The 57,671-nt window shown below is 71.3% G+C and carries 47 protein-coding genes, 1 tRNA gene and 1 pseudogene (2 of these 49 cut by a window edge); 20 read left to right on the top strand and 29 right to left on the bottom strand.

The features are described from left to right. Positions 1–228 carry the 3' portion of an AIM24 family protein gene (locus tag IF47_RS0104300; RefSeq protein WP_031506748.1) on the top strand. The gene continues 450 nt to the left of window position 1, outside the view, so the window shows 228 of its 678 coding nt (coding positions 451–678); the start codon falls outside the window, past its left edge; its stop codon occupies positions 226–228. 436 nt (positions 229–664) lie between these two features. On the opposite strand, the gene IF47_RS0104295 is transcribed toward IF47_RS0104300, so the two are convergent. The 3 genes from IF47_RS0104295 to IF47_RS0104285 form a co-directional block, all read right to left on the bottom strand. Beyond that, on the bottom strand, positions 665–1,036 hold the full coding sequence (locus IF47_RS0104295) for a hypothetical protein (RefSeq protein WP_031506747.1): 372 nt from the start codon (positions 1,034–1,036) through the stop codon (positions 665–667). A 295-nt stretch (positions 1,037–1,331) separates the two neighbouring features. Further along, a complete protein-coding gene (locus IF47_RS0104290) occupies positions 1,332–1,979 on the bottom strand; it encodes a S1 family peptidase (RefSeq protein WP_031506745.1) in 648 nt (215 codons plus the stop codon). 161 nt (positions 1,980–2,140) lie between these two features. Beyond that, positions 2,141–2,917 carry an HNH endonuclease family protein gene (locus tag IF47_RS0104285; RefSeq protein WP_031506744.1) on the bottom strand — a complete coding sequence of 259 codons (777 nt, stop codon included), beginning with the start codon at positions 2,915–2,917 and terminating at the stop codon, positions 2,141–2,143. Positions 2,918–3,151: 234 nt separating this feature from the next. Between IF47_RS0104285 and IF47_RS0104280 the strand changes: the two genes are divergently transcribed. Beyond that, a complete protein-coding gene (locus IF47_RS0104280; protein ID WP_051716964.1) occupies positions 3,152–3,934 on the top strand; it encodes a hypothetical protein in 783 nt (260 codons plus the stop codon). Positions 3,935–3,936: 2 nt separating this feature from the next. On the opposite strand, the gene IF47_RS0104275 is transcribed toward IF47_RS0104280, so the two are convergent. The 4 genes from IF47_RS0104275 to rpsA all read right to left on the bottom strand — a co-directional run bounded on the left by IF47_RS0104275 (position 3,937) and on the right by rpsA (position 8,074). After that, complete coding sequence (locus IF47_RS0104275; protein ID WP_031506742.1) at positions 3,937–4,308, bottom strand: tetratricopeptide repeat protein; 372 nt, start codon at positions 4,306–4,308, stop codon at positions 3,937–3,939. Positions 4,309–4,504: 196 nt separating this feature from the next. Continuing rightward, positions 4,505–5,116 carry a dephospho-CoA kinase gene (gene coaE / locus IF47_RS0104270; RefSeq protein ID WP_031506741.1) on the bottom strand — a complete coding sequence of 204 codons (612 nt, stop codon included), beginning with the start codon at positions 5,114–5,116 and terminating at the stop codon, positions 4,505–4,507. Between the two features lie 148 nt (positions 5,117–5,264). Beyond that, complete coding sequence (locus IF47_RS0104265) at positions 5,265–6,248, bottom strand: PAC2 family protein (protein WP_037731913.1); 984 nt, start codon at positions 6,246–6,248, stop codon at positions 5,265–5,267. A 332-nt stretch (positions 6,249–6,580) separates the two neighbouring features. Next, entirely contained in the window at positions 6,581–8,074 is a 1,494-nt protein-coding gene (rpsA, locus tag IF47_RS0104260) for a 30S ribosomal protein S1 (protein WP_031506737.1), read from the bottom strand. A gap of 406 nt (positions 8,075–8,480) precedes the next feature. Between rpsA and IF47_RS0104255 the strand changes: the two genes are divergently transcribed. Together IF47_RS0104255 and hrpB are read left to right on the top strand one after the other, a co-directional pair. Further along, the gene (locus IF47_RS0104255; protein WP_031506736.1) at positions 8,481–9,302 is read left to right on the top strand and encodes a class I SAM-dependent methyltransferase; all 822 of its coding nucleotides are present in this window, start codon (positions 8,481–8,483) and stop codon (positions 9,300–9,302) included. A 41-nt stretch (positions 9,303–9,343) separates the two neighbouring features. Beyond that, on the top strand, positions 9,344–11,974 hold the full coding sequence (gene hrpB / locus IF47_RS0104250) for an ATP-dependent helicase HrpB (RefSeq protein WP_031506735.1): 2,631 nt from the start codon (positions 9,344–9,346) through the stop codon (positions 11,972–11,974). A gap of 94 nt (positions 11,975–12,068) precedes the next feature. On the opposite strand, the gene IF47_RS0104245 is transcribed toward hrpB, so the two are convergent. After that, on the bottom strand, positions 12,069–13,475 hold the full coding sequence (locus IF47_RS0104245; RefSeq protein WP_078591557.1) for a lytic murein transglycosylase: 1,407 nt from the start codon (positions 13,473–13,475) through the stop codon (positions 12,069–12,071). 361 nt (positions 13,476–13,836) lie between these two features. Continuing rightward, positions 13,837–16,575 (bottom strand): DNA polymerase I, encoded by a 2,739-nt coding sequence (gene polA, locus IF47_RS0104240; RefSeq protein WP_031506732.1) that lies wholly within the window; start codon positions 16,573–16,575, stop codon positions 13,837–13,839. A 92-nt stretch (positions 16,576–16,667) separates the two neighbouring features. Here polA and IF47_RS0104235 point away from each other — a divergent pair, with 92 nt between their 5' ends. The 3 genes from IF47_RS0104235 (at position 16,668) to IF47_RS0104225 (ending at position 20,516) form a co-directional block, all read left to right on the top strand. Further along, the gene (locus IF47_RS0104235) at positions 16,668–18,968 is read left to right on the top strand and encodes an FdhF/YdeP family oxidoreductase (protein WP_031506731.1); all 2,301 of its coding nucleotides are present in this window, start codon (positions 16,668–16,670) and stop codon (positions 18,966–18,968) included. Between the two features lie 75 nt (positions 18,969–19,043). Continuing rightward, positions 19,044–19,514 carry a PaaI family thioesterase gene (locus IF47_RS0104230; protein ID WP_031506729.1) on the top strand — a complete coding sequence of 157 codons (471 nt, stop codon included), beginning with the start codon at positions 19,044–19,046 and terminating at the stop codon, positions 19,512–19,514. Between the two features lie 108 nt (positions 19,515–19,622). Beyond that, a complete protein-coding gene (locus IF47_RS0104225; protein ID WP_245640990.1) occupies positions 19,623–20,516 on the top strand; it encodes a trypsin-like serine protease in 894 nt (297 codons plus the stop codon). A 76-nt stretch (positions 20,517–20,592) separates the two neighbouring features. Here the strand turns inward: IF47_RS0104225 and IF47_RS0104220 are convergent, their stop codons facing one another. The 6 genes from IF47_RS0104220 to IF47_RS0104190 all read right to left on the bottom strand — a co-directional run bounded on the left by IF47_RS0104220 (position 20,593) and on the right by IF47_RS0104190 (position 27,025). Next, on the bottom strand, positions 20,593–21,360 hold the full coding sequence (locus tag IF47_RS0104220) for an ABC transporter ATP-binding protein (protein ID WP_031506727.1): 768 nt from the start codon (positions 21,358–21,360) through the stop codon (positions 20,593–20,595). Then, positions 21,357–22,277 (bottom strand): ABC transporter ATP-binding protein, encoded by a 921-nt coding sequence (locus IF47_RS0104215; RefSeq protein ID WP_051716962.1) that lies wholly within the window; start codon positions 22,275–22,277, stop codon positions 21,357–21,359. The genes IF47_RS0104220 and IF47_RS0104215 overlap by 4 nt, the downstream gene beginning before the upstream one ends. Beyond that, entirely contained in the window at positions 22,274–23,662 is a 1,389-nt protein-coding gene (locus IF47_RS0104210; protein WP_342667215.1) for a branched-chain amino acid ABC transporter permease, read from the bottom strand. The genes IF47_RS0104215 and IF47_RS0104210 overlap by 4 nt, the downstream gene beginning before the upstream one ends. Beyond that, positions 23,659–24,582, bottom strand: a complete 924-nt coding sequence (locus IF47_RS0104205; RefSeq protein ID WP_031506722.1) for a branched-chain amino acid ABC transporter permease — start codon at positions 24,580–24,582, stop codon at positions 23,659–23,661. Before IF47_RS0104205 ends, IF47_RS0104210 begins: the two co-directional genes overlap by 4 nt. Before the next feature lie 173 nt (positions 24,583–24,755). Then, the gene (locus IF47_RS0104200) at positions 24,756–25,919 is read right to left on the bottom strand and encodes a branched-chain amino acid ABC transporter substrate-binding protein (RefSeq protein ID WP_031506720.1); all 1,164 of its coding nucleotides are present in this window, start codon (positions 25,917–25,919) and stop codon (positions 24,756–24,758) included. A gap of 455 nt (positions 25,920–26,374) precedes the next feature. Continuing rightward, positions 26,375–27,025, bottom strand: coding sequence for an ANTAR domain-containing response regulator (locus IF47_RS0104190; RefSeq protein ID WP_106982483.1), 651 nt, complete (start codon positions 27,023–27,025; stop codon positions 26,375–26,377). Between the two features lie 109 nt (positions 27,026–27,134). On the opposite strand from IF47_RS0104190, the gene IF47_RS0104185 reads away from it, so the two are divergent. Continuing rightward, positions 27,135–27,218 (top strand) — tRNA-Leu (locus IF47_RS0104185). 89 nt (positions 27,219–27,307) lie between these two features. Further along, positions 27,308–28,096: a helix-turn-helix domain-containing protein gene (locus tag IF47_RS0104180; RefSeq protein WP_031506716.1), complete on the top strand. Its 789-nt coding sequence runs from the start codon at positions 27,308–27,310 to the stop codon at positions 28,094–28,096. Between the two features lie 103 nt (positions 28,097–28,199). Here the strand turns inward: IF47_RS0104180 and pyk are convergent, their stop codons facing one another. Then, positions 28,200–29,633, bottom strand: a complete 1,434-nt coding sequence (gene pyk / locus IF47_RS0104175) for a pyruvate kinase (protein ID WP_031506714.1) — start codon at positions 29,631–29,633, stop codon at positions 28,200–28,202. Positions 29,634–30,013: 380 nt separating this feature from the next. Here pyk and IF47_RS0104170 point away from each other — a divergent pair, with 380 nt between their 5' ends. The 3 genes from IF47_RS0104170 to IF47_RS0104160 are packed head-to-tail and all read left to right on the top strand — an operon-like array spanning position 30,014 to position 33,332. Then, a complete protein-coding gene (locus IF47_RS0104170) occupies positions 30,014–30,463 on the top strand; it encodes a hypothetical protein (protein ID WP_031506713.1) in 450 nt (149 codons plus the stop codon). Between the two features lie 32 nt (positions 30,464–30,495). Further along, positions 30,496–32,802 (top strand): DUF6571 family protein, encoded by a 2,307-nt coding sequence (locus IF47_RS0104165; protein ID WP_031506706.1) that lies wholly within the window; start codon positions 30,496–30,498, stop codon positions 32,800–32,802. Beyond that, the gene (locus IF47_RS0104160) at positions 32,799–33,332 is read left to right on the top strand and encodes a hypothetical protein (protein WP_031506705.1); all 534 of its coding nucleotides are present in this window, start codon (positions 32,799–32,801) and stop codon (positions 33,330–33,332) included. The genes IF47_RS0104165 and IF47_RS0104160 overlap by 4 nt, the downstream gene beginning before the upstream one ends. A 52-nt stretch (positions 33,333–33,384) precedes the next feature. Here IF47_RS0104160 and pepN read toward each other — a convergent pair whose 3' ends face one another. Together pepN and IF47_RS0104150 are read right to left on the bottom strand one after the other, a co-directional pair. Then, positions 33,385–35,916 (bottom strand): aminopeptidase N, encoded by a 2,532-nt coding sequence (pepN, locus tag IF47_RS0104155; RefSeq protein ID WP_031506703.1) that lies wholly within the window; start codon positions 35,914–35,916, stop codon positions 33,385–33,387. 78 nt (positions 35,917–35,994) lie between these two features. Next, positions 35,995–36,336 (bottom strand): chorismate mutase, encoded by a 342-nt coding sequence (locus IF47_RS0104150; RefSeq protein WP_031506702.1) that lies wholly within the window; start codon positions 36,334–36,336, stop codon positions 35,995–35,997. 106 nt (positions 36,337–36,442) lie between these two features. Here IF47_RS0104150 and IF47_RS0104145 point away from each other — a divergent pair, with 106 nt between their 5' ends. Together IF47_RS0104145 and IF47_RS0104140 are read left to right on the top strand one after the other, a co-directional pair. Next, positions 36,443–37,369, top strand: coding sequence for a hypothetical protein (locus tag IF47_RS0104145; RefSeq protein WP_037731909.1), 927 nt, complete (start codon positions 36,443–36,445; stop codon positions 37,367–37,369). 3 nt (positions 37,370–37,372) lie between these two features. Further along, positions 37,373–37,711 (top strand): annotated as a pseudogene (locus tag IF47_RS0104140) (TIGR03618 family F420-dependent PPOX class oxidoreductase); the annotation flags it as partial. 170 nt (positions 37,712–37,881) lie between these two features. Here the strand turns inward: IF47_RS0104140 and IF47_RS0104135 are convergent. The 5 genes from IF47_RS0104135 to IF47_RS0104115 form a co-directional block, all read right to left on the bottom strand. Then, positions 37,882–39,414: a glutamate synthase subunit beta gene (locus IF47_RS0104135; RefSeq protein ID WP_031506697.1), complete on the bottom strand. Its 1,533-nt coding sequence runs from the start codon at positions 39,412–39,414 to the stop codon at positions 37,882–37,884. Beyond that, positions 39,407–43,978 carry a glutamate synthase large subunit gene (gene gltB / locus IF47_RS0104130; protein WP_031506695.1) on the bottom strand — a complete coding sequence of 1,524 codons (4,572 nt, stop codon included), beginning with the start codon at positions 43,976–43,978 and terminating at the stop codon, positions 39,407–39,409. Before gltB ends, IF47_RS0104135 begins: the two co-directional genes overlap by 8 nt. Positions 43,979–44,304: 326 nt before the next feature. Next, positions 44,305–45,060: a VIT1/CCC1 transporter family protein gene (locus IF47_RS0104125; protein WP_031506694.1), complete on the bottom strand. Its 756-nt coding sequence runs from the start codon at positions 45,058–45,060 to the stop codon at positions 44,305–44,307. Between the two features lie 180 nt (positions 45,061–45,240). Next, on the bottom strand, positions 45,241–46,242 hold the full coding sequence (gene lgt, locus IF47_RS0104120) for a prolipoprotein diacylglyceryl transferase (RefSeq protein ID WP_051716959.1): 1,002 nt from the start codon (positions 46,240–46,242) through the stop codon (positions 45,241–45,243). A gap of 142 nt (positions 46,243–46,384) precedes the next feature. Continuing rightward, entirely contained in the window at positions 46,385–47,158 is a 774-nt protein-coding gene (locus IF47_RS0104115) for a DsbA family protein (RefSeq protein ID WP_031506692.1), read from the bottom strand. 254 nt (positions 47,159–47,412) lie between these two features. Between IF47_RS0104115 and IF47_RS0104110 the strand changes: the two genes are divergently transcribed. The 6 genes from IF47_RS0104110 (at position 47,413) to IF47_RS0104085 (ending at position 53,390) form a co-directional block, all read left to right on the top strand. Beyond that, on the top strand, positions 47,413–47,796 hold the full coding sequence (locus tag IF47_RS0104110; protein ID WP_031506689.1) for a DUF485 domain-containing protein: 384 nt from the start codon (positions 47,413–47,415) through the stop codon (positions 47,794–47,796). Continuing rightward, the gene (locus tag IF47_RS0104105; protein WP_211257160.1) at positions 47,793–49,487 is read left to right on the top strand and encodes a solute symporter family protein; all 1,695 of its coding nucleotides are present in this window, start codon (positions 47,793–47,795) and stop codon (positions 49,485–49,487) included. Before IF47_RS0104110 ends, IF47_RS0104105 begins: the two co-directional genes overlap by 4 nt. Before the next feature lie 159 nt (positions 49,488–49,646). Further along, positions 49,647–50,759, top strand: coding sequence for a sensor histidine kinase (locus tag IF47_RS0104100; RefSeq protein ID WP_245640989.1), 1,113 nt, complete (start codon positions 49,647–49,649; stop codon positions 50,757–50,759). Then, complete coding sequence (locus tag IF47_RS0104095; protein ID WP_031506684.1) at positions 50,756–51,538, top strand: LytR/AlgR family response regulator transcription factor; 783 nt, start codon at positions 50,756–50,758, stop codon at positions 51,536–51,538. The genes IF47_RS0104100 and IF47_RS0104095 overlap by 4 nt, the downstream gene beginning before the upstream one ends. Then, positions 51,535–51,912: a hypothetical protein gene (locus IF47_RS0104090; protein WP_031506683.1), complete on the top strand. Its 378-nt coding sequence runs from the start codon at positions 51,535–51,537 to the stop codon at positions 51,910–51,912. The genes IF47_RS0104095 and IF47_RS0104090 overlap by 4 nt, the downstream gene beginning before the upstream one ends. Continuing rightward, entirely contained in the window at positions 51,909–53,390 is a 1,482-nt protein-coding gene (locus IF47_RS0104085; RefSeq protein WP_245640988.1) for a sodium/solute symporter, read from the top strand. The genes IF47_RS0104090 and IF47_RS0104085 overlap by 4 nt, the downstream gene beginning before the upstream one ends. Positions 53,391–53,466: 76 nt before the next feature. Here the strand turns inward: IF47_RS0104085 and trpA are convergent, their stop codons facing one another. From trpA to IF47_RS0104060, 6 genes are all read right to left on the bottom strand, one after another. Continuing rightward, positions 53,467–54,288, bottom strand: a complete 822-nt coding sequence (trpA, locus tag IF47_RS0104080) for a tryptophan synthase subunit alpha (protein ID WP_031506680.1) — start codon at positions 54,286–54,288, stop codon at positions 53,467–53,469. After that, positions 54,288–55,538, bottom strand: a complete 1,251-nt coding sequence (gene trpB / locus IF47_RS0104075) for a tryptophan synthase subunit beta (protein ID WP_031506678.1) — start codon at positions 55,536–55,538, stop codon at positions 54,288–54,290. Before trpB ends, trpA begins: the two co-directional genes overlap by 1 nt. 235 nt (positions 55,539–55,773) lie before the next feature. After that, positions 55,774–55,926 carry a tryptophan biosynthesis modulator TrpM gene (gene trpM, locus IF47_RS31015; RefSeq protein ID WP_169745195.1) on the bottom strand — a complete coding sequence of 51 codons (153 nt, stop codon included), beginning with the start codon at positions 55,924–55,926 and terminating at the stop codon, positions 55,774–55,776. A 13-nt stretch (positions 55,927–55,939) separates the two neighbouring features. Next, complete coding sequence (trpC, locus tag IF47_RS0104070) at positions 55,940–56,749, bottom strand: indole-3-glycerol phosphate synthase TrpC (RefSeq protein WP_031506677.1); 810 nt, start codon at positions 56,747–56,749, stop codon at positions 55,940–55,942. Between the two features lie 229 nt (positions 56,750–56,978). Continuing rightward, a complete protein-coding gene (locus IF47_RS0104065) occupies positions 56,979–57,221 on the bottom strand; it encodes an HGxxPAAW family protein (protein WP_031506676.1) in 243 nt (80 codons plus the stop codon). 49 nt (positions 57,222–57,270) lie between these two features. Then, a protein-coding gene (locus tag IF47_RS0104060; protein ID WP_031506674.1) for a TIGR02234 family membrane protein crosses the window boundary here: on the bottom strand, positions 57,271–57,671 show its 3' portion. Its footprint extends 280 nt past the window's final position; the window shows 401 of its 681 coding nt (coding positions 281–681); the start codon falls outside the window, past its right edge; it ends in the stop codon at positions 57,271–57,273.

The raw sequence follows: 57,671 nt of genomic DNA, 5'->3' as shown, positions 1-57,671 counted from the left end.
GGCCATCCCATCGTCATCCCCGTCTCCCCCGGGCAGCCCGTCTTCGTCGACACCGACGCGGTGGTCGGCTGGAGCACCTCTCTGGCCACGTCCCTGCACCGCTCGCAGAGCTTCGGCTCGATGCTCCGCGGCGGTTCCGGGGAGGTCGTCCAACTCCGTCTGGACGGCGAGGGGTTCGTGATCGTCCGCCCGAGCGAGACCCGGCCGGGGGAGCAGACGTCGGGCTGACCGCGGTTCCGCCGCGGGCGGGCCCCAGCGGACGGACCCCCGAGGACGGCCGGGGAGATGTGCGGGTCCTCACACGGCATGTTCCGGACGGGGCCGGGACCGATACGGTGTGAGGGTGTCGCCTTCCCCCCGCTTTCCGTCCCGAGTGGCTCCCCGTCTCTGCCGTTTCAACGAGTCGTCGCCTCCCCGGCCGAACCGGGACCGGTGCCGTCCGGCGGGAGGGAGAGAGCACGCCGGACGCCCCGTGGTCGAGGCCGGGCACCGGTCCGGTTCCCGTCGGGCCGTCGTCTGTCGACGGCTGTGCGGTTATCCGGTGCCTCCCCTGACGCGCTGAGGCTCCCGAGGCCCCGACGCCGTCGTGGCGGGGCCGGACGTCCGACCCCGCCACGTCCCGGAGTGTCCCGGAGCGTTCCGGGAAGGGCCTTCCCGGTCCTTCCTAGGAGTACGGGCAGTGTCTGGCGCCGTTGAGGTACAGACAGCCGTCCTCTCCCATGCGCCATGCGTAGATCTGTGGCTCCCCCTCGTCGGGTCGGGTCAGGATCGTGTCGCCCCTGACCTCGTACCGGCCCGTGATCCTGGTCGCCCCGATCTCGCTCGTGAAGAATCCGTCCTCGTAGAAACCGTGGATGGTCGGTTCGAACTCGTTCGAGTGGTCCGTGCTCCAACTCCCCACCAGCTCGGGGGGAATGCCCCGCTCGCTCTCGCCGACCCCGGACTCCTTCGCGGCGCCGCCGTCCCGTCCCTCCGTGCCGGGCTCCCGGCCGCAGCCGCCCAGCAGAAGGACACCGGCCACCACCGTCGCGGCCACAACCGTTCGCCGTGTCGTGCCCACAGACCCCCGCCTCCAGTACCGTTGGTTCGGCGCCGCACAGTACCTCCGCCGTCCCGGAGGCGACGCCGGCGCGCGGGGTTGTGGTCGCCCTCCCTTGGAAAGTCCGTCTTTCGTCTCCCCCGGCGCGCCCCGCCGTCGTACTCTCCCTACGACATTGAGCGGAGATCCCCTTCCCCGGAAGTCCGGCCGCTCCGACCGGGCCCGTCCCCGCCGCCGCGCGGCGATCGCCGGTGTCGACGTGTCGGGGCGGCCGACGAGCCGCCGGCGGCCGTCAGTACAGGCTCAGTCCGTGGGCCGCCAGGAACTCGGTGATCGGCTGGTGGAAGGTGGTGCCGCCGAAGGAGCAGTTTCCGCTGCCGCCCACGATCACGCCGAGGGCCGTGGTGCCGGAGAAGGTGGGGCCGCCTGCGTCGCCCGCCTCGGTGCAGGCGTCCGTGCGGAACAGGCCGGTCACGATGTCGCCGCCGTAGTTGATCGTGAGGTTGAGCCCGGTGACCCTTCCGCAGCGCAGCCCGCCGGATCGGCCGAGGTGGCAGACGGACTGCCCGTATCGGGGAGCGGCGGCTCCGGTGATGTCCTGGACGGCGCCGCCGCCCAGGTTGATCTCGCCGGGGTAGGACAGGGCGGTGTTGGTGTAGCGGACCAGTCCGTTCCCGGCGGTGGTGCCGACGGGCACGGTGCGGGCCGCGTCGGCGTACCAGGTGGTGCCGGTGCCCGCGCAGTGCCCCGCGATGATGCCGTAGTACGTGCCGCCGCCGCGGGCGTTGAAGCTCACCGTGCATCGGGTGCCGTCGCCGTACAGGGTGTCGCCGCCGCGTATGGCGATCGGCGTCGCCGACGCGCCGGGGGCGGCCGAGAACACGGCGGCGAGGGCGGTCAGGATCGCCGTCAGGGTCGCGAGGAGGGGTGGACGTCTCACGGTTCCTCCCGGTGGGGAAGCGGTGGGATCGTGCGTCGGTGCCCCCATGGTGGGGCAGCCGCCGCCGAACCGACAGACCGCGTCGGGAGGAACCGACGTGTCGCTACACGACGAGCCGTCAGTCTCCGTGGCCGGGCGTTACCTTCGCCCCGCGCGGCACGTCATCCGTCGCACTGCTTCGCCATCATCCGCTTGTCCGCGGCCGTCACCGGCAGTTCGTACTCGAGGGCGACCTGCGCGAAACGCACCGCGTAGGCACACCGGATCGACTTGTTCGGCGGCAGCCAGGACGCCGGACCGGAATCGCCCTTCGCCGAGTTGGCGCGGCCCTCGACCGGCAGCAGGTTCAACGGATCGTTGGCGAGCCGCTGCCGCTTCCCCTCGTCCCAGCGAGCCGCGCCCATCTGCCAGGCGTACGACAGCGGCACCACATGGTCGATCTGCACCTCGGCGGCGTCCTGCTTCCGCCAGGCGATCTCCTTGCCCGTGTACGGGTCGGCCAGCGTCATGGAGACGACCACGCAGTCGGAGCCGGAACGGAACCGCAGCTCCTGACCGTCGCGTTTCAGGATGTCGTTCCGGGTGTCACATCCGTTCCGCACCCACGGCACCCCGTCGGCCGTGTCCATCCAGGCGTACCCGAACTCGTCCCGGTCGTAGCCCGTCCTGGGTCCCCGTCCCCTGGTGACCAACTCCTCGATCAGCTCTCGCGCCTCGGCCCTCTCCTCGGGCTCCACCACGGGCGCGAGACCGGGCTCCGTGCCGTCGGGGTTCTCCAGTGGGCTGACGGCCCGTCCGTGCGACGCGGTGGTTCCGAGCCCGGACGAGGAATCGCCGTCCTCCAGGACACCGCACCCCGCGATGGTCGACACCACGGCGACCGACGCCCCCACCAGACCGATGAAACCGACTCGTCCCCTGCCCACCATGTGTCTCATGTCCCTCGTGTGCCTCCCGGCACGCCATGGCACACCACTTCCGGTGTGAGCTGTGCGAAGACCGTACCGCTCCGGCACGCCGCGGGGACGGTCGGGTGCCGGGGACGTCGCCGTCGATGCCCTCCCGTGCCCGTGCTTCCGTCCCCGCCCCGGGGAAAATCCGTTGCCGGACGGCGACGGGGGCGGAACGGTGGGTGACCGTCACGGTGATCTTTCCCACGGGGGTGTTCCGACATGGCGAGTCGTTTCGGCGCCATCGGACTCGAGGTGCGCGGCCGGCGCGAGTACGGCGAGCTGCTGCGCCGACTGTACGGGCTCGGCCGGGCCGAGCCCGTCGGCGGAGGGGCCCTGCGGGTGGTGTGGACGGGCGCGGGAGGCGCGCGCGTCGAGTTGGAGATCGACGGCGAGGGCGTGCTGCGGTACGTCCTGCCCTGCCTGGTGCCCCGTGGGACGCCGGTGCCGGTGCGCGGGATCACGCCGACGCCGGACGGGACGACGCATGTGGAGCTGCTGGACGGCGAGGGCGGGGAGACGCTGTGTCCGCTGCCGGTGGAACTGACCGACCGTGCCGAGCCGCGCGCCCTGGCCCGTGGCGGGGACGGCGCGCCCACGGAGGGACACCTGCGGTTGAGCGCGCTCGCCGAGCGGATCGAACTGCACGCGGACGCGGCGGCCTACGACGCGGCGCAGGGCGGCCGGGAACCGAGGTTCGCGCCGGACTTCCTCGTTCCCGTCGGGCTGTTCCGTCCGGAGGACGCGGGGCGGGAGTGGGCACCGACGGCGCACGCGCTGTTCGCGGGCGAGGTGACGGCCGTCGAACGCGTCGAGAGCGAGATCGGCGGCGGGGTCTTCCACCGGCTGCGGGTGCGGACGCTCGGCGGGATCGAGGTGGACGTCGCCGCCGCCGACGCCCACCTGGCGAAGGCCCCGGTGGCCGGTCAGTGGGTGGAGGGAACGTTCTTCATGACCGGCTCACTGGGGCCGGCCATGCCGGGGGCGACGGACCTTCGGGGGTGATCTCAGGCGGCGCGGTCGCCGAACCGGGCCGCCTCCCAGAAGTCCGGGCGGGGGTCCAGCGCCGCGGCGAGACGGAAGTGGCGCAGCGCCTCGTCGTCCCGGCCCGCGCGCTCCAGGGTGCGGCCGAGGGCGTAGTGCGCGTAGGAGTTGTCCGGCTCGCGCTCCAGGACGACCCGGAACTCCTTCTCGGCGGCCCGCAACTGGGCGCTGAGGAAGAAGGCCCGGGCCCGCAGCAGACGGACGGAGACCTTCTCCGGGAAGGCCTCGACCACCGACTCCAGGAGCTTCAGCGCACCCCTGGGGTCTCGGGCGGCCAGCAACTGCTCGGCGGCGCGGAACTGGATGACATGGGTCTCGGGCGTGGCTTCGGGCACGTCGGCCCCTCCTTGTCCGCCCTCTCCGTGTCCGTGCTCGTCGCGGAGGGAGCGGTCCTCGGGTACGTGTTGTGGTCGCGGGGCGCCACGCGGTATCCGGTGGGACACCGCGGACGCCGTGGTGCACCGCTGCGAGAACGCGTCGGCGCCACGGGCGTATTCCCGTGCGGGTGAGTCTTCCCGTCCCGCGCCCCGGTCAAGCGCGGGGGGTTTCGCGGGCCCGTTCGTCCAACCGCCGCCACACGTCCGCCACCTGGGACTCCAGCCTCTCCAGCGGGCCGTCGTTGTCGATGACGACGTCCGCGACGGCCAACCGCTGCTCGCGCGTGGCCTGGGCGGCCATCCGGGCGCGGGCGTCCGCCTCGGTCATGCCGCGCAGGCGCACCAGGCGGTCGAGTCGGGTCTCGGTGGAGGCGTCGACGACGATCACCAGGTCGTAGAGGGGGGCGAGACCGTTCTCGGCGAGCAGCGGCACGTCGTGGACGACGACCGCGTCCTCGCCGGCCGCCTCCTGGATCTCGGCGGAGCGGGCGCCGACCAGCGGGTGGACGATCGCGTTGAGGGCCTTCCGCTTCTCCGGGTCGCCGAAGACGATGGCGCCGAGCCGGGGGCGGTCCAGGGTGCCGTCCGGAGCGAGGATCTCCTCGCCGAACTCGGCGACCACGGCGGCGAGTCCCGGGGTGCCGGGCGCCACGACCTCGCGTGCGATCTTGTCGGCGTCGACGATCACGGCCCCGTGCTCGGCGAGGAGGCGCGACACCTCGCTCTTGCCCGAGCCGATTCCGCCCGTCAGCCCCACGGAGAGCATGTCGTGCCTCCACCCGTTCGGTGCCCGCTCGCTCCCCGCGTCACGCGCGGGGCCGTGCGCCGCGGCGGACCTCCCGCCACGGCGCCCTCACCCTATCCGAGCCCCGAAAGCCGTCGAGGAACGGCCCGGGCCCACGGCGCCGCGGCGCTCAGGGCCGACTCTCGGGGCCGTCCCCGCCGTCCGGATCGGCGCCGCCGCCGTTCTCGCGTTCGGCGAGGAAACGCTCGAAGACCTCGCCCAACTCCTCGGCGGACGGCAGCTCCACGGGCTCGGCGACCAGGCTGCCGCGCGTCTCGGCCCCGGCCATGGCGTCATACTGCTGCTCCAGGCCGCGGACGACCGCGACCAGTTCGCCGTCCCCTTCGGCCAGTTGCCGCTCGATCTCGTCCTGGACCCGGTGGGCGTCCGAACGCAGCGCGTGGGTGACCTCCGGAAGGACCAGCCCGGTGGCCGAGGTGATCGACTCGACGACCACCAGGGCGGCGTCGGGGTAGGTGGAACGGGCCACGTAGTGCGGCACGTGCGCGGCGAAGCCCAGGACGTCGTGGCCCGCCTCGGAGAGCCGGAACTCCAGCAGCGCGGCGGCGCTTCCGGGCACCTGCGCCTCGTCGAAGGGGGTCTGGCGCACGGGGGTGAGGTCCAGACGGTTGCCGTGGGGGGTGAGGCCGACGGGGCGGGTGTGCGGGACGCCCATGGGGATGCCGTGGAAGGTGACCGCCAGCCGTACGCCGAGGCGTTCGACCATCTGACGCACGGCGGCGACGAACCTCTCCCACTCCACGTCCGGCTCGGGTCCGGTGAGCAGCAGGAAGGGAGTGCCGGTGGCGTCCCGCAGCAGCCGCAGCTCAAGCCGGAGTCGGTCGTAGGACACCCACCGGTCGCGGCGGAAGGTCATCACCGGGCGGCGGGCGCGGTAGTCGACGAGGCGGTCCACGTCGAAACGGGCGACGGTCAGGTGCGGCCGGTGGTCCAGCAGCCGCGAGACGATCTGGCCGCCGGTCTCCCCGGCGTCGATGAAGCCCTCGAAGTGGTAGAGCATGACGAGCCCGGCGCTGCCCGGCTCTCCGACGGCCGCCTCGGCCTCCTTCAGGCCGGCCGCCTCCCACTCGTACAGATCCTGCGGATCCAGCACTGCCGCTCCTTTGTATCGCTCCTTGTCCGTCGGCAACGTCCGCCGCCGAGCGCGCATTCCCCGCGGTCGAACGGCCGGGAGACCTCCTCGTACGGGAGTGCCGGGGCCGGTGGTCACCGGCCCGGTCACGCATGGTGCCACGTCCGGTGCGCCGGTCCGTCCGGCGGGCTCCGGCAGTGCCGCCGGTCGGGCTTCCGGCCGGGGCTCTCGGTCGGTGCCCTTCGGGGGAGCCCGGCAACGCCGCAGGGCCCGCTCCCGGAAAACGGGAGCGGGCCCTGTTCAGGCGTCGTCATGTGCCGGGGCCGATCCGAGGACCGGCCGACCGGCTCGGGTCAGCTCTGGCCGCCCGCGAGCTTCTCGCGGAGGGCCGCCAGGGCCTCGTCCGAGGCCAGGGCCCCGGAGTTGTCGCCCGACTCCGAGGAGTACGAGCCGCCGCCGGCCTGCTGGCCGCCGCCGCCACCGGTGCCCTCGGCCTCCGCCTGGGCGTCGGCCTCGCGGGACTTGAGGACCTGCGCCTGGTGCTGCTCGAAGCGCTGCTGCGCCTCGGCGTACTGGCGCTCCCACTCCTCGCGCTGCTTCTCGTAACCGGGCAGCCAGTCGTTGGCCTCCGGGTCGAAGCCCTCGGGGTAGATGTAGTTGCCCTGGTCGTCGTAGGACGCGGCCATGCCGTACAGGGTCGGGTCGAACTCGACCGCCAGCGGGTCGGGGCCGAAGGCCTCGTTGGCCTGCTTCAGCGAGAGGCTGATGCGGCGGCGCTCCAGGTCGATGTCGATGACCTTGACGAAGATCTCGTCGTTGACCTGGACGACCTGCTCGGGGATCTCCACGTGGCGCTCGGCCAGCTCGGAGATGTGGACCAGACCCTCGATGCCCTCGTCCACGCGGACGAACGCGCCGAACGGCACCAGCTTGGTGACCTTGCCGGGCACGACCTGGCCGATCTGGTGAGTCCGGGCGAACTGCTGCCACGGGTCCTCCTGGGTCGCCTTCAGCGACAGGGAGACCCGCTCGCGGTCCATGTCGACGTCCAGGACCTCGACGGTGACCTCCTGGCCGACCTCGACGACCTCGGACGGGTGGTCGATGTGCTTCCAGGACAGCTCGGAGACGTGGACCAGACCGTCGACGCCGCCCAGGTCCACGAAGGCGCCGAAGTTGACGATCGAGGAGACGACACCGGAGCGCACCTGGCCCTTCTGCAGGGTGGTGAGGAAGGTCTGACGGACCTCGCTCTGCGTCTGCTCCAGCCAGGCGCGGCGGGAGAGAACCACGTTGTTGCGGTTCTTGTCCAGCTCGATGATCTTCGCCTCGAGCTCCTTGCCGACGTACGGCTGGAGGTCGCGGACGCGACGCATCTCGACCAGGGAGGCCGGGAGGAAGCCGCGGAGGCCGATGTCGAGGATCAGGCCGCCCTTGACGACCTCGATGACGGTACCGGTGACGATGCCGTCCTCTTCCTTGATCTTCTCGATGGTGCCCCAGGCCCGCTCGTACTGGGCACGCTTCTTCGAGAGGATCAGGCGGCCCTCCTTGTCCTCCTTCTGGAGGACCAGGGCCTCGATCTCGTCACCGACGGCGACGACCTCGTTCGGGTCGACATCGTGCTTGATCGACAGCTCACGGGAAGGGATGACACCCTCGGTCTTGTAGCCGATGTCGAGCAGGACCTCGTCCCGGTCGACCTTCACGATGACGCCGTCGACGATGTCGCCGTCGTTGAAGTACTTGATCGTCTCGTCGATCGCGGCGAGGAAGGCTTCCTCGGAACCGATGTCGTTAACCGCAACCTGCGGGGTGGTCACGGTGGTCTCGGTGCTGCTCGTCATGTGGAAAAGGGCTCCGGTACGGACATTGAAGTCGTAGGTACTGCTACGCCGAGAGCCCTTATCGCACTGCCGAAGCCGGACAGCCTGCGAGGCGCTTCACCGAAGATCTCCGAGGAAATCACAAGCACCTCGACAACCGAGGGGACATACAACAGATACGAGCGCGACCTGCTCCGTCCGAGGCGCGCAGGCCCGCAGCGCAACTTGTAGCATACGTGGGCAGCCGTGCATGGTCAATGCGCGAACAAGGACACGAGGGACTTAACTCTCATACCAGGCGGATGTCACCGCCTGGGAGGGTCTTTCCGGGCCCACCCTCGTGCTTTCCCACAAGGCCCGGCACGCCCCCGGCGCCCGACGAGGCCCCGGCGGCGACTTCCGACCGCAGGTTACGACGACGGGCAGCATGAACCAAGAGAGCGAACCAGAAGTCACGCGCCGCGAGGCCGGCCACACCGAGAGCGTCCGGGCCAGCCGCCTGTGGTGGGACCGCAACGCGGACGACTACCAGCGCGAGCACGGGGACTTCCTCGGCGACGCCCGCTTCGTGTGGGGGCCCGAGGGGCTGGACGAGGAGCGGGCCCGCCTGCTGGGCCCGACGGAGAAGCTGGCCGGACGGTCCGTGCTGGAGGTCGGCGCCGGAGCGGCCCAGTGCTCGCGCTGGCTGGCGACCCGCGGGGCCCGCCCGGTGGCCCTGGACATCTCGCACCGGCAGCTCCGGCACGCGCTGCGCTTCGCCCGGGACGTCCCCGGCGCGCCGACGTTCCCCCTCGTCCAGGCCGACGCCGGCGCCCTGCCCTTCGCCGACGGCTCCTTCGACCTGGCGTGCTCCTCCTACGGGGCGTTGCCCTTCGTCGCCGACCCGGTGCGGGTGATGCGCGAGGTGCGCCGTGTCCTGCGGCCGGGCGGACGCTGGGTCTTCTCCGTCACCCACCCGATCCGCTGGGCCTTCCCCGACGAACCCGGGATCGAGGGGCTGACGGTCCACTCCTCCTACTTCGACCGCACACCGTACGTGGAGCAGGACGAACGGGGACGGGCCGTCTACGTCGAGCACCACCGCACGCTCGGCGACCGGGTGCGCGACGTCGTCGCCGCCGGGTTCCGTCTGGTGGACCTGGTCGAACCGGAGTGGCCCGAGTGGAACCGGCAGGTGTGGGGCGGCTGGTCCCCGCTGCGCGGACGGCTGATCCCGGGCACGGCGGTCTTCGTCTGCGAACGCGACTGAGGCCCGCGGGGGCGCTGCGAGGCTGGGGGGAGGATGGGAGCATGCCCCTGCGGACCGACGCCCTTCACCGACTGCCCGTGCGTTCCGCCCTGCCCGCCCTGGAGGACGCGCTGGCCGCGCGCGGGGCGGCGGTGCTGTGCGCTCCCCCGGGCACCGGCAAGACCACGCTGGTGCCCCTGGCCCTGGCGGGTCCGACGTCCCCCGAGGGCCTCGGGCGCCCCCGTCCCCTCCGGCGTGTGGTGGTGGCCGAACCCCGCCGCATCGCGGTGCGGGCCGCGGCGCGGCGGATGGCCTGGCTCCTGGGCGAACGGGTGGGGGAGCGCGTGGGGTTCACCGTGCGCGGCGAGCGCGTGGTGGGCCCGGAGTGCGCGGTGGAGGTGGTGACCACCGGGGTGCTGCTCCAGCGCCTGCAGCGCGACCCGGAACTGCCCGGGGTCGACGTGGTGGTGCTGGACGAGTGCCACGAGCGGCACCTGGACGCGGACACCGCCGCCGCCTTCCTGCTGGACGTGCGGGCCGCGCTGCGGCCAGAGCTGCGGCTGGTCGCCGCCTCGGCGACCACCGACGCCGAGGGCTGGGCACGGCTGTTGGACGCGCCGGTGGTGGAGACACCCGGCGTGACGCACCCGGTGCGGGTGGTGTGGACGCCTCCCCCCGCGCTCCGCCCGGTGCGTCCCGCCCACGGGATGTGGGTGGACCCGGCCCTGCTGGAGCACGTGGCGGCCGTGGTGCGGCGGGCGCTGCGGGAGGAGGACGGCGACGTGCTGTGCTTCCTGCCCGGTGTCGGGGAGATCGCGAGGGTGGCCGCCCTGCTGCGAGGCGGGGCGGACGGCGGCGTGAACGGCAGCGCGGACGGTGGCGTGGACGCCGAGGTGCTCCAGGTGCACGGGCGGGCCCCGGCCGCCGTCCAGGACGCGGTGCTGTCCGGTTCCGCCGGGCGGCGCCGGGTGGTGCTGGCCACGTCGGTCGCCGAGTCCAGCCTGACCGTCCCCGGGGTGCGGGTGGTGGTGGACTCGGGTCTGGCCCGCGAGCCGCGCACCGACCACGCCCGCGGGCTGAGCGCCCTGACGACGGTGCGGGCCTCGCGGGCGTCGGCCGAGCAGCGCGCGGGCCGGGCCGGACGCGAGGCGCCGGGCGTGGTGTACCGCTGCTGGACCGAGGCCGAGCACGGGCGGCTGCCGCGGTTCCCCTCCCCCGAGATCGCGGTCGCGGACCTCACCGCGTTCGCCCTGCGCGCGGCCTGTTGGGGCGACCCGGAGGCGCGCGGTCTGGCGCTGCCCGACCCGCCGCCCCCGGGCGCGATGGCCGCGGCCCGCGAGGTGCTGCGCGCGGTCGGCGCCGTGGACGCGGCCGGACGGGCCACGGGGCGCGGGGAGGCGATGGCCCACCTGGGCCTCCACCCCCGGCTGGCGCGTGCCCTGCTGGACGGAGCGCCCCTGGTGGGGGTCCGGCGGGCGGCGGAGGTGGTGGCGCTGCTGAGCGAGGAGCCGCCCCGGGAGTACGGCGACGAGGTCACGGCCGCGTGGCGCGCCGCACGGCGTGGCGGGGACGCGTACGCCGCCCGCTGGCGCACGGAGGCGCGGCGTCTGACGGAGGCCCTGCCGAAGGAGGCACGACGGGGGGCCGACCCCGCCGGCGTTCCGCCGGACGACGTGGCCGCGGGCCTGGTGGTGGCACTGGCCTTCCCCGAGCGGGTGGCGCGCTCCCGGGGCGAGCGGGCGTATCTGATGGCCTCCGGAACGCGCGCGGACCTCGCCCCCGGCTCCGGGCTGCGGGAGGCGCCCTGGCTGGCCGTCGCCGTCGCGGACCGTCCGGTGGGAGCGGCCTCCGCGCGGGTGCGGCTGGCTGCGGTGATCGACGAGGACACCGCGCGCCGGGCCGCCGGGGCGCTGTACTCCCGCGAGGAGGAGGTGCTCTGGTCCGCCGGGCGAGGCGGGGGCGGCGCCGGGGACGCCGGTGACGTGGTCGCCCGGCGCGTGGAACGGCTGGGCGCGATCGAGTTGGCCTCCTCCCCTCTCGCGGAGCCCGATCCGGCGCGGGTGCGGGCCGCGCTGCTGGACGGGCTGCGGCGCGTCGGGCCGGAGCTGCTGCACTGGACGCGGGAGGCGCGTTCGCTGCGGGAGCGGCTGGCCTTCCTCCACCGGGAGGTGGGCGAGCCCTGGCCGGACGTGTCGGACGAGGCGCTGGTGGCGCGGGCGGAGGAGTGGCTGGGCCCGGTCCTGGACGGCGCGCGGCGCCGGGCCGACCTGGAGCGGGCGGACGTCGGACGGCTGTTGACCGCTCTGCTGCCGTGGGCCACGGGGGACGCCGCCCGGCTGGACGAGTTGGCGCCGGAGCGGATCGAGGTGCCCTCCGGGTCGCGGATACGGGTGGACTACGGCGGCGAGCGCCCGGTCCTCGCGGTCAAGTTGCAGGAGTTGTTCGGCTGGCAGGAGGCGCCCCGTCTGGCCGGTGGACGGGTGCCGCTGCTGGTGCACCTGCTGTCGCCCGCGGGACGGCCCGCTGCCGTGACGGCGGACCTGGCGTCGTTCTGGCGGGACGGCTACCGCTCGGTACGGGCCGAACTGCGGGGCCGGTACCCCAAGCACCCCTGGCCCGAGGACCCGAGCACCGCGGAGCCGACCCGGCGGACGGCGGCCGCGGCGCGGGGCGGACGGTCCGACGGCCGCTGACCACCGCCGACCGCCGACGGCCCGGGCCGCCCCGCCTTCTCCGGCGGGGCGGCCCGGGCCGTCGCGGTGTCGGGGCCGGGTGGGGCCGGTGGGGCTACTCGCCCGACCGTCCCAGCACGCCGGAGACGCTGCCGCTGGCGGACGGGGCGGGCGCCGGTTCCTTCTTCCCGTCGTCCTCGCCCTTGCCCTCCTCGCCGTCCTCGTCCTCCGGGCCGCCGCAGGGGCTCTCCGGGTCCCCGGGCTCGCCGGACTCGTCCGGCTCCTCCGCCCCGTCCGTCCCGGTGGGCGTGGGGGTCGGGGTGGGAGTGGGCGAGGCGGTGGGCTCCTCGGAGTCGGTGGGCTCCGGCTCCGGGTCGGCCGGGCAGGTCGGGGTGGGCGTCGGCGTCGGGGGGGGCGTCGGGGTGGGCGAGGTGGTGGGTTCGCCCGGCTTGGTGGGCTTCTCGGTCGGCGTGGGGATGCCGGGCCCGGTGGGGAGGGGGGTGGGTGTCTTGGTGGGCTTGGGCTGCACGCTGCCGCTCTCGGATGCGGTGGGCTGCGGGGAGGGGTCCTTCCCGTCGTCCTCGCCCTTGCCGTCCTGGCCGTCCTTGCCGTTCTCGGAGCCGCCGTTCCCGCCCTTCGACCGGGAGTCGGGGGCCGTGCTCGGCTCGGCGGGCCGGGATTCGTTGCCCGCGCCGGGGCTCTCGGGCAGCACGCCCTTGCCGTCGGGCACCTCGTGGACGCCCTTGCGGTAGAACTCCAGCCAGGACAGGACCGTCCGCAGGTACTCCCGCGACTGGTTGTAGCTGAGGATGGCCCGTTCCAGGTCGGCCCGGTTCGACAAGTCCTTGCCGCCCGCGCACAGGTAGCGTCCGGCGGCGAGCGCGGCGTCGTAGATGTTGTTGGGGTCCTTCCGGCCGTCGCCGTTGCCGTCCGCTCCCCAACTCGCCCAGGTGGACGGGATGAACTGCATCGGGCCGACGGCCCGGTCGTACCGGGTGTCGCCGTCGTAGGCGCCGCCGTCGGTGTCCGAGATGTGCGCGAAGCCGACGCCGTTGAGAGCCGGCCCCAGGATCGGCTTGAGAGTGGTGCCCTCGGAGTCCACCGCGCCGCCGCGGGCCTGCCCGGACTCCACCTTGCCTATCGCGGCGAGGAGTTGCCAGGAGAGGTTGCAGCCGGGCCGCTCGCCGGCCAGGGCCCGCTCCGCCTTCTTGTAGGCGGCCAGAACGGTGGCGGGTATGCCCGACTCCGACGGGCCGGAGACGTCCGGCAGGTCCTTGGACGCGTCCGGCTCGTCCGGCTTCACCAGCGGCGGGAGTTCGGTGTGATAGGGGGAGTTGCCGTCGGCGGGAAGGTCGGACGCCTCCGGAGAGGTGCCGGCGTCTCTGCCGCCGGGCTGGACGAACTCCAGACCGGGCCCCTGCGACGCGGTGAGCGCGGCCATCGCCGCCGCCGCGATCGCGGTGCTGGTCACGCCTCTGCGGACCCTGCCTCCGAGCCCTTTGCCCCCGAGTCGAGCCGTCATCTGCCAGACCCCTCCACGCTGCCGTTCCGTACTGCCGCGCGGCCGTGCTCCGCCGCGCCCGTCCTGTGTGCCCGGTGCGTCCCGTGCACCCGGCACGTCGACCGCTCCGCTCCCCCACGAGCGGCAACGGTCGTGACACTACGGCAAGTTGGGCACCCGATCCACCACGCCCCGCCCCGGCTTCGCGACGGACACGACCGCTCCACCGGATGTTCACCCCCCGTGGCCCTCGGTCCGCCGGACTCGGCCGCGCGCCGCCCGTACGGTTTCCCCACCACACGGGCGGCACCCGGCCGTTCGCGGCCCGTCCGGCGGACCGGGCCGAATCCGCCGCCTCCTTTCAGTGGGCGGCGTTCTCCCATCAGTGGGCGGCGTTCTCCCAGTTCTCGCCGGACCCCACGGAGACGTCCAGCGGAGCCCGCAGCCGGACGGCCCCGGCCATCTCCCGCCGCACCAGCTCCTCCACGGCCTCCCGCTCGCCCGGGGCGACCTCCAGCACGATCTCGTCGTGCACCTGGAGCAGCATCCTGGAGCGCAGCTCCGCCTCGTTCAGCGCCCGGTCCACCCTCAGCATCGCGATCTTCACGATGTCCGCGGCGGTGCCCTGGATCGGGGCGTTGAGCGCCATCCGCTCGGCCATCTCGCGGCGCTGACGGTTGTCGCTGTTGAGGTCGGGCAGGTAGCGGCGGCGGCCGAGGATGGTGGAGGTGTACCCGGTGGCCCGCGCCTCCTCCACCACCCGGTGCAGATAGTCGCTGACCCCGCCGAAGCGCTCGAAGTAGGCGTCCATCAGCCTGCGCGCCTCGTCGGCGGTGATGCCGAGCTGCTGCGACAGGCCGAAGGCCGACAGCCCGTAGGCCAACCCGTACGACATGGCCTTGATCTTGCGACGCATCTCCGGGTCCACCCGGTCCTTGGGCACCCCGAAGACCTGGGCGGCGGCCGTGGTGTGCAGATCCTCGCCTGAGGTGAACGCCTCGATCAGGCCCTCGTCCTCCGACAGGTGGGCCATCACGCGCAGCTCGATCTGGCTGTAGTCGGCCGTCAGCAGCGACTCGTACCCCTCGCCGACCACGAAGCCGCGGCGGATGGCCCGGCCCTCGTCGGTCCGCACCGGGATGTTCTGCAGGTTCGGGTCGGTCGACGACAGCCGCCCGGTCGCGGCGACCGTCTGGTTGAAGGTGGTGTGGATGCGGCCGTCGGCGGCGATCGTCTTGATCAGGCCCTCGACGGTGGTGCGCAGCTTGGCCTGCTCGCGGTGGCGCAGCATGATCACCGGCAGTTCGTGCTCGGTCTGCGCCGCCAGCCACGTCAGCGCGTCCGCGTCGGTGGTGTAGCCCGTCTTGGTCCGCTTCGTCTTCGGCAGGCCCAGCTCGCCGAAGAGCACCTCCTGCAACTGCTTGGGCGAGCCCAGGTTGAACTCGTGGCCCACCGAGGCGTGGGCCTCCCGCACGGCCTGCTGGACGGCCGCGGCGAACTGCCGCTCCATGTCCTCCAGCCACGCCCGGTCCGCGGCGATGCCCGCGCGCTCCATCCGCGCCAGCAGCTCGGAGATCGGCAGCTCCACGTCCTTCAACAGGTCGGCCGCGCCCACCTCCTCGAGCCGCCCGGTCAGCGCCCCGCCCAGATCGAGGATGGTGCGGGCCCGGCTCATCAGCGCGTCCGCCTCGGCCTCCTCGTCCGCGCCGAGGGTCAACTGCCCGCTGCTCTCGGCCGGCTTCGCCGGCTCACGGCCCAGGAACTCCACCGACAGGGCGTCCAGCGCGAAGGAGCGGCGGCCCGGCTGCACCAGGTAGGCGGCGAGCGCGGTGTCCATCGTCACGCCGTCGATCCGCCAGCCGTGCTCGGCGAAGACCCGCATCAGCGCCTTGGCGTCATGCACCACCTTCGGCCGTTCCCCGTCGGCGATCCACGCGGCGAACGCCCTCTCGTCGGCCTCGTCCAACCGCGCGGGGTCGAACCACACGGCCGGCCCCGCGGCCGTGGCCAGGGCGATCTCGACGACGCCGCCCGCGCCGAGCTTCCAGGTGTCGACCGTGGCCAGGCCCAGCGGTCCGGCGCCGGGCGCGGCGTGCTCGGCCAGCCAGGGCGCCAGCTCGCCCGTGCCCAGGACCGTGCCGTCGATCTCCACACCGTCCTGCGGGGCCGTCTCCCCCTCGGCGGCGCCCGGGTCCACGGCGAACAGCCGGTCACGGAAGCCGGTGTTGCGAAACTCCAGCGCGTCCAGCACCACCTCCAGCGCCGCGCGGTCGTACGGCGCCCGCGCCAGGTCCGCCGGGGCGGCCGGCAGCTCCACGTCGTGCACCAGGGCCGTCAGCCGCCGGTTGAGCCTGACGGAGTCCAGGTGCTCGCGCAGCTTCTCCCCGACCTTGCCCTTGACCTCGTCCGAGCGTTCCAGCAGCTCGTCCAGGGAACCGAACTGCCTGATCCACTTCGTCGCCGTCTTCTCGCCCACGCCGGGGATGCCGGGCAGGTTGTCCGAGGGGTCGCCGCGCAGCGCGGCGAAGTCCGGGTACTGCCGGGGCGTCAGGCCGTACTTCTCCTCCACCTTCTCGGGGGTGAAGCGGGTCAGCTCCGACACCCCGCGGGTGGGGTACAGCACCGTGACCGCGTCGCTGACGAGCTGGAAGGAGTCGCGGTCGCCGGTGACGATCGACACCTGGAAGCCCTCGGCCTCCGCCTGTGTGGCCAGGGTGGCGATGACGTCGTCCGCCTCGAAGCCCTCCACCGCGAACCGGCGCACGTTCATCGCGTCCAGCAACTCGCCGATCAGCTCGACCTGGCCCTTGAAGCTGTCCGGGGTCTTGGAGCGGTTCGCCTTGTACTCGGCGAACTCGTGCGTGCGCCAGGTCGTGCGCGACACGTCGAAGGCGACGGCGAGGTGAGTGGGCTCCTCGTCACGCAACGTGTTCGCCAGCATCGAGGCGAACCCGTAGACGGCGTTCGTCGGCTGGCCCGTGGTGGTGGAGAAGTTCTCCTCGGGCAACGCGAAGAACGCCCGGTAGGCGAGGGAGTGCCCGTCCAGCAGGAGCAGACGCTTCCCCGTCCGCGCTGTCGGCTCTGTCGGTGTTGCGGTCGCTGTCGATGCTTTGTTGGCCACGCCCCGATCCTGCCACGCACCGCCGACAATCGTTTCCGGACCACCTCCGCACCGGTGACGCATGTCGCCGGCGCGTGGCAGGATCCTCGGTCATGAAGCGCAAGCCGCCCCAGGTCGATCCCGTCCAGGACGCCCCCCGGACCAGCGCCCCGCGGCGCTCCGCCGCGGGGCTGCCCGCCGTCGCCCACTCGCTGCGCGTGGCGCAGCGGCAGATGGGAACGCGACGCACCGCGCTGACCCTGCTGCGGGTCAACCAGGCGGACGGCTTCGACTGCCCCGGCTGCGCCTGGCCCGATCCGAAGCGGCGACACACCGCGGAGTTCTGCGAGAACGGCGCCAAGGCCGTCGCCGACGAGGCCACCCTGCGGCGCGTCACCCCCGCCTTCTTCGCCGAGCACCCCGTCTCCGAGCTGGCCCGCCGCTCGGGGTACTGGCTGGGGCAGCAGGGGCGGCTCACCCGGCCGATGTACCTGGCGGAGGGCTCCGACCACTACGAGCCGATCGACTGGGAGCGGGCCCTCGACATCGTCGCCGAGGAACTGCGCGCCCTCGACTCCCCCGACGAGGCCCTCTTCTACACCTCCGGCCGCACGAGCAACGAGGCCGCGTTCCTCTACCAGCTCTTCGCCCGCTCCTTCGGCACCAACAACCTGCCCGACTGCTCCAACCTCTGCCACGAGTCCTCCGGCGCGGCGCTGACCGAGACCCTCGGCGTCGGCAAGGGCAGCGTGCTGCTGGAGGACCTCCACCGCGCCGACCTGATCATCGTCGCCGGACAGAACCCGGGCACCAACCACCCGCGGATGCTCTCCGCCCTGGAGAAGGCCAAGAAGGGCGGGGCGCGGATCATCACCGTCAACCCACTGCCCGAGGCGGGCCTGGAACGGTTCGACAACCCGCAGAGCCTGCGCGGTCTGACCGGCGGCGGCACCCGGTTGACCGACCTGTTCCTCCAGATCCGCCTCGGCGGCGACCAAGCGCTCTTCCGCGAGCTGTGCCGCCGCGTCCTGGCGGCCGAGGGCGGGGTGGACGAGGACTTCGTCCGCGAACACACCCACGGCTTCGAGGAGTTCGCCGCCGCGGCGCGCGCCGTCGACCCCGACGAGGTGCTGCGCGCCACCGGGCTGGACCCGGCCGACATCGACCGCGCCGCCGAGCTGGTCCTCGCCTCCGAGCGCACCGTCGTGTGCTGGGCCATGGGCCTGACCCAGCACCGGCACGCCGTGCCCACCATCCGCGAGATCGTCAACCTCCTGCTGCTGCGCGGCGCCGTGGGCCGCCCCGGCGCCGGGGTCTGCCCGGTGCGCGGCCACAGCAACGTCCAGGGCGACCGCACCATGGGCATCGTCGAGAAGCCCGCCGCGGCCCTGCTGGACGCTTTGGAGAAGGAGTTCGGCGTCCCCATGCCGCGCGAGCACGGCCTGGACGTCGTGAACGCCATCCGCGCCCTGCGCGACGGGAAGGCGAAGGTGTTCTTCGCCATGGGCGGCAACTTCGTCGCCGCCTCCCCCGACACCGAGGTGACCGAGGCCGCGATGCGCCGCGCCCGACTGACGGTGCACGTGTCCACCAAGCTCAACCGCTCCCACTGCGTCACCGGCGCCCGCGCCCTGATCCTGCCCACCCTCGGCCGCACCGAGCGCGACGTCCAGGCGAGCGGGGAGCAGTTCGTCACCGTCGAGGACTCCATGGGCATCGTCCACGCCTCGCGCGGACGCCTGGCCCCGGCGAGCGACCACCTGCTGTCGGAACCCGCCATCGTCTGCCGGCTGGCCCGCCGTGTCCTGGGCGCCGACCACCCCGTCCCCTGGGAGGAGTTCGAGGCCGACTACGCCGCGATCCGCGACCGCATCGCCCGCGTCGTCCCCGGTTTCGAGGACTTCAACGCCCGCGTCGCCCACCCCGGCGGCTTCGCGCTCCCCCACGCCCCGCGCGACGAACGCCGCTTCCCCACCGCCACCGGGAAGGCCAACTTCACCGCCGCGCCCCTGGAGTGGCCCCGCGTGCCGCCCGGCCGCCTGCTGCTGCAGACCCTGCGCTCCCACGACCAGTACAACACCACCATCCACGGCCTCGACGACCGCTACCGAGGCATCGAGGGAGGCCGCCGCGTGGTGTTCGTCCACCCCGACGACGCCGCCGGACTGGGCCTGCCCGACGGCTCGTACGCCGACCTCACCAGCGAGTGGGAGGACGGCCGCGAGCGCACCGCGCCCGGTTTCCGCGTCGTCCACTACCCCACCGCCCGCGGGTGCGCCGCCGCCTACTTCCCCGAGACCAACGTCCTGGTGCCCCTCGACGCCACCGACGCGGTCAGCAACACCCCCGCCTCCAAGTCCGTGGTGATCCGCCTCACACCGACCGAAGGACCTCGCCCGGCCTCTGGTAAGTAAGACGGTGTAGAGCACATCCATCACCCGCCGGAGGCGGCACTCCCGCACCGGAACGACGATCGGAGCCGTGAGCCCATGGGCGAGCCGACCACCACCACGTTCCCCCAGGAGATCATCGACCAGTGGGCCGGGCTCGGCGTCGACCTGCCCTCCCTGTTCTCCGCCGGGCACCTGGGCGAACGCATGGGGCTGACCATCGTGGAGGCCTCGCCCCAAAAGGTCGTCGGCACCCTCCCCGTCGAGGGCAACACCCAGCCCTACGGGCTGCTCCACGGCGGCGCCTCCGCCGTGCTGGCCGAGACCCTCGGCTCCGTCGGCGCCATGCTCCACGGCGGACCGAGCAAGATCGCCGTCGGCGTGGACCTCAACTGCACCCACCACCGCGGGCTGCGCTCCGGGGTGGTCACCGGCACCGCCACCCCGCTCCACCTGGGCCGGTCCACCACCACCTACGAGATCGCCGTCACCGACGAGCAGGGCCGCCGCGTGTGCTCCGCCCGCCTCACCTGCCTGCTGCGCGACGCCCCCGAAGGCGCCTACAACTGATCCTCCGCGCGGGAACCCCCGCCACGAGGGTTCTCCACGGCCCCACGGGTGCGCTTGAATACCGGCCCGGGCCGCCACCGGGGCGGCCGCACCGAAAGGGCACCGATCTTGCGGGCCATACGCCTGACACCCACCCGGAAGCGCACCGCGGCCGTCGCCACGGCCGCGGCCGCTCTCGCACTGGCCGCCGCGGTCCCCGCCACGGCGATCAGCTCCTACAACTCCGAACCCGCTCCCGAACGGACCGAGGTCGGGGCACTGGTCGTCACCCACGACCACGACGAGGACCCCGCCACCCCCGACCGGGTCGACTGGGTCTGCTCCGGGACGATGATCGACCGCGATACCTTCCTCACCGCCGCCCACTGCACCACCGACTGGCCGGCCGGCACCCGCTTCCACGTCTCCCTGGAGCAGGACGTGCAGGCCGCCCTCGACGCGGCTGCCGAGGAGCACCCGGGCGCCCCGGCCGCCGTCGCCGCGGCCGTCGCCGTCGAGGGCACCGAACACAACCACCCGGCCTACCCCGGCCCCTCCTCCGACACCCACGACATCTCGGTCGTCGAACTCCCCGCCGGCGAGATGGCACGGCGCTGGGACTTCACCCCGGCCACCCTGCCCACCGCCGGGCAACTCGAGGCCCTGAGCCCGGCCGCGCCGAACGGCACCGGCCTCACCGTCGTCGGCTACGGCACCCAGGAGGCCCAACGCGGCCCCGGCGGCCACACCCACCCCGGCGGCGGCGTGCGCATGAAGGCGCCCACCGGCTTCAACGCCCTCGACAAGACGTGGGTGCGGGTGTCCATGATCGGCGCCCGGGGCAACGGCGGCGCCTGCTACGGCGACTCCGGCGGCCCCAACTTCGCCGAGCTCGACGGCAAGCGCGTGCTGGCCGGCACCACCATCACCGGCGACGCCCCCTGCTACGCCACGAACGTCGCCTACCGCCTCGACACTCCCGGCGCCCGCGCCTTCCTCTCCCCCTACACCGACCTGCCCTGACAGGCGGGACGACGCGGTGCCGCAGCGGCTCCCCGGCCGCTGCGGCACCGTCGCGTGTGGAATCGGGAAAACGCCGCTACGCGGCCCCCTCGCCCAGATAGGCCGCCCGGACCCGGGGGTCGGACAGCAACTCGGCCGCTCCGCCCTCCATCGCCACCGACCCCGTCTCCAGCACATACCCGCGGTCCGCCATCCGGAGCGCCTGCGAGGCGTTCTGCTCCACCAGCAGCACCGTGGTGCCCTGCTCGTTGATCTCCTTGATGATCTCGAAGATCTGCTGCACGATCAGCGGCGCCAGGCCCATCGACGGCTCGTCCAGCAGCAGGACCTCCGGCTTGCCCATCAGCGCGCGACCGATCGCCAGCATCTGCTGCTCACCGCCGGAGAGCGTCCCACCGAGCTGGCTCTTGCGCTCCCCCAACCGCGGGAACAGCGTGAACACCCGATCCAGGTCGTCCTTGTCCACGGACTTGAACCGGTACGCCCCCATCTGGAGGTTCTCCCGGACCGTCATCCGCGGGAAGACCCCACGCCCCTCGGGAACGTGACCGATGCCGAACCGCACCAGGTCGTGCGACTTGATGCCGTCCACCCGCTCCCCGTGGAGCAACACCTGGCCCTCGCGCGGGGCGATCATCCCCGACGCGGTGCGCAGCGTGGTCGACTTCCCCGCGCCGTTGGCGCCCAGCAGGGCGACGACCTCACCCCGACGGACCGTCAGGTTGATGCCCTTCAGCGCCTCGATCGCACCGTAGAACACGTGCAGATCACGGAGTTCGAGCACCACCGGGGAGGTGGACTCGCCGCGCTCCGGCGCCTTCCTCGACTGCGTGGTGCCGCTCACTCGCGCTCCTCCGTGTCCCGCGCCTTCGGCCCGCCCGAGTCCGCCTCGGCGACCACCTCCGCCACCGCGGCCTCGTCCTCCTCGGTCACGGCGCCCAGGTACGCCTCGATCACCGCCGGGTCCTGCTGCACCTCCGACGGAGACCCCTCGGCGATCTTCTTGCCGAAGTTGAGCACCATCACCCGGTCCGCCACCGACATCACCAGCCGCATGTCGTGCTCGATCAACAGCACACTCACACCCGACTCGGTGTTGATCCGCCGGATCAGCTCCTCGAGCTCCAGCTTCTCCGTCGGGTTGGTGCCCGCCGCCGGCTCGTCCAGCAGCAGCACCTCCGGATCGGTCGCCAGCGCCCGCGCGATCTCCAGCCGCCGCTGATCGCCGTAGCTCAGCGCCCCCGCCAGCTCGTTGGCCTTGTCCAACAGGCCGACGAACGACAGCACCTCGTGCGCCCGACGGTCACTGGCCCGCTCCGCCTTCCGCGCGTTCGGCAGCCCCAACATGATCGACACCGGACCCGCCTTCAACCGCGTCTCCGCCGCGATCTTGACGTTCTCCAACGCCGTCAACGCGCCGAACAGCCGAATGTTCTGGAAGGTGCGTGCCAACCCCAGCCGGCTCACCACATGCGGCTTGGCCCCCAGCAACGAGTGCTCGCCGCCGGCCCGCGGACGGAAGAGGATCTTCCCCTCCTGCGGGACGTACGCCCCCGTCAGCGAGTTGAACAGCGACGTCTTGCCCGCGCCGTTGGGCCCGATCACCGCCAGGACCTCACCGCGCCGCATCCGCAGCTCGACGTTGTCCAGACTGGTCAGACCGCCGAACCGCAGCGTCACGCCCGACGTCTCCAGCACCAGGTCCCCCGGCCCGGCACCGTCCGCCGGCACCCGACCCGTCTTCGTCACCTCGGTGGTCACTGCTGCCTGCCTTCCGCCGGGCCGGTCGCGTCGGCTCCGCCGATCCCCGCCTCCGCCATCTCCAGCTCGCGCTTGCGGCGACGGGAGGGCAGCACGCCCTGCGGCCGGTAGATCATCATGACGACGAGCAAGGCCCCCAGGTACATGTAGCGGTCCTTCGGGTCCACCCACTCCCGCAGGGCCTCCGGCAGCCACACCAGGAACGCGGCACCGAAGATCACCCCGGGGATCGACCCCATGCCGCCGAAGACGACATAGGCCAGCACCAGGATCGACAGCAGGATCGCGAAGTTCTCCGGGTTGAAATACCCGACCTTGCTCGCGTACGCCACCCCCGCCACGCCGGAGGTCGACGCGCCGATCGCGAACGCCATCAGCTTGTACCGCACCGTGTTGACGCCCGTGGCCGCCGCGGCCACCTCGTCCTCGCGGATCGCGGTCCAGGCCCGGCCCACCTTGGAGTGCTCCAACCGCAGGAACAGGAAGAGCGCCAGCACGGTGAACCCGATCAGCACCCAGTAGTACGGCATCGGGTCCAGCTTCCACTCGTAGGAGAAGAAGCCCAGGTCGATGCTGAACCGCTCGACCTTGACACCGCGCACACCCTCCGTGACGCTCTCGGCGTTCTTCGCCATCAGGTAGACGATCTCGTGGAAACCGAGCGTCACGATCGCCAGGTAGTCACCGCGCAACCGCAGCACCGGCGCGCCCAGCAGCACCCCCGCCACCAGACAGGTGGCCACCGCGATCGGTATCACCAGGAAGTTGTTCAGCACCACCGGCGGCTGGACCGGCAGCGCGCCCGTCCAGTACGCCGCGCTGTACGCGCCGATGGCGAAGAACGCGATGAACCCCAGGTCCAGCAGACCGGCCCAGCCGATCACCACGTTCAAACCGATCGTCAGCAGCACGAAGATGGCGATCTGGTCCACCAACACCTGCTGCCAGTACCGCTCCAGCCCCAGCGGCCCGAACACCGCCAGCGCCAACCCGGCCAGCAGCACGCCGACCCGCAGGGAAGCGTTCGAACCCCACGCTTCGCGCACCGCCGCGAACGGCCCCGAGGCCGTCCGCTTCGTCCACTTCGCCGCACCGCTCGCCTGGTCGGAGAGGAACTCCCGCACCACCCAGACGAGCACCGCGATTCCCACCCAGAGCCACAGCCCGGGCCCGGTGAAGTCCTCCCGCAGCGCCAGGAACAGGTCCCGGGTGGTGCCCTCCTCGCCCGTCATCAGCGTGAAGGTCACCGCCAGCGCCAACAGGGCGCCCAACCGCCGCCAACGCGGCTCCTGGTACCAGTGCACCTTCCGCAACCTGGCCGCCGCCGACGGCGCCATCGACTCGTTCCGCGAGGACTCCGCCGGGGTCGAGGTCTTCATGCTCATGCCGTCCTCCCCAGACGCTCGCCGAGAATGCCGGTCGGACGGACCATCAACACCAACACCAGCACCACGAAGGCACCGACGTAACGCCAGTCGTCACCCCACAGGCCCACCGTCATGGTCTCCACCACGCCCAGCACCAGACCGCCGAGCATCGCACCGCGCACATTGCCGATGCCGCCCAGCACCGCCGCGGCGAACGCCGTGATGCCCGGCAGGAAGCCCATCGTGTACCAGACCTGGCTGTTGGTGCCGAACAGGAAACCGGCCGCACCGCCGAGCAGACCGCCGAGCACGAACGTCCGGGACACCACCTTGTCGATGTCCACGCCCATCAACGCCGCGACCTCGGGGTCCTGGGCCACCGCGCGGATGCCCGACCCCATCTTCGTGCGGTTCACCACGTAGTCCAGGAGGACCATCATCGCGACCGCCGACACCAGGATCAGGAGCTGGGTGACGGTCAACTCCGCGCCGAACACGGTCAGAGCCGTCCCGTTCTCGTACATCGCCGGCATCGGCAGCGCGTTGCGGCCGAACAGCTTGCCCGCCAGGTTGTACAGGAAGAACGAGGCGCCGATCGCGGTGATCAGGAACACCAGACGGGGCGCGTTGTGTCTGCGCAGCGGCCGGTACGCCACCCGCTCCAGACCGAAGGCGACCGCACCGCCCAACGCGGCGCCCGCCAACATGCCGATCGCGACGTAGAGGACCGAATTCATCCCCGAGGGCGTCGTCTCGGGTATCAGGGCGGTCAGGGCCAGAAGACCGCCGTAACCGCCGAACATGAACACTTCGCTGTGCGCGAAGTTCAGAAGCTGGAGCACGCCGTAGACCAGCGTGTAGCCGATGGCGATGACGGCATAGAGACTGCCGAGCACCACCCCTAGGACGAGGAAGTCCCAGAACTCACTGAGGGACATCGAACTGTCTTCCTTGTGGGAATGCGCCGCCGAGTCGTGCGTTCGGCATCGAGGGCGGCGGCCATGAGGAGCATGGAGACGGACCCGCGCTCACGGGATGAGGTCCGCCGGATGTCACACCGGTCGGCGCGGCGGGAGAGGCGCCGCGCCGACCGGCCGGAAGGTCAGTCGGCTCAGCCCACCAGATCGTCGACGCTGCCCTGGTACTCGATGCTGTCGCCCTTGACCTGGTACAGGTAGACGGTCTGGTTGGTGAACTCGCCCTTGTCGTCGAAGGAGAACTCCTTCGTCAGGCCCTTGTACTTCACCCCGCGCAGGGCGTCCACCAGCGCCTGGCGCTCGACACCGCCTTCCTCGTGGAGCTTCTTGATCTCCTCGATGATCATGTTGGTGACGTCGAACGACTCGGGCGAGTACGTACCCGGAGCCTGCTTGTACTTCTTCTCGTAGTCCGCGGCGAACTTCTTCGTCGCCTCCTCCTGGGTGGCGTCCGTGCACGCACAGGTCAGGAGCCACCCGTCCGAGGCGTCGCCCGCCAGCTCGATGAACTGCTGGTCGTTGGTGCCGTCATCCGACATCGCCACCCCGTCGAAGCCCGCTTCCTTGAGCTTCTTCGCGAACGGGCCCGCGTCCTGGTAGTAGCCGGCGTAGATCAGGGCGTCCGGCTTGTTCTTGACGACGTTCTTCGCCGCGGCGCTGTAGTCCGGGGTCTTCTGCGGAACGCTCTGGCGCACCACGTCCACACCGGCGTCCTTCAGGCTCTTCTCGGCGACGTCCGCCAGGCCGATGCCGTAGTCGGTCTTGTCGTCGACCACCACGACCTTCTCGACCTTCAGCTTGCTCGTCAGGTACTTCGCCATGCCGGCGCCCTGGCTGCTGTCGTTCGGCACCGCCCGCAGGAACGTCTCGTACCCCTTGGTGGTCAGGTCGGGACGCGTCGCCGACGCCGACACCGCGGCCAGCCCCGCCGCCCCGTACACCTCGGCGGCGGTGTCCGCCGGACCCGAGAACGCCGGACCGATCACCGCGACGACGTCCGTGTCGTCGATCGCCTTCTGCGCGGCGGCCGTGGCCTTGTCCGGCAGGCCCTGGTCGTCGGCCGGCACGTACTCGATCTTGAAGTCGAGGTCGCCCGAGGCGTTCGCCTGCTCGATGGCCAACTGGATGCCGTTCTCCATGTTCTGGCCGAGCTGGACGTTGTCACCGGAGAGGGGGCCCTGGAAGGCGATCTTGTAGACGTCGCCCCCGCTCCCGCTGTCTCCGCCGCCACACCCGGTGAGCGCGAGCGCGCCAACGGCCATGGGAATGGCCAGCTTGACGATGGTCTTGTTGAGCACGTGGAACCCCCTGGAACCCGCTCAGATCACGACGATCGCCGTACCGTCCCGGCGACGCGATCCGCACGTACACATGTGCGGCGTGGCCCGGAATCTATTGCCATGGGGGCTGACCAGACAGGTGAGAGCGGCAGATGTGATCTCCCTGTGACCTCCGCCATGCGCCGAAAACAGAACACTCCTTACCGGCCAGCGGACAGAAAGGGAAAGATCATCAGAGGCCGGACCAGTTGAAACGCAAACCACCTCGCCGGATTCCCCGCTTCCGGCAGCGTGCGGGCCCCGAAACGCCGCCCCACCTCGTCCCCCTCGCCCCCACGGCCGCTCCCCACACACGCGGCCACCGACAGCGCCGCGCCCCCGTCCCCCTTTCGCGACACATCACGGACGACGACCTCGCCACGCACCCCGGACACCCGCCACCGCCGACGTGCGACGGCACGGGGCCACGGCCGTCACCCCTGCTGCTTCTTCTCCTCCGCGTCCTGGATCACGGCCTCCGCCACCTGCCGCATCGACAGCCTGCGATCCATCGAGGTCTTCTGGATCCACCGGAACGCGGCCGGCTCGGTCAGTCCGTACTGCGTCTGCAACAGCCCTTTGGCCCTGTCCACCAGCTTCCGCGTCTCCAGCCGCTGGGTGAGGTCGGCGACCTCCTCCGACAGCACCTTCATCTCGTTGAACCGCGACACCGCCATCTCGATGGCCGGCACCACGTCGCTCTTGCTGAACGGCTTCACCAGATACGCCATCGCCCCCGCGTCGCGCGCCCGCTCCACCAGTTCGCGCTGTGAGAACGCGGTCAGCATCAGCACCGGGGCGATGGCCTCCTCGGCGATCCTCTCGGCCGCCGAGATCCCGTCCAGCACGGGCATCTTCACGTCCAGGATCACCAGGTCGGGGCGGTGCTTCCGGGCCAGCTCCACGGCGGTCTGCCCGTCCCCCGCCTCCCCGACGACGGTGTAGCCCTCCTCCTCCAGCATCTCTTTGAGGTCCAGCCGGATCAGCGCCTCGTCCTCGGCGATGACGACCCTCGTCGTCTCCGGCGGGACGTGCGCCCGCTCACCGGCGTCGCCGCCGTTCTCGCTGCTGATGGGCTCGGGGATGTCCGCGGTGCTCACTGGGCTCCTCGTCTTCCGGCCAAGATGGGACTTCCGAGACTACCCAGCTGATGGCACGGCCGGTTACCCGGTACACTCACGAAGCAGCACCCTGGCCGGGTTGGCGGAACAGGCAGACGCTGATGTCTCAAACACATCTGCCCGAGAGGGCGTGCGGGTTCGAGTCCCGCACCCGGCACTCTTCACGTCTGTAAGTGGACTCTCACGTTCTCGTGAATCGTCCGTATTTGCACTTACCGCGCAGGCGCGACCACGCACGGTAGTGTCATGGAGTTTCATGGCATCAAGGTTCGCGAGAAGGCGCTGGCCCTCCTCCAGGAAGGCGTGAAGAATGCCGAGGTGGCCCGCCGACTGAACGTTCCCAAGGGGACCGTCGGCTACTGGTTGCACACGGAACGCGCGCGGCGGGGGAACCTTCCGGGGCGCCCGGAGCGGCCCTGCCCCCGATGCGACGGCAGGGAACTCGACGAAGCCGCTTACGCGTATCTCCTCGGCCTCTACCTGGGGGACGGGCACATCGTCCGGTACTCGGGGCACCGAGTGCCCAACCTCATGATCACTTGCTCCGAGGACTGGCCGGGGTTGATCGACGCCTGCGAAGCGGCGATGCGAGCGGTCTTCCCCGGGAATTCCGTGTGCCGCGTCCGCAAGACCGGTTGTCGTAACGTAAAGGTCTATTCCCGACATCTGGAGTGCCTTTTCCCTCAGCACGGACCGGGAAAGAAGCACAATCGACGCATCGCACTCGAGTCCTGGCAACAGAGGATCGTCGACGAACACCCTTGGGAGCTGATTCGAGGACTCGTTCACGCCGACGGTTGCCGTGTCACCAATTGGACGGTCCGAACCGTCGGAGGCGAACGGAAGCGTTACGAGTACCCGCGGTACTTCTTCGCCAACAAGTCCCGGGACATCCTGCGGGTGTACACGGAGGCCCTCGACAGGGTCGGCGTGGAGTGGAAAACGGCTCGCCGCCGGACAGGAGTGTGCGACGTCTCCGTGGCCCGTCGGGCGTCCGTGGCGTTGATGGACGCGCACATCGGGCCCAAGCACTGAGCGGTGTCGCGGCGCGGTGCGCGGGGCGGGCGCGGTCGTGAGGGGAGTCCCGGTCACCGCTGGCGCGAGGCGGCGACCGGGGCTCCCGGCCTGTGGGGTGGGGTCACCGGAGGGTGGGGTTCTCCCCGATGTGGTGGACGCGGACCATGTTGGTGGTGCCGGGGACCCCGGGCGGGGAACCCGCGGTGATGATCACCTTGTCCCCCTTCTGGCAGCGCCCGATCCTCAGGAGTTGTTCGTCGACCTGCCGGACCATCTCGTCGGTGCTCTGCACGGTGGGCCCGAGGAAAGTCTCCACGCCCCAGGTGAGGTTGAGTTGGGCACAGGTGGACGGGTCCGGGGTGAAGGCGAGGACGGGGATGGGCGAGCGGTAGCGGGACAGCCGGCGGACGGTGTCGCCGGACTGGGTGAAGGCCACGAGGAACTTGGCGCCGAGGAAGTCGCCCATCTCGGCCGCGGCGCGGGCCACGGCGCCGCCCTGGGTGCGGGGTTTGCCGTCCTCGGTGAGTGGGGGGAGACCCTTGGCGAGCATGTCCTCCTCGGCGGCGGCGACGATCTTCCCCATGGTCTTGACCGTCTCCACGGGGTGTTTGCCGACGCTGGTCTCCCCGGAGAGCATCACGGCGTCGGTTCCGTCCATGACGGCGTTGGCCACGTCGGACGCCTCGGCGCGGGTGGGGCGGGAGGAGTCGATCATCGAGTCGAGCATCTGGGTGGCGACGATGACCGGTTTGGCGTTGCGTCGGGCGAGTTTGACGGCGCGTTTCTGCACCAGCGGGACGGTCTCCAGGGGCATTTCGACACCGAGGTCTCCGCGGGCGACCATGAGGCCGTCGAACGCGGCGACGATGTCGTGGAGATTCTCCACCGCCTGGGGCTTCTCGATCTTGGCGATGACGGGGAGGTGGCGCCCCTCCTCCTTCATGACGCGGTGGACGTCGGCTATGTCGCGTCCGCTGCGGACGAAGGAGAGGGCGATGACGTCCACGCCCGTGCGCAGCGCCCAGCGCAGGTCCTCGACGTCCTTGTCGGAGAGGGCTGGTACGGAGACGGCGACGCCGGGGAGGTTGAGTCCCTTGTGGTCGGAGACCATGCCGCCTTCGGTGACCCTGGTGCGGACGCGGGGGCCGTCGACGGCGGTGACCTCCAGGGCGACGCGGCCGTCGTCGACGAGGATGGTCTCTCCGGGGGACACGTCGTCGGCGAGGCCTTCGTAGGTGGTGCCGCACTGTTCGCGGTCGCCCTCGACGTCCTCGGTGGTGATGGTGAAATCGTCTCCGCGTTCAAGGAGTACGGGGCCTTCGCGGAATCGCCCGAGTCGGATTTTCGGGCCTTGAAGGTCGGCGAGGACTCCGACGCTGCGGCCTGTCGCTTCGGACGCCTGGCGCACTCGCCGGTGGCGCTCCTCGTGCTCGGCGTGGCTGCCGTGGCTGAGGTTGAGTCGGGCGACGTCCATTCCGGCTTCCACGAGCGTCTTGATCTGCTCGTATGAGTCGGTGGCGGGCCCGAGTGTGCAGACGATTTTCGCGCGGCGCATGACATTGAAGCCTATGGCGTACCGACGGGTAGGGAACTGTGGGAGGTCTACTGTTCAACACTCGTTATCCATAGGGCCGTTCACAACTTGAAAATGCGCGGGGAGGCGCTCGAATGAGCATTTCCGGCTGTCCCGGCGGCATATTCGTCGATGAAATGCCGTTTCCCCTCGGCTCGTTCGCCGGAATCCATCGGAGGAGCGCGACGGTGGTCGACGGGCGCGGGCACGGCGGCCGTCTCGGCGCGGTTCACTTCGGTGGTCCGGCGCCCGGCGCGCTCGGGATGCCGGGTGTCCCCAGGGCTCCGAACGGATCGGCCCACCTTGCTCCACGCTGTTATGATCCGGTTACTTTCAGTGCCCGTTTGCGGCAAGGGGGACGCATGTCATTCGACGAGGAGTGGGCCGCTCTGGTGGCCAAGGCCTCGGACGCGAACGGCACTCGGACGCGGTTGAACAAGGCCGATCCGGGTGGCGGTGGCGGAACGTCGGACCTGTCGGTCGTCCAGGACGAACTGGGCGCGATCGGTCATGACGCGTACGAGTTGTTCGGCCGTCTGCGGAAGGACGGCGACACCGCTCGCGAGTCCAGCGACACCGCCGCCTCCACTCTCAAGAAGAGCAACTTCACCCTGGGCGAGGAGCTCGGCCTCACCGTCGACATGTGGGGATCCCAGCTCAAGACGCTGCTGCAGTCCTGCGCGCACATCTCCAACCACCTCGACTACAGCGCGAAGTCCTACGCCAAGGAGGACAAGGAGATCGAGGCACAGATGCGACACCGCGACGGCTCGGCCATGTCGGTGTCCGAGATCGAGCGGTACTACAAGTAGGTGGGGAAGTAGGCGGGGATCGAGAAGCCATCATGCCCAAACTGACGTACAGCGACCTGTACACCGTCTCCCTCTCCGACCTGTCGGCGGCGGTCGCGGACTGGGAGTCGATGGTCACCAAGCTGGAGAAGTTGGCGGACGACGCCCGCTCCGGCATGGTGGCCAAGGCCGACAAGGCCCAGTGGAGAGGCGAGAACGCCGGCGTCACCAAGCCGTTCGTCCACAAGACCGCCAAGGAGTTCGACGACGCGGCGGCCCAGGCCGAGAGCATCAAGAACGTTCTCAGCGACGCCCACTCCGACCTGTTGTCCGTCCAGTCGGACCTGAAGGAAGCGGTCAGGGACGGCCGTGAGCAGGGCATCAGGGTGACGGACAACGGCGACGGGACCGTGAAGTGCGTCGTGGAACGCACCCCGTACGGCACCGACCCCGACGCCGAGGAGCATCTGCGGCGAATGGAGAAGACCGGCCGCGATCTGGAGCGCCGGATCAACCGACTGATCGCGCATGCGGAGGAGATCGACGACTCGGCGGCCCGGGCGCTGAAGAAGAGTCACGGCGGCGACACTCACAACTTCGGCCACGCGAAGTACTCGTCGTTGGACGACGCACAGGCCGAGCGGGCTCTGGAGTTGGCGGCTCTCGGCCCCGATATGACCAAGGGACAGTACACCGAACTGAACACGCTGTTGAAGTTCAACGCCAGGGATCCGGAGTTCTCCACCTCCTTCTACAAGGGACTGGGTGGTCCGGAAGAGGCCCTGCGCTTCTACGGCCGTATGTCGCACGACGGCACCCAGGGCGACGACAAGGAGCGACTGGCGCTGGCCCGGGATCTCCAACGCCACATGGGGGTGGCGCTCGCCACGGCCACCGATCCGGACAGCAAGACGCACCTTCCCTCCAGTTGGGGCAAGGAGTTCCGTGAACTCGGCACCAAGGAGATCGAGTTGGAGCCGGGCGCGGTCAACAGGTCGTACGGGTACCAGGTCCTCGGCGGGCTGCTGCGCCACGGGAACTACGACGCGGACTTCCTCACCCCGATCGCGGAGCACATCACCCAGCTCCACCACGAGGAGCCGATGCGGTTCATGTCGACCAAGCCGATCGGCGGGGGCGACTTGGACTTCGGTTTCAACCCGTCGGGCAAGGGCGGTTCCGGCTACGACCCGCTGACGAGCGTGCTGGAGGCGTTGGGGCACAGTCCGGAGGCGGCCGAGAGGTTCTTCACAGGCATGCCGACGGTGTACCTGGAGGACGGCACCGTCAACCCCGACAAAAACGCGAAGCTGGATTACACGTACCTGGAGGAGTTCCTCAAGGAGGACTTCAAGTGGCCGCCGGACACCCTGGCGATGCCGGGTGCGGACGGTTCCGAGGACGCCTTCCAGCACGGACCCAACGCGCTCGGCCACGCGTTGGAGGCGGCCACCACCGGGCGCGCGTACGACAGCGAGTCGACCGAGCCGGTCGAACACACGGAAGAGCGTGTGGAACTCACCAAGAAGCTGGTGTCGCACTTCGGTGAACATCCCGAGTTGATCCGCCGCAACGAGAGCGGGGAGGCGGAGGATCTGAAGACCGGGCCGCTCCACACCCTGCGGGACAGCCTGGGCAACATCACCGCCGAGTACATGGGCGATTTCCAGCGCACGATGTACGGGGACGACGTGTCGTCGGACCGTTTTCCGGTCAAGGGTGTGCCGGCGGTTTTCGGGGATCCGAGTCAAGTGAAGCAGTTCCTCGCCGAGGTGGGTCAGGACCCGGACGCTTATGGCGCCATCACCAACGCCCAGCAGGCGTACACGTCGATGATGGTCGACGACGTCATCAATGGGAAGAGCGAGTCGACGGTGCCGGTGAGCGAGCGGGTGCGCACCGCGGTCGCTCCCGGCGCCGTGATCGCGGGCATCATGAGCGAGGCCCGGGCGGATGCCATCCTGGACTACCACGTGGCATCGGCCAAGGACTACAACGAGGCAGCGGCCGACAAGGGCAAGTGGGTCACCCGCATCGTCGAGTTGGGCACCTCGGCCATTCCGGCCCGCGTTCCGGTGGTGGGTGACGCCATCAACTGGATGGCCGAGGACATCGCCGAGAGCGTGGTGAAGAGCGTCGAGAAGGATGTCGTCGAAAAGGAGAACGACGGAATTCGCTCTTACGATCAGGCTCGTATGGCGGCCATTGATTCGGCCAAGGAGGCCGTTCTGCGCGCAGCGGCCGGCCATCCCGATCTCAACATGGACACCATCAAGGATCTTCAGGCGACAGCCGGCACACAAGTGGGCAACAGTCACAGCGAGGGGGCCAATTTGAAAGCTTCCGGAGACGCGTCATGAGCTTGGTCCCTTCCATTGGCTTCCGCACGGCCGTCCCACTGGTCTTCGGTCTCTCCTTGTTGGCGAGCGGGTGCGGAACCGAGGAAGAGAAACGAGAGTACGCTGTTCCGGAGTCGTTGTGCGACCTGGACATCGGCGCCGGATTGATCGAGCCTTTTCTGCCTACGGGAAAGCGGATAAGTCAGGTTCCCGACGACGATGGAACCGACTGGTCCTGTGATGTTTCAGTGGACGACAAGGACGTTTTCCAAATGACCTGGGAGTGGTGGGAACCCGGCTGGTCGGCGCGGCGCTTCGCCCCCTCTCAGGCTTATGTGAAGCCGGAGTACGAGGCCGCCGACAAGTCGTACGTGTACTCCGACAGGGGTGCGGTCACCGCTGTGCGCTGCACCGAGCAGGGGAAGAAGTGGGATGTTTTCCTCGTGGCCAGGGTGAGGAATACGGGCGTGTCGAACGCGGAGGCCATGGAGAAGTTCATCACCGCGTACCGCGAGGAGTTCCTGAGAAGCGATCCGTGCGCCGACCTGTGAACCGGGGGCCGGGTCCCGTCCGTGTCGGGCGGGGCCCGGCGCCTTCCGCGGGTCAGTGCGCCTTCCGCACCCGTAGGGCGCGGGCGAGGTCGTCGAGTTCGTCGGCTAGTGGGCGGCGCAGGGCGGGGACGAGGGTGGCGTCCGTCAGGCACCGCTCCCCCAGTGCCAGGGTGTCGGCGTCGGTGAAGGGGTGCGGGAAGCCGTACCGGGCCAAGGCCTGGGCGATGGCCGGGCCGCGGCGGTCGGCGAGGGCGGGGGCCTGTGCGAAGTAGCGGGGGACGTAGTCCTTCAGCACATCATGTTGTTCGGGGTGCCAGAAGCCCTGGAAGGTGGCGGTGAACAGGTAGTTGGAGAGGGTGTCGGATTCGTCGAACAGGGCTTGCCAGGCGGCTTCCTTGGCGGCGGGGTCCGGGAGGGCGGCGCGGCAGCGGGCGGCGCCCTCGGCTCCGGTGGCGCTGGGGTCGGCTTCGAGGGCGGTGTCGATGTCGGCGGGGCCGATGGCGCCGAGGACGGCGAGGCGGTGGAGCAGTCGCCAGCGCAGTTCGTGGTCGAGGGGTAGGCCGCCGGGGAGGGTGTCGGTGGTCCACCAGCGGTGGAGGTCGTCGGGGTTCGTGGCGCTGTCGACGAGGGTGCGGACGGCGGTCAGGTGGACTCCGCTGTCCTCTCCGTCGGCCGGGGTGTTCTCCAGCAGGGTGTGGGCGAGGTCGGTGAGGGTTTCCAGCGCCGTGGTGCGCCGCCGTGGTGGCAGGTAGCGGTCGGCGATCTCGTGGCGGGCGAAGGCGAGCACGCCGGAGACGATGGCGTTGTCGGTCTCGTGGGGCAGTTGGGTGCGGGCGGTGTCCAGGTGGTCGCCGGGCGGGAGTTCGCCGTCGCGGACCATGTCGCGGGCGGCGTTCCAGACGGTGGCGCGGGTCAGCGGGTCGGGCAGGCCGGACAGGTGGTGTCGGGCGGTCCGCCAGGATTCCTCGTCGAGGCGGACCTTGGCGTAGGTGAGGTCGCGGTCGTTGAGGAGGACGAGGTCGGGGCGGGGACCGTCGACGGGGTGGGTGTGCCGGTCGTCGTCGGCGGCCAGGTCGATCTCCAGGGGGTCACGCGGCACCAGGGTTCCGCTTCCGTCGCCGGCCAGGTCGTACAGGCCGACGGCGATGCGGTGGGGGCGGTCGCCGGTGTGGGTGATCTCCAGGCGTGGGGGCCGGCCGGTGGTGTCCTCGTCGACGGTGGGGGCGACGGTGGGGGTGAGGGTGTCGACGCCGCTGGTGCGCAGCCAGCGGTCGGCCCAGGCGCGGACGTCGCGGCCGGAGGCGCGGGTCAGGGAGTCGACGAGGTCGGCGAGGGTCGCGTTGCCGAAGCGGTGGCGGGCGAAGTGGTCGTTGACGCCGGCGAGGAAGGTCTTCTCGCCGAGCCAGGCGACGAGTTGGCGCAGGGCGCTCGCGCCCTTGGCGTAGGAGATGCCGTCGAAGTTGAGCAGGGCGGACGCGGTGTCGGGCACCGCGTCGGGTTCGGGGGCGACGGGGTGGGTGGAGGGGCGCTGGTCGGCGTCGTAGCCCCAGGCCTTGCGGCGGATCGCGAAGTCGGTCCAGGTGTCGGTGAAGTCGGTGGCCTCGGCGAGGATCTGGTAGCCCATGTACTCGGCGAAGGACTCGTTGAGCCAGATGTCGTCCCACCAGCGGAGGGTGACCAGGTCGCCGAACCACATGTGGGCCATCTCGTGGGCGATGGTCACGCCTCGGGTCTGCCGCTGGGTGTCGGTGACGGCGGAGCGGAAGACGTACTCGTCGCGGAGGGTGACCAGTCCGGGGTTCTCCATGGCGCCGGCGTTGAACTCGGGGACGAACGCCTGGTCGTAGGAGTCGAAGGGGTAGGGCTCGTCGAAGATCTCGTGGTAGCGGTCGAAGCAGCGGCGGGTGATGTCGAGGAGTTCTTCGGCGTCGGCGTCGAGGTGGGGGGCGAGGGACTGCCGTACGTGGAGGCCGAAGGGGATGCCGGCGTGTTCGGTGCGCACCGAGTGCCAGGGGCCGGCGGCCACGGCGACGAGGTAGGTGCTCAGGGGTGGGGTGGTGGCGCACTTCCAGCGGCCGGGCTCGTCCTGGACGCGGTGGGCGGTGCCGTTGCCGAGGACGGTCCAGTCCTCGGGGGCGGTGACGGCGACGGTGAAGGGGGCCTTGAGGTCGGGCTGGTCGAAGGCCGCGAAGACGAGGGGTGCCTCGTTCTGGAAGCACATGGTGTAGAGGTAGGTGCGGCCGTCGGCGGGGTCGGTGAAGCGGTGCATGCCCTCGCCGGTGCGGGAATAGGGCATGTCGGCCTCGACGCGCAGTTCGTGGTCGCCTGCGGTGAGTCCGGTCAGGGGCAGGCGTCCGTCGGCGAGGGTGGCGGGGTCGAGGTCGTGTCCGTCGAGGACGGCCCGGTGGAGGGTGTGGGGCCGCACCTCGACGAAGGTGTCGCCGGCTTCGCGGGTGGTGAAGCGGACGGTGGTGGTGGAACCGAAGGTCTCCTCGCCACGGGTGAGGTCGAGGTCGATCGCGTAGTGCTGGACGTCGAGGAGGCGGGCGCGGTGGCGGGCCTCGTCGTGGGTGAGTGCGGGCATGGGGTCATGCTGCCGTACGCGCTCGAGGGGGTCCCGGCCGGTCGTCATGTCGTCGTCGGGTCGTCGTCGGGCGGTGGGCTACCTCCCCGGTTCTTCCTCCCGCTCCCCCGTCTGGGTGTCCTCCGCGATCCGCTCGTGGTGCCGGATCACCTCGGCGATGATGAAGTTGAGCAGCTTCTCGGCGAACGCGGGGTCGAGTTTGGCGCTCTCGGCGAGGCCGCGCAGGCGGGCGATCTGGCTGGCCTCGCGGGCGGGGTCGGCGGGGGGCAGGTTGTGTTCGGCCTTGAGCCGGCCGACCTGTTGGGTGCATTTGAAGCGCTCGGCGAGCATGTGCACCACGGCGGCGTCGATGTTGTCGATGCTGTCGCGCAGTCGGGTGAGCTCGGCGCGCACCGCCGGGTCGATCTCACTGTCGGTCATGGTCATCGACTCTATGCGCTTGTGCGCGTGCGCTCGGCCACGGGTGGTCCGCCGCCGTACAGTGGGCATCAGGCGGCCCGACGACCCACGGGAGGCGGTGGGGCGCATGGCGGTGCGCGGTGGTGGCCCCGGGGGTTCGCGCAGCCCCGTCGAGCACGGTTTTCCGCATCTTCCGACGGTGCGGGAGGCGATCACGGCGTTGTACCGGCGGTTGTCGTACGAGACGGTCCGTACCTTCGATGTCAGTGTGGCCGCGGGTGACGTGGCCTTCGCGGACGTCGACGAGCTGTACACGGGTGCGCAGCGGGTGGCGCGGGTGCTGGTGCGGCACCTGCGGTTGCCGGAGGCGCGGCTGGTGGTGAGCTTCCGCGACATGGAGTACGCGGCGAACGTGGAGCCGGCGGCGGGGCCGGAGTACTTCGTGGAGTTGAACTCGCGGTTCAAGAGTCACCGTCGTGACATCGGGGCGGCGCTGGCTCACGAGGTGACGCACGTCTGGTTGCACCGGCTGGGGCTGTCGTTCCCCGGGGTGCGGGACAACGAGATCCTCACCGACACGGTGACGGCGTACCTGGGGTCGGGGTGGCTGTTGCTGGACGCCTTCCGGGAGGACGGGCTGACCTCGCAGAAGCTGGGGTATCTGACGCCGGAGGAGTTCGGTTACGTGCTGGCCAAGCGGGCGGAGGTGTTCGGGGAGGACCCGGCGCCGTGGTTCACCAGTCCGCAGGCGTACGAGGCGTATGTGCGGGGGCGGGAGGTGGCGCGTCGGGACGCGCGGCGTCCGCCGCTGGTGGCCTGCGGCTGGGCGGGGCGGCACCGGTACGCCTGGGACCGGCGGTACGCGCGGACGCATCCGGAGGAGACGCCGTTCCCGCCTCGTGATCCCGAGGGGGGTTACGTCTTCGAGTCGTGTTCGCCGCTGCGGGTGTCGTTCGCGTGTCCGACGTGTCTGCAGCGTGTCCGGGTGCCGGTGCGCGGGCGGGTGCGGGCGCGGTGCGGGTTGTGTCGCAGCGTCCTGGAGTGCGACACCTGAGACGGGGCGGACGGCGCGGGGCGGATCGTGGTCTCCACGTACCCGGAGCGGGCCAAGACCCGCAATGCGCGCCGTGATCCGGCCGTCGGCGTGATCGTGTTGTCGGACGACTGGAACGGGCCGTGGGTGCAGGTCGACGGCACCGCGGAGGTGTTGGACGTGCCCGAGGCGGTGGAGCCGCTGGTGGAGTACTTCCGGGTGATCGCGGGTGAGCATCCGGACTGGGACGAGTACCGGGAGGCGATGGTGCGGCAGGGGAAGTCGCTGCTGCGGATCACGCCGGAGCGGTGGGGTCCGGTGGCCACCGGTGGTTTCCCGGCGCGGTTGGCGCAGGCCGACTGACCGGCCGGCCGGCCGGGGAATCGTGGGGTTCCGCCCCGGGTGCCGGGGCGACCGGGCGCCGGGCGGGACGCGGCGCCGGCCCCCGGTCGGGGAGGGGGTCGGCGCCGCGGGCTGTCCCGTCGGGCGCCGCGGATCGGTGTCGCGCGGCGCCCGACGGGCGGGTGGGGCCGTCAGACCGTCAGTGCGCGGTCCGTCGGCTTGATGGGGGCGGGCAGGGCGTCGGAGCCGGTCAGGTGGTGGTCCACGGCACGGGCCGCGGAGCGGCCTTCGGCGATGGCCCACACGATCAGCGACTGGCCGCGGCCGGCGTCTCCGGCGACGAACACGCCGGGGACGTTGGTCTGGAAGTTCTCGTCGCGGGCGACGTTGCCGCGCGCGTCCAGTTCCAGGCCGAGTTGTTCGACGAGGCCGTTGGTGGTGTCGATGCCGGTGAAGCCCATGGCCAGGGTGACGAGCTGGGCGGGGATCCTCTTCTCGGTGCCGGGCTTCGGCTGGAACCGCCCGTCCCCGAACTCGACCTCGACCAGGTGCAGGGCCTGCACGGCGCCGTCCTCGTCGCCCTCGAAGTGGGTGGTGGAGACGGAGTAGATCCGTCCCTCCTCGCCCGCCTTCGGCGAGGAGGGTCCCTCACCGGGGTCGCCGCCCTCCTCCGTCCTGGCCAGCACCGCGGTCTCCTCGTGCGCGGAGGTGACCTTGTAGAGCAGGGGGAAGGTCGGCCACGGCTGGGTCACCGGGTCCCGCTCCGCTCCGGGGCGGGGCATGATCTCCAGTTGGGTGACGGAGAGGGCGCCCTGGCGGTGGGCGGTGCCGACGCAGTCGGCGCCGGTGTCGCCGCCGCCGATGACGACGACGTGCTTGCCCTCGGCCGAGATGGGCGAGGTGATGTAGTCGCCCTCCTGGACCTTGTTGGCCGGCGTCAGGTACTCCATCGCCTGGTGGATGCCCTTGAGGTCGCGGCCGGGGACGGGCAGGTCGCGGGGGGTGGTGGAGCCGGCGGCGATGACGACCGCGTCGTAGCGCTTGCGCAGGTCGGCGGCGTCGATGTCGCGGCCGATCTCCACACCGGTGCGGAACTTGGTGCCCTCGGCGCGCATCTGCTCGATGCGGCGGTTGATGTGCCGCTTCTCCATCTTGAACTCGGGGATGCCGTAGCGCAGCAGTCCGCCGACGCGGTCGGCGCGTTCGTAGACGGCGACCGTGTGGCCGGCGCGGGTGAGCTGCTGGGCGGCGGCCAGGCCGGCGGGTCCGGAGCCGATGACGGCGACGGTCTTGCCCGACAGTCGTTCGGGGGGCTGGGGGGTGACGCCGCCGGCCTCCCAGGCCTTGTCGATGATGGTGACCTCGACGTTCTTGATGGTCACCGGGGGTTGGCTGATGCCCAGCACGCAGGCGGACTCGCACGGCGCCGGGCACAGTCGTCCGGTGAACTCCGGGAAGTTGTTGGTGGCGTGGAGGCGTTCGCCGGCGGCCTGCCAGTCACCGCGCCAGGCGTAGTCGTTCCACTCGGGGATGAGGTTTCCCAGCGGGCAGCCGTTGTGGCAGAACGGGATGCCGCAGTCCATGCAGCGTCCGGCCTGCTTGCCGATGATCGGCAGCAGGGAGCCGGGGACGTACACCTCGTTCCAGTCCTTGACGCGTTCCGCCACGGGGCGGGTCTCGGCGGTCTCGCGATCGGTGTTCAAAAAGCCCTTGGGGTCAGCCATGGGACGCCGCCTCCATCATCTTCTCGTGGGTCTCGGCCTGGGACAGTCCGGCTCGCTCGGCGGCGTCCTGGGCGGCGAGCACTGCCTTGTAGGTGGTCGGCATGATCTTGCTGAAGCGCCCGGCGGCGGCGGCCCAGTCGGCGAGCAGTGCCTCGGCGACGGTGGATCCGGTCTCCTGGTGGTGGCGGCGCACCACGTCGTGCAGCCACCGCCGGTCGGTGTCGTCCAGGGGTTCGACGGCGTCGGCGATGTCGGGGTTGACGTCGTCGGCGTCCAGGTCGACGACGTAGGCGGTGCCGCCGGACATGCCGGCGCCGAAGTTGCGGCCGGTGGGGCCCAGGACGACGGCCGTGCCGCCGGTCATGTACTCGCAGCCGTGGTCGCCCACGCCCTCGGAGACGACCAGGGCGCCGGAGTTGCGGACGCAGAAGCGTTCGCCGACGCTGCCGCGCAGGAACATCTCGCCGCCGGTGGCGCCGTAGGCGAGGGTGTTGCCGGCGATGGTGGAGTACTCGGCCAGGTGGGAGGCCCTTCGGTCGGGTCGGACGATGACGCGTCCGCCCGACAGGCCCTTGCCGACGTAGTCGTTGGCGTCGCCTTCCAGGCGGAGGGTGACGCCGCGCGGCAGGAACGCGCCGAAGGACTGGCCGGCGGAGCCGGTGAAGGTGATGTCGATGGTGTCGTCGGGCAGGCCCGCGCCGCCGAACTTCCGTGTCACCTCGTGGCCGAGCATGGTGCCCACCGTCCGGTTGACGTTGCGGATCGGCACCTGGGCGCGGACCGGCTGGGCGGTCTCGGCGGTGTCGGCCGACAGGGCGTCGGTGGCGAGCTTGATCAACTGGTTGTCCAGGGCCTTCTGCAGGCCGTGGTCCTGGGCGACCACCCGGTGGCGGGCGGCGCCCTCGGGGAGGTCGGGCACGTGGAGCAGCGGGGCCAGGTCCAGGCCCTGGGCCTTCCAGTGGTCGACCGCGCGGTCGACGTCGAGGACCTCGGTGTGGCCGATGGCCTCGTCCAGGGTGCGGAAGCCGAGTTCGGCGAGGAGTTCGCGGACCTCCTCGGCGATGAACTCGAAGAAGTTCACCACGAACTCGGGCCTGCCGGTGAAGCGTTCGCGCAGCACCGGGTTCTGGGTGGCGATGCCGACCGGGCAGGTGTCCAGGTGGCACACGCGCATCATCACGCAGCCGGAGACGACGAGCGGCGCGGTGGCGAAGCCGTACTCCTCGGCGCCCAGCAGGGCGGCGATCATCACGTCGCGGCCGGTCTTGAGCTGGCCGTCGGTCTGGACGACGATGCGGTCGCGCAGGCCGTTGAGGAGGAGGGTCTGCTGGGTCTCGGCCAGGCCGAGTTCCCAGGGGCCGCCCGCGTGCTTGAGCGAGGTGAGCGGGGAGGCGCCGGTGCCGCCGTCGTGGCCGGAGATCAGCACGACGTCCGCGTGGGCCTTGGAGACGCCCGCCGCGACCGTGCCGACGCCGACCTCGGAGACCAGCTTCACGTGGACGCGGGCGTTCGGGTTGGCGTTCTTCAGGTCGTGGACGAGCTGGGCGAGGTCCTCGATGGAGTAGATGTCGTGGTGCGGCGGCGGGGAGATGAGTCCGACGCCGGGGGTGGAGTGCCGGGTCCTGGCGACCCACGGGTAGACCTTGGGGCCGGGGAGTTGGCCGCCCTCGCCGGGCTTGGCGCCCTGGGCCATCTTGATCTGGATGTCGTCGGCGTTGACCAGGTACTCGCTGGTGACGCCGAAGCGGCCGGAGGCGACCTGCTTGATCGCGGAGCGGCGGGCGGGGTCGTGGAGTCGTTCGGGGTCCTCGCCGCCTTCGCCGGTGTTGGACTTGGCGCCCAGCCGGTTCATGGCGATGGCGAGGGTCTCGTGCGCCTCCTGGGAGATGGAGCCGTAGGACATGGCTCCGGTGGAGAACCGCTTGACGATCTCCGAGGCGGGTTCGACTTCCTCGATCGGGACGGAGGGCCGGTCGGACGCGAAGGAGAACAGGCCGCGCAGGGTCATCAGGCGTTCGGACTGTTCGTCCACGCGCCGGGTGTACTGCTTGAAGATGTCGTAGCGGCGGTTGCGGGTGGCGTGCTGGAGGCGGAAGACCGTCTCCGGGTCGAACAGGTGCGGCTCGCCCTCGCGGCGCCACTGGTACTCGCCGCCGATCTCCAGCCCGCGGTGGGCCGGGGCGATGCCCGACGGCGGGTAGGCCTTGGCGTGGCGGGCGGCGACCTCGGCGGCGATGACGTCCAGTCCCACGCCGCCGATCTTGGTGGCGGTGCCGTGGAAGTAGGTGTCGACGAACGCCTCGTCCAGGCCGACGGCCTCGAAGACCTGGGCGCCGCGGTAGGAGGCGACGGTGGAGATGCCCATCTTGGACATCACCTTCAGCACGCCCTTGCCGAGGGCCTTGATCAGGTTCCGGATGGCGGTGTCGGGGTCGGTGTCGGCGGGCAGGAAGGTGCCCGCGCGGACCAGGTCCTCGACGGTCTCCATGGCCAGGTAGGGGTTGACGGCCGCGGCGCCGTAGCCGATGAGCAGGGCGACGTGGTGGACCTCGCGGACGTCGCCGGCCTCGATCAGCAGGCCGACCCGGGTGCGCTGCTTGGTGCGGATGAGGTGGTGGTGTACCGCGGAGGTGAGCAGCAGCGAGGGGATGGGGGCGTGTTCGGCGTCGGAGTGGCGGTCGGACAGGACGATGAGTCGGGCGCCGTCGGCGATGGCGGTGTCGGCCTCGGCGCAGACCTCCTCGATCCGGTCGGCCAGGGCCGTGCCTCCGCCGGCCACGCGGTAGAGGCCGGAGAGGGTGACGGCCTTCATGCCGGGCATGTCGCCGTCGGCGTTGATGTGGACGAGCTTGGCCAGTTCGTCGTTGTCGATCACCGGGAAGGGCAGGGTGACGCTGCGGCAGGAGGCCGCGGTGGGTTCCAGCAGGTTGCCCTGGGGGCCGAGGGAGGAGATCAGCGAGGTGACGAGTTCCTCGCGGATGGCGTCCAGCGGCGGGTTGGTGACCTGTGCGAAGAGCTGGGTGAAGTAGTCGAAGATCAGGCGTGGGCGGTCGGAGAGCGCGGCGATGGGCGTGTCGGTGCCCATCGAGCCGATCGGTTCGGCGCCGGTGCGGGCCATCGGGGCGAGGAGGACGCGGAGTTCCTCCTCGGTGTAGCCGAAGGTCTGCTGGCGGCGGGTGACCGAGGCGTGGGTGTGGACGATGTGCTCGCGTTCGGGGAGGTCGCCCAGTTCGATGATCCCGGTTTCCAGCCACTCCTGGTAGGGGTGTTCGGAGGCGAGCCCGTCCTTGATCTCGTCGTCCTCGATGATGCGGTGTTCGGCGGTGTCCACCAGGAACATCCGGCCGGGCTGGAGGCGTCCCTTGCGGACGACCCTGCTCTGGTCGATGTCGAGGACGCCGACCTCGGAGGAGAGGACGACCAGTCCGTCGTCGGTGACCCAGTAGCGTCCCGGGCGCAGGCCGTTGCGGTCCAGGACGGCGCCGACCTGGGTGCCGTCGGTGAAGGTGACGCAGGCGGGGCCGTCCCAGGGCTCCATCATCGTGGAGTGGTACTGGTAGAAGGCGCGTCGGGCCGGGTCCATGGAGGGGTGGTTCTCCCACGCCTCGGGGACCATCATCAGCACCGCGTGCGGCAGTGAGCGGCCGCCGAGGTGGAGCAGTTCCAGCACCTCGTCGAAGGAGGCGGAGTCGGAGGCGTCGGGGGTGCAGACGGGGAAGATCCGTTCCAGGTTCCCGCCGTCTTGGCCGGTGCCGAACAGGTCGGAGGCCAGTTGGGATTCCCGGGCCCGCATCCAGTTGCGGTTGCCCTTGACGGTGTTGATCTCGCCGTTGTGGGCGACGAAGCGGTAGGGGTGGGCCAGGGGCCAGGAGGGGAAGGTGTTGGTCGAGAACCGCGAGTGCACCAGCGCGATGGCGGAGGCGAAGCGGCGGTCCGACAGGTCGGGGAAGAAGGGCTCGAGCTGTCCGGTGGTGAGCATGCCCTTGTAGACGATGGTCCGCGCGGACAGCGAGGGGAAGTAGACGCCGGCCTCGCGTTCGGCGCGCTTGCGCAGCACGAACGCCTTGCGGTCCAGGGCGAGGCCGGTGTTCGCCCCGTCGGCGACGAAGATCTGCCGGAAGGCGGGCATGGTGGAGCGGGCGGCCGCGCCGAGCAGGTCGGGTGCGACCGGGACCTCGCGCCGGCCCAGGACGGTCAGGCCCTCCTCGGCGGCGATCGTCTCGATGTGGGAGAGGGCGTCGGCGGCCTCCGTCTCGTCCGTCGGGAGGAAGGCGGTGCCCACGGCGTACGCGCCCGCCTCGGGGAGGTCGAAGGCGACCGTTTCGCGGAAGAAGGTGTCCGGGATCTGGACCAGGATGCCCGCGCCGTCGCCGGAGTCCGGTTCGGAACCGGTGGCGCCTCGGTGTTCCAGGTTGCGCAGGACGGTCAGTGCCTGCTCGACCAGGCGGTGGCTCGCCTCTCCGGTGAGGGTGGCCACGAAGCCGACGCCACAGGCGTCGTGCTCGTTGCGCGGGTCGTACATGCCCTGCTTGGCAGGGTGGGCCGTCAGGAGCGCGGCACGCATCGGCTCTCCCGTCGTCGTCGTGGCAGTTGTCAGGTGCCGAGGGACGACGTTGGCCCTCTGCGTACAGAAGTTCGTGCAGGCTACATGATGGCGTTTCTCCCGAAGCGCGGACACTTCGGTCCACCATGTGGACACCGTGAGGGATGGGGCCCACACGTACGGTCACGAGACCGTGAGGGGGTGGGGGTCGCGTCGGCGGCACTGCCGGAAGCGCTCCGGACTCATGCCCCTCGGTGACACGCCCGAAACCGCCGGGTAACAAGGAAATCGTCCACTGAGGAGTGGAACGGATCACACCGGCGCCGCCGTGGGCCACGCGGCCCTCGTCATCCCACGGCCACCCCGAACAGGGTGCCGAGGCCGTAGGTGACGGCCGCCGCCGCGCCACCCAGGAGGAGTTGCCGCAGCCCGCTGTACCACCACGGGCGCGCGGTCACCTTGGCCACGACCGCGCCGCACAGGAAGAGCCCCAGCAGGGCGACCACCACGGCGGGCCACAGCGCGGTGGCCCCCAGCAGGTAGGGCAGGACGGGCAGCAGGGCGCCCACCGCGAAGGAGCCGAAGGAGGAGACGGCGGCGAGCATCGGGGACGGCAGCTCCCCCGGGTCCACGCCCAGCTCCTCGCGGGCGTGGATCTCCAGCGCCCGCTCCGGGTCCCTGGACAGGTGCTCGGCGACCTCCTCGGCGAGTTCGCGCGGCAGCCCCCGTCCCTGGTACAGCGCGACCAGCTCGCGCCGTTCCGTCTCGGGGTTGTGCTTCAGCTCGCGCCGCTCGACCTCCAGCTCGGCCAGGACCAGATCACGCTGGGAGGCCACCGAGGTGTACTCGCCGGCGGCCATGGAGAACGCGCCGGAGGCGAGTCCGGCCAGACCGGTGATGACGATCACCTGTCGCGCCACGTCACCGCCCGCGACGCCCGTTATCAGGGCCAGGTTGGAGACCAGTCCGTCCATGGCCCCGAAGACGGCCGGGCGCAGCCAGCCGCCGCTGACGTCGCGGTGGGTGTGGTTCGGAGAGTGTGCCGAGTTCGGCGCTCCGGGCCGCAGCGTGATCTCGGTCTCGTCTCCGGCCCTGGACGACATGCGCTCCATCCCTCCTCGCGCCGGCTCCCCGATTTCGGCCGGACCTCCTCGACCGTACGCTCGAAGATCGGCGCGTGCCAGCAAGGAAGGCCGTACTTACCTCGCTGACCTGCGGCTTTTCCCACAGGACGGCGAACGGCCCCGGCACCGCGCAAGCGGGCCGGGGCCGTGGCGAGGTGCTCAGCGCCCGGTGGACGCGGGCTTTCCGTCACCGTTTCCCGGGTTTCCCGGGTCCCCCGTGGACCGGTCCTGCTCGACGCCCTCGCCCTTCCGGGAAGCGTCGGCGGCGGAATCGGAGTCGGTGTCGGCTTCCTTCCCGTCCTCGCCCTCGGCCTCGCTCCCGACGGCCTGCTCCTCCCTCGGCTCCACCACGTCCTCGCGGCCCGGACGGAGCCTGGCGGAGATCACGATGTAGGCCACCGCGCCCAGGAAGACCACGATCGAGGTCCAGTTGTTCAGGCGCAGGCCCCAGAGCTCGTGGGCCTCGTCCACCCGCATGTACTCGATCCAGAAGCGGCCCACCGTGTACGCCGCGACGTACAGGGCGAACGCCCGGCCGTGGCCCAGGCGGAAGCGGCGGTCCGCCCAGATCACCAGCAGGGCGACGCCCACGCACCACAGCGACTCGTACAGGAAGGTGGGGTGGTACGTGGCCAGGTCGAGGCTCTCGGGGGGACGGTTCTCCAGGTCGATCCTGACGGCCCACGGCAGGTCGGTGGGGCGTCCGAACAGCTCCTGGTTGAACCAGTTGCCCCAGCGGCCGATGGCCTGGGCCAGCGCGATGCCGGGCGCGATGGCGTCCGCGTACGCGGGCAGGGGGATGCCCCGCCTGCGACAGCCGATCCAGGCGCCCACCGCGCCGAGCGCGATCGCCCCCCAGATGCCGAGGCCGCCTTCCCAGATCTTGAAGGCGTCGACCCAGTTCCGGCCCTCGCCGAAGTAGAGCTGGTAGTCGGTGACGACGTGGTACAGGCGGCCGCCGACCAGGCCGAACGGCACCGCCCACACGGCGATGTCGGCGACCGTTCCGGGCTGTCCGCCACGGGCGATCCAGCGCTTCCCGCCGAGCCAGACGGCGACGAACACGCCGAGGATGATGCAGAACGCGTAGCCCCGCAGCGGGATCGGTCCGAGGAGGATCTCGCCGGACGATGGGCTGGGGATGTAGGCAAGGATGTCCATGGCCCCACGAACGCTACCGTGCCGGGCTCGGTGGGCGGCAGCCCGCCCGGCAACGGGTCCGTAACGCACCCGGGCGGCGCGCCCCGCCCGCCCGTACGGCCGGTTCGCGCGGACCCGCGGAGGGCCGCGCACCGGGGGCGGCTCACGCCTTCCGGGCCGCCGCCTCGACCTTCTCCTCCAGTTTCTCGGGGGTCAGCGGGGCGCTCGGGTCGCCGTGGAGGTCCTCGCCGTTCAACAGGACGGTGGGCGTGGAGTCGTGGCCCGAGCGGAGGAACGCCTCGGTGGAGCGCTCGACCCACTCCCGGTGCTCCTCCTCGCGCACGCAGCGGGTGAACTCCGGTCCGCTCAGGCCCTCGATCCCCTCCGCCAGTTCCAGGAGCCGGTCCTTGTCGCCGAAGGCGTCGTCGACCTCCTCGGGCTGGTGGGCGAAGAGGGCGCCGTGGTACTCCCGGAACCTTCCCCGGTCGCGTGCGCAGGCGGCGGCGTTGGCGGCGTACGTCGAGCCACGACCGCCCACGTTGCCGTCGATGATGGTGACCAGGTGGTACTCCACCTTCATCCTCCCGGTGTCCTGGAGTCGGCGGACGGTCTCGCGGAAGCCGTTCTCGAAGTGGCCGCACCCCGGGCAGCGGAAGTCCTCGTAGACGGTGAGCGTGACCGGCGCCCTCGGGTCGCCGTCGACGATCGGCTCGGCCCTGACGTCCCCGCCGGCGCCACCGGTGCCGCCGGCGCCGACCCGGTTGGCCGCCACGGCGCCGACCAGCCCCACCACACCGAGCACGGCGAGCACGGCGACCGCCGTCTTCAGCGCCTTGGCGCGCTTCTCGGCCGCCTTCTCCCTCTCCCGCCGCCGGCGCAGCCGTTCGCGCGCGTCGCGCTTCTCCTCGGGGGCGTTCCGGTTCTTCTGGTTCGTCACACCCCGCTCCAACGAGCCGGGACCGCCCCACCGTGTGCCCGCCGCCGTCGTTTCGCTCGAAGGTGTGACCGCTTGTCGCGGATATCGACCGGTCGGCGCACGACGGCCCACCGTTCGGCGCGCGCATGCGGCGTTCGCCGCACGCCGGGAACTGCGTCTTCACCCCGAGTGTGACGCACCTTACGTTCCCGGCATTCCTTGTTCCGCTCCCGTACGTCGTGCCGTATCGCGCCGTGTCGATGAAGGAGGCGGCAGTGTCCGCAGAACGTCCACAACAAACCCTGGACCCCGCCGGGGACGCGGAGGACCGCATGGTGGCCATGCACAGCGATCCGCGCTTCCTGGACCTGAAGCGCAGACTGACCGGGTTCGTCTTCCCGGCGAGCATCGCGTTCCTCGCCTGGTACCTGCTGTACGTGGTGATGTCGGTCTACGCCCGTGGGGTGATGTCCACCGTCCTCTTCGGTGACGTCAACGTGGCCCTCGTCTTCGGGGTGCTCCAGTTCGTCACCACCTTCGGCATCGCGATCCTGTACTCCCGCTACGCCAACCGTCGGCTCGACCCCGTCGCCGACGAGCTGCGCGCCGAGCTGACCGGCGCCCCCGCCCACGACGAGCTCCGAGGAGGACGGGCATGAGCGAGGTCTCCGGGATGCTCCTGGCCGCGGAGGCCAGTTCCAGCAGCCGCGTCATCACCATGCTGCTGTTCACGGTGATGATCGCCGCGACGCTCGGCATCACCGTCTGGGCCAGTCGCCAGACCAAGACCGCCGCCGACTTCCACTCCGGCGGCCGGTCCTTCTCCGGTATCCAGAACGGTTTCGCCATCGGCGGCGACTACATGTCCGCCGCGTCGTTCCTGGGCATCGCGGGCATGATCGCGCTGTTCGGCTACGACGGGTTCCTGTACTCCATCGGCTTCCTCGTCGCCTGGCTGGTGGCGCTGCTGCTGGTGGCCGAACTGCTGCGCAACTCCGGCCGGTTCACCATGGCCGACGTGCTCTCCTACCGGATGCAGCAGCGTCCGGTGCGGACCGCGGCGGCCGTCTCCACCATCGTGGTGTCGATCTTCTACCTGCTGGCCCAGATGGTGGGCGCCGGCGCGCTGATCGCGCTGTTGCTGGGCATCCAGCCGGGCGAGACGTTCCTGGGCATGGACGCCGACACCGCGAAGATCATGGGCATCGTCGTCGTGGGCATCCTGATGATCGTCTACGTCAGCTTCGGCGGCATGAAGGGCACCACCTGGGTCCAGATCGTCAAGGCCGTCATGCTGATGGGCGGCGCCGCGCTGCTCACCGTGATGGTGCTGGCCGAGTACGGGTTCAGCCTCGGCGCGCTGATGTCGGACGCCTCCCAGGCCAGCGGGGCCGGCCAGTCGTTCCTGGAGCCGGGCCTGCGGTACGGCGTCGAGGTGCCCGGTGACGCCCTGCAGACGCTGTGGAACAAGCTGGACCTGATCAGCCTCGGCCTCGCGCTGGTGCTGGGCACCGCCGGTCTGCCGCACATCCTGATCCGCTTCTACACCGTGCCGGACTCCAAGGCGGCCCGGAAGTCCGTCAACTGGGGCATCGGCCTGATCGGCTCCTTCTACCTGCTGACCCTGGTGCTCGGCTTCGGCGCCGCCGCCCTGGTGGGCAAGGAGGCCATCACCGCCCAGGACGCGGCGGGCAACACCGCGGCGCCGCAGCTCGCCCAGGTGCTGGGCGAGAACGTCGGCGGCGACACCGTGGGCGCCGTCCTGCTGGCGGTGATCGCCGCGGTGGCCTTCGCGACCATCCTGTCCACCGTGGCCGGTCTGACCATCGCCTCCTCCTCGTCCCTGGCGCACGACTTCTACAACAGCGTGCTGCGCAAGGGCCGGGCGTCGGAGCGGGAGGAGATCAAGGTCGCCCGCCTCTCGGCGTTCGGCATCGGCGCCGTGGCGATCATCCTGGCGATCTTCGCCCAGGGGCTGAACGTGGCGTTCCTGGTGGCGCTGGCCTTCGCCATCGCCGCGTCGGCCAACCTGCCGACGCTGCTGCTCAGCCTGTTCTGGAAGCGTTTCAACACCCAGGGCGCGGTCGCGGGCATCTACGGCGGTCTGGTCAGCGCGGTCGGCCTGGTGGTCTTCTCGCCGGTGTTCTCCGGCTCCGAGAAGGCGCTCATCCCGAGCATCGACATCGCCTGGTTCCCGCTGTCGAACCCGGGCATCGTCTCCATCCCGCTCGGCCTGCTGTGCGCGGTCGTCGGCACGCTGATGTCGGGCGAGAACAACCCCCGGCGTTTCGCGGAACTCCAGGTCCGGGCGCTGACCGGGGCCGGTGCGGAGGGCGCCTCCCAGCACTGACCGACGGCCTCGCGGCCCTGCGATACCCCCGGTGGCGGGTGCTTCTCACCGGCGTGACCCCCCACGCATGGCGCCGGACCCGCCACCGGGTTCCAGGGGAGCTCCCCGGCTCGTGCCCGGGGGGCTCCCCCTGGCCTTTCGGTGCGTTACCGTCGGCCCGTGTCCAGAAGATCGTGGTTCGGCGCCCGGCGACGACGTGGCCGGGCGGGACGTGGCGGACCGGCCGGAGTCGACCCGCGCGCCACCGTGGGTGTGCTGCGCGAGGTCCGGCTGATCGGCGTCGATCTCCAGGACGGGCTGCACGGCAACCGGTCCGTCTCGGCCGCCCGCCGCATCCGGCGGCTGCTGGGGGTGGACGCCGTCGTCCTGGCGGACCTGGACGGGCCCGTGGTCCGGCACGGCGCGCTCCCCGCGGACACCGACCTGGACGCGGTGCTCGCGCAGGTCTACGAGCACGGCACCACCTTCCGCAAGCCGCCGTTGTGCGCCGCCCCGCTGCTGGTGGCGGACGAGTTGACGGGGTGCCTGGTGGCCTGCGCCGCACCCGACGACAGGGGGCCGACCGAGCACGAGCTGGCCGAGGTCGCCGAGCTGGTGTCCCAGGCGCTGGACCACACCGAGCTGCGCAGTGCCCGCGCCCGGATCGCGGCGGCGGACCTGCGGACCCTGCGGGCCCAGATCTCGCCGCACTTCGTGCACAACGCCCTGGCCGCCATCGCCGCGCACATCCGCACCGATCCCGGCCGCGCCCGCGGGCTGCTCACCGACTTCGCCGACTACCTGCGCTACAGCTTCTCCACGGCCGGTGACTACGTCACGGTCGCCGCCGAGCTCCAGGCCACCCAGACCTACCTGGAGCTGCAGCGGGCCCGGTTCGACGACCGGATGGAGATCACCGTCCGGATGGCCCCGGAGATCCTTCCCGTCGCCATCCCCTTCCTCGTCGTCCAGCCCATAGTGGAAAATGCCGTGCGCCACGGACTGGAGAAGAAGGCCGGACCCGGACACATCAGCGTCTCGGGGTTCGGCGAGGGCCCCCTGTGCGTCATCGAGATCGAGGACGACGGGGTGGGCATGGAGCCGGAACTCGCACGGGCGATCCTCGCCGGAGTCGGTCCTCCCGCCAAGGGCGTCGGTCTGGCCAACGTCGACCGGCGGCTGCGCACCGTCTACGGGCCGGAGTACGGACTCGTCCTGGAGACCGCACCCGGCAACGGCACCAAGGTGACGATCCGGGTGCCGCGATTCATGCGAGGAGTGGTTACTGAATGAGCGTCTCTCCACGGGCTCTTCGGGTCCTCGTCGTCGAGGACGAGACCTCCACCCGCGAGGAGCTCGCCGACCTCCTCACCGACGTCCCCGAGATAGCCGAGGTCCACTCGGCCGAGAGCGGCGCCGGAGCCGTCCAGTCGCTGGGAGCGCACGCCTTCGACGCCGTCTTCCTGGACATCTCCATGCCCGGTCTGGACGGGATGGACGTGGCGCGGGTGATCGGCCGGCTCTCGTCCCCGCCGGCCATCGTCTTCGTCACCGCCTCGGAGTCCCACGCCATCGAGGCGTTCGGCATCGGCGCGGTGGACTACCTGCTCAAGCCCATCCGGCCCGAGCGGCTGGCCGAGTCGGTGTCCCGGGTGGTCGCCGCGCGGCGGGCCGCGGCGACCGACGGCGCGGAGAGCGAGCCCCGCGACGAGCTGGCGGTCGTCCAGATCGACCACGGCCGCCGGACGGTGTTCGTGCGGCGTGACGACGTCCAGTTCGTGGAGGCGCACGGCGACTACATACGGCTGCACACCGCCCAGGGCACCCACCTCATCCGGCTGCCGCTGTCCTACCTGGAGGAGATCTGGGCCCCGGCCGGCTTCGTGCGGGTGCACCGCGGCTATCTGGTGGCCGTCGGCTGGGTGCACGACCTGCGGGTCACCAGCTCGTCCGGGCTGGTGGCGTGCACTCCCGCGGGTGACGTGCCGGTCAGCCGCCGGCACGCGCGGGGTCTGAAGGAGCAACTGCTGGAGGCGGCGCGCAAGGGGCAGTTGGGCAGGGCGGCCAGATGAGCGGCGCGCGTCGGGTGAAGGTCACCAGCCCGCAGACCCGTATCGCCCTGGCCCGTGGCCACCGCCGGCACCCGCAGTTGCTGCCGCTGCCCGCCCCGGCCGACGCCGAGGCCGCCCGCGCGGTGTTCGCCGCGCAGCGCCGGACCGCCCTGCGGACCGTGGCGCTGCTGGGGGTGGTGCTGTTCGGGTCCAGCGGGGCGGTGGCGGTGTGGCCCTCGCTGGACCGGATCTCGGTTGGGGGCGTGCCGGTGTCCTGGCTGGTGCTGGTCTTCGCCACCTATCCGGTGCTGCTGCTGCTCGCCCTGGGTCATGTGCGCCGCGCCGAGCGCGCGGAGAAACGCCGGACCGCGGGCGGCCGGGGAGACGGTCCGTGACCGCCGCGGCCTCCATGACGGCGATCGGTCTGGTCTTGGTCGCCAGTCTGGCCATCGGTCTCTACGGCGTCCACGCGGCCCGGACCAGCCCGGACTTCCTCGTCGCCTCCCGACGCATCTCCCCCGGCTGGAACGCCATGGCGATCGCCGGGGAGTACGTCTCGGCCGCCTCGGTGCTCGGGCTGGCCGGGATGACGCTCAAGGACGGGCTGGGCGCGATGTGGTACGCGGTCGGCTTCACCGCCGGGTACGTCGCCGTGGTCGCCCTGGTGGCCGGGCCCATGCGGCGCTCGGGCGCGTTCACCGTGCCGGACTTCGCGGAGTACCGGCTGGGCTCGCCCGCGGTCCGCAAGCTGTGCGGGCTGATCGTCCTGGTGATCATGTGGCTCTATCTGGTGCCGCAGTTCAAGGGTGCCGGGATGGTCCTCCACCTGGTCAGCGGCACCCCGTACTGGGTGGGGGTGGTGTTGGCCGGGCTGGTGGTGAGCGCGTCGATCGCGGTGGGCGGGATGCGGTCGGCCACCTACGTCCAGGCCTTCCACTATCTGGTCAAGCTGCTGTTCATCGCCGTGCCGGCGATCTATCTGGTGGTGTACGTCGGCGCGGAGACCCGGGCGGAGGCGCTGCGTCCGGTGGACGTCGGGGAACTCGCCTCCGAGCACTGGAGCCGTCCGCTGATCGACCTCCAGGGGGCGGGGCTGCCGTTGCTGTCCACCTGGTCGGTGCTGTTGGCGACGACGCTGGGCGCGATCGGGCTGCCGCACGTGATCATGCGGTTCCACACCAGTCCCACGGCCCGGGCCGCCCGTCGGGTGGCCGTGGTGGTGATCGGCCTGTTGGGCGTCTTCTACCTGTTCCCGGCGGTCTACGGGCTGCTGGGGCGGGTCCTCACCCCGCACCTGGTGTACAGCAACGCCACCGACACCGTCTCGGTCGTCCTGCCGGGGACCGCGGTGCCCGGGCTGCTGGGCAGCGTGCTGACCGCCCTGGTGGCGACCGGCGCGTTCGCGGCGTTCCTGTCCACCTCCTCCGGGCTGCTGCTGGCCCTGGCGGGCGGGCTCTCCCACGACCTGTTCGGCGGGGGTGTCTCCAGGCTGCGGGTGGCGGTGGGGGTGGGGGCGTTCGTGGCGGTGCTGCTGTCGCTGCCCGCCGGGCACCTGGACATCAACGTCGTGGTCGGCTGGGCGTTCGCGGTGGCCGCCTCCACGTTCTGTCCGCTGCTGGTGCTGGGCATCTGGTGGACGCGGCTGACGGTGACGGGCGCGGCCTGCGGGTTGGCCGTCGGGGCGGTCACGGCGACGGGGGCGGCTGTGCTGTCGGCCGTCACGCGGCCGTCGTCGGCCTGGTTGACGGTGCTGCTCGCCCAGCCCGCGGCGTGGACCGTTCCGCTGGCCTTCCTCACCATGATCGTCGTGTCGTCGCGCGGCACCCCGGCCGACTGGTCCGAGCGGGCCGTGTTGAGACTGCACGCGCCCTGAGACGCCCCGGTGTCGGGGCGCCTCAGGGACGGGTGGGGGTCGGCCTGCTCGTCTTCTACCGGTTCCTACCGGGTTTTCACCGGTTTCCGCGCCGGACGCCCTCGGCCAGTTCGCCGGCGAGTTCCCCGATCGCGGCCAGGCCCGCGGCCGGGTCGTCGGTGTGCTCCAGCAGACGCTTGACGAAGGCCGAGCCGACGATCACGCCGTCCGCGAAGGAGGCGACCTTGGCGGCGTGGTCGGCGTTCGAGACCCCGATGCCGACGCACACCGGCAGGTCGGTGGTGGCGCGGACGCGCCCCACCAGCTCCTCGGCCTCCTGCCCCATCGACTCACGGGTGCCGGTGACGCCCATCAGGGAGGCGGCGTAGACGAAGCCGCTGCCCGCCGCGGTGATCTTCGCCAGTCGCTCGTCGCGGCTGCTGGGCGCCACCACGAAGACGGTCGCCAGGCCGTGCTGCTCGGCCGCCTTCCGCCATGCCTCGGACTCCTCCACCGGCAGGTCGGGCAGGATGCAGCCCGCGCCGCCCGCCTCGGCCAGTTCGGCGGCGAAGCGTTCGGGGCCGTAGCGGTCCACCGGGTTCCAGTACGTCATGCACAGCACGGGCGCTCCCGTGGCGGCGTGCGCCTCGCGCACGGTGCGCATCACGTCGGCGATCCGCACGCCGCCGCGCAGGGCGATGTCGTCGGCGGTCTGGATGACCGGTCCGTCCATCACGGGGTCGCTGTGCGGCAGGCCGACCTCGACGATGTCGCAGCCGCTCTTCAGCAGGGTCGTGCAGGCGGCGATGCCGCCGTCCACGGTGGGGAATCCGGCGGGCAGGTAGCCCACCAGCGCGGCCCGTCCCTCGTTTCCGGCGTCCGCCAGGACGCGCTCCAGCAGTTCCGCCTGTCCCGCCATCACTCGGTCCCCTTCGCGGTGTCCGCACCGTCGTACAGCCCGAAGTAGCGGGCGGCGGTGTCCATGTCCTTGTCGCCGCGTCCGGAGAGGTTCACCAGCAGCAGCGCGTCCTTCCCCAGTTCGCGGCCCACCCGCAGGGCGCCGGCGAGCGCGTGCGCGCTCTCGATGGCCGGGATGATGCCCTCGGTCTCCGACAGCAGGCGCAGGGCCCGCATCGCCTCGTCGTCGGTCACCGGGCGGTACTCGCCGCGTCCGGTGTCCTTCAGGTAGGCGTGTTCGGGGCCGATGCCGGGGTAGTCCAGGCCGGCCGAGATGGAGTACGGCTCGGTGATCTGCCCCTCGTCGTCCTGGAGGACGTAGGAGCGCGAGCCGTGGAGGATGCCCGGCTCGCCGGCGGTCAGCGTCGCCGCGTGCTCGCCGGAGTCCACTCCGTGCCCGGCGGCCTCCAGACCGATCAGGCGGACGGACGTGTCGGGGATGAAGGCGTGGAACAGGCCGATGGCGTTGGAGCCGCCGCCGACGCAGGCCAGCACCGCGTCCGGCAGTCGCCCGGCACGCTGGAGGATCTGCCGCCTGGCCTCGACGCCGATGACACGGTGGAAGTCGCGCACCAGCGCCGGGAAGGGGTGGGGGCCGGCGACCGTGCCGAACAGGTAGTGGGTGTGGTCCACGTTGGCGACCCAGTCGCGGAACGCCTCGTTGATGGCGTCCTTCAGCGTCCGGCTGCCGGAGGTCACGGGGATCACCTCGGCGCCCAGCATGCGCATCCGGGCGACGTTGAGCGCCTGGCGCCGGGTGTCGATCTCGCCCATGTAGATGGTGCACTCCAGGCCGAACAGGGCGCAGGCGGTGGCCGTGGCGACGCCGTGCTGACCGGCGCCGGTCTCGGCGATGACCCGGGTCTTGCCCATGCGCTTGGTGAGCAGCGCCTGCCCCAGCACGTTGTTGATCTTGTGGGAGCCGGTGTGGTTGAGGTCCTCCCGCTTGAGGAAGACCCGGGCGCCGCCCGCGTGCTCGGCGAAGCGCCGCACCTCGGTCAGGGCGCTGGGCCGGCCCGTGTAGTTGACGAGGAGGTCCTCGAGTTCGGCGGCGAACGCCGGATCGGCCTTCGCCTTCTCGTACTCGGCCGCCACCTCGTCCACGGCGGCGACGAGGGCCTCCGGGATGAACTTGCCGCCGAACGCGCCGAAGTACCCCTCGGCGGTCGGCACCCGGCCCTCGGGGTCGGGAACGAAGAAGTCGGTCGACATCCGACATGCTCCTTGTCGGGGCGTGTGCCCCAGAGAGATCGGTCAGGAAGGAACGGAAACGGTGTGCCGCCCACCCCTCCGGCCGGGCCCGACGGTGCGAGCCCGCGGTGCGGGCGCGACGGCGCCTCGGAGGGGTGCGCGGAGCGCGGAGCGGCGCGCGGTGGTGCCGCGGCCTCTCGTCCGGAAACCGGGGACGTCCACGGCGCCGGTCAGAGACCGGCGGAGAGGTCCGGATTCAGCGCACGCTCTCCGCGCACCATCGCTGTCCGTTGATCTGACCCGGCTCGCAGCCGATGTGGTAGCGCACGCGCCGCCCCAGCACCCGGCGTGCGGGCGCGCGGCAGCCGCGCGGGCGGCAGCCGCGGGCGAGGCGTGCGCTCAGGGACATCGGGCGGCTCCGTTCAGTTCCCGCCGTGCCGCAGGGCGGGGTGGGCACCCGCCGCGACCAGGTCGGCGACGGCGGACTTCGGGTCCTTGCCGGTGACCAGCGACTCGCCGACGAGGACGGCGTCGGCGCCCTCGTTGGCGTACGCGATCAGGTCGTGCGGGCCGCGCACGCCCGACTCGGCCACCTTGACGATGCCCTCGGGGATCTCGGGGGCGACCCGGGCGAAGGTGCCGCGGTCCACCTCCAGGGTCTTGAGGTTGCGGGCGTTCACGCCGATGACCTTCGCACCGGCGTCCACGGCCCGTTCGACCTCCTCCTCGTCGTGCACCTCGACCAGCGGGGTGAGACCGATCGACTCGGCCCGCTCCACCAGGGACACCAGCGCCGGCTGGTCGAGGGCGGCCACGATCAGCAGGGCGATGTCCGCCCCGTGTGCCCGCGCCTCCCACAACTGGTAGGAGGTGACGATGAAGTCCTTGCGCAGGACGGGGACGTCCACCCTGGCGCGCACGGCCTCCAGGTCGGCCAGCGAACCGCCGAACCGCCGCTGCTCGGTCAGCACCGAGATGACCGCCGCGCCGCCCGCCTCGTAGTCGGCGGCGAGCCCGGCCGGGTCCGCGATGGCGGCCAGGGCGCCCTTCGACGGGCTGGACCGCTTGACCTCGCAGATCACCTTGACGCCGTCGCCCTTCAGAGCGGCCGCGCCGTCGCGTGCCCGGGGCGCCTTGGCCGCGCGCTCCTTGAGCTCGTCGAGGCCGACGCGTGCCTGCCGCTCGGCCAGGTCCGCGCGGACCCCGTCGATGATCTCGTCGAGCACACTCACTCGAGCGGCCCCCTTCCTGGCTGGCTCTCGGTCCCTGCGCCGGGCGCGGGGCTGGTCTGGTCACCGCACTGCGATGGTATCGGGCCGGTGGGCGCGGACCCGCATCCGGTGGGCCGAATCCCACATACCGGGCAGTGTCCGCCGTCACCGGTCGTGGCGGCGCGCGATACGGGAAAGCGCGGTGCCGGCTCGCGGCACCGCGCCCGAACGAGCCGCCCCGGCGGCCCGACTACGACTGCTGCGCCCGCTCCTTGGGCTGGGTCGGCCGGCCCTGCGAGTACTGCGGCTGGCCCATGCCCATCGAGCTCATCACCAGGCCGACGACGCCGCCGAGGAGGACGATGGCCACTCCGGCCCAGAATCCCACCGGCTCGGCCATCACGGTGAAGACCGAGGCGACGCAGAAGCCGATGAACGAGATGGTGACGCCGGTCCAGGCGGCAGGAGTGTGTCCGTGGTTGTTGCCCGCCATTGAGTTGCTCCTCGTAGGTCCGATCTGGGGTCGCTCACCAGCCATTGTGTCAGGCGCCGTTTCCGCCGCCTCCGGCGGTGGGGTCCTCCCCCCGGTCGAGAGCCTTCCACAGTTCCTCGGGACGCTCCGGATCGGGGGCCGGACGGCGTCCCCTCGCCGGGCCCGAGGCCCCCGCGCGTTCGTGGCGGCCCGACATCGCGGGCCAGGCGTGCCCGTGGCGCAGCGCCAGCAGCCCGGCGGCCAGCAGCAGGACGCCACCGGCGGCGGCCACCCACGGCCACGGGCCGAAGGAGACGGCCTCGACCCCGCCGTGGGTCAGACCGGTGACCTCGGCCGCCTCGGCCTCCAGCGCGGTGGTCCCCTGCCCGCCCCAGACGGCCATTGGCGCGGCCGCGGCGGTGCCCGCGCCGCACAGGGCCAGCAGCGCGGCGACGAGCGTCCGGCCGGCGC

Origin of the sequence: Streptomyces megasporus (assembly GCF_000718985.1) — a bacterium.
GTDB lineage: Bacteria > Actinomycetota > Actinomycetes > Streptomycetales > Streptomycetaceae > Streptomyces > Streptomyces megasporus.
Note: the sequence above shows the minus strand (reverse complement) of the source record. Positions and strands in the feature narration are given on the sequence as shown.

Coding starts and splice junctions, on each gene's coding strand:
- lgt (WP_051716959.1), bottom strand. CDS start 46,242: ATGGACATCCTTGCCTACATCCCCAGCCCATCGTCCGGCGAGATCCTC.
- IF47_RS0104135 (WP_031506697.1), bottom strand. CDS start 39,414: ATGGCTGACCCCAAGGGCTTTTTGAACACCGATCGCGAGACCGCCGAG.
- hrpB (WP_031506735.1), top strand. CDS start 9,344: ATGCCCCTGCGGACCGACGCCCTTCACCGACTGCCCGTGCGTTCCGCC.
- IF47_RS0104160 (WP_031506705.1), top strand. CDS start 32,799: ATGAGCTTGGTCCCTTCCATTGGCTTCCGCACGGCCGTCCCACTGGTC.
- IF47_RS0104235 (WP_031506731.1), top strand. CDS start 16,668: ATGAAGCGCAAGCCGCCCCAGGTCGATCCCGTCCAGGACGCCCCCCGG.
- IF47_RS0104255 (WP_031506736.1), top strand. CDS start 8,481: ATGAACCAAGAGAGCGAACCAGAAGTCACGCGCCGCGAGGCCGGCCAC.
- IF47_RS0104095 (WP_031506684.1), top strand. CDS start 50,756: ATGAGCGTCTCTCCACGGGCTCTTCGGGTCCTCGTCGTCGAGGACGAG.
- IF47_RS0104245 (WP_078591557.1), bottom strand. CDS start 13,475: ATGACGGCTCGACTCGGGGGCAAAGGGCTCGGAGGCAGGGTCCGCAGA.
- IF47_RS0104170 (WP_031506713.1), top strand. CDS start 30,014: ATGTCATTCGACGAGGAGTGGGCCGCTCTGGTGGCCAAGGCCTCGGAC.
- IF47_RS0104105 (WP_211257160.1), top strand. CDS start 47,793: ATGAGCGAGGTCTCCGGGATGCTCCTGGCCGCGGAGGCCAGTTCCAGC.
- IF47_RS0104230 (WP_031506729.1), top strand. CDS start 19,044: ATGGGCGAGCCGACCACCACCACGTTCCCCCAGGAGATCATCGACCAG.
- trpM (WP_169745195.1), bottom strand. CDS start 55,926: ATGTCCCTGAGCGCACGCCTCGCCCGCGGCTGCCGCCCGCGCGGCTGC.
- rpsA (WP_031506737.1), bottom strand. CDS start 8,074: ATGACGAGCAGCACCGAGACCACCGTGACCACCCCGCAGGTTGCGGTT.
- IF47_RS0104145 (WP_037731909.1), top strand. CDS start 36,443: ATGGCGGTGCGCGGTGGTGGCCCCGGGGGTTCGCGCAGCCCCGTCGAG.
- IF47_RS0104205 (WP_031506722.1), bottom strand. CDS start 24,582: ATGTCCCTCAGTGAGTTCTGGGACTTCCTCGTCCTAGGGGTGGTGCTC.
- pepN (WP_031506703.1), bottom strand. CDS start 35,916: ATGCCCGCACTCACCCACGACGAGGCCCGCCACCGCGCCCGCCTCCTC.
- trpB (WP_031506678.1), bottom strand. CDS start 55,538: ATGTCGACCGACTTCTTCGTTCCCGACCCCGAGGGCCGGGTGCCGACC.
- trpA (WP_031506680.1), bottom strand. CDS start 54,288: ATGGCGGGACAGGCGGAACTGCTGGAGCGCGTCCTGGCGGACGCCGGA.
- coaE (WP_031506741.1), bottom strand. CDS start 5,116: ATGCTCTCCGTGGGGCTGACGGGCGGAATCGGCTCGGGCAAGAGCGAG.
- IF47_RS0104065 (WP_031506676.1), bottom strand. CDS start 57,221: ATGGCGGGCAACAACCACGGACACACTCCTGCCGCCTGGACCGGCGTC.
- IF47_RS0104090 (WP_031506683.1), top strand. CDS start 51,535: ATGAGCGGCGCGCGTCGGGTGAAGGTCACCAGCCCGCAGACCCGTATC.
- pyk (WP_031506714.1), bottom strand. CDS start 29,633: ATGCGCCGCGCGAAAATCGTCTGCACACTCGGGCCCGCCACCGACTCA.
- IF47_RS0104180 (WP_031506716.1), top strand. CDS start 27,308: ATGGAGTTTCATGGCATCAAGGTTCGCGAGAAGGCGCTGGCCCTCCTC.
- IF47_RS0104150 (WP_031506702.1), bottom strand. CDS start 36,336: ATGACCGACAGTGAGATCGACCCGGCGGTGCGCGCCGAGCTCACCCGA.
- IF47_RS0104285 (WP_031506744.1), bottom strand. CDS start 2,917: ATGAGACACATGGTGGGCAGGGGACGAGTCGGTTTCATCGGTCTGGTG.
- IF47_RS0104165 (WP_031506706.1), top strand. CDS start 30,496: ATGCCCAAACTGACGTACAGCGACCTGTACACCGTCTCCCTCTCCGAC.
- IF47_RS0104280 (WP_051716964.1), top strand. CDS start 3,152: ATGGCGAGTCGTTTCGGCGCCATCGGACTCGAGGTGCGCGGCCGGCGC.
- gltB (WP_031506695.1), bottom strand. CDS start 43,978: ATGCGTGCCGCGCTCCTGACGGCCCACCCTGCCAAGCAGGGCATGTAC.
- IF47_RS0104210 (WP_342667215.1), bottom strand. CDS start 23,662: ATGAGCATGAAGACCTCGACCCCGGCGGAGTCCTCGCGGAACGAGTCG.
- IF47_RS0104125 (WP_031506694.1), bottom strand. CDS start 45,060: ATGTCGTCCAGGGCCGGAGACGAGACCGAGATCACGCTGCGGCCCGGA.